The organism is Burkholderia sp. WSM2232 (genome assembly GCF_000472545.1).
Taxonomy (GTDB): domain Bacteria; phylum Pseudomonadota; class Gammaproteobacteria; order Burkholderiales; family Burkholderiaceae; genus Paraburkholderia.
Genome location: NZ_AWZV01000025.1, coordinates 1 through 57,671 on the forward strand (window position 1 = coordinate 1; position 57,671 = coordinate 57,671).

38 protein-coding genes (1 of these 38 running past the window's edge) are annotated in these 57,671 nt (G+C 65.7%); 28 read left to right on the forward strand and 10 right to left on the reverse strand.

Annotation, left to right across the window (positions count from 1 at the left end):
• The 4 genes from F757_RS33930 to fhuB all read left to right on the forward strand — a co-directional run.
• Positions 1-2,977, forward strand: a 2,977-nt coding sequence (locus F757_RS33930) for a condensation domain-containing protein (protein WP_232221438.1), incomplete at its 5' end; no start/stop codon positions are given.
• A gap of 556 nt (positions 2,978-3,533) precedes the next feature.
• Positions 3,534-5,723, forward strand: coding sequence for a TonB-dependent siderophore receptor (locus F757_RS0121825; RefSeq protein ID WP_027213250.1), 2,190 nt, complete (start codon positions 3,534-3,536; stop codon positions 5,721-5,723).
• Positions 5,724-5,769: 46 nt separating this feature from the next.
• The gene (locus F757_RS0121830; RefSeq protein WP_027213251.1) at positions 5,770-6,729 is read left to right on the forward strand and encodes an iron-siderophore ABC transporter substrate-binding protein; all 960 of its coding nucleotides are present in this window, start codon (positions 5,770-5,772) and stop codon (positions 6,727-6,729) included.
• A complete protein-coding gene (gene fhuB / locus F757_RS0121835; RefSeq protein WP_027213252.1) occupies positions 6,726-8,717 on the forward strand; it encodes a Fe(3+)-hydroxamate ABC transporter permease FhuB in 1,992 nt (663 codons plus the stop codon). The genes F757_RS0121830 and fhuB overlap by 4 nt, the downstream gene beginning before the upstream one ends.
• A gap of 450 nt (positions 8,718-9,167) precedes the next feature.
• Here fhuB and F757_RS0121840 read toward each other — a convergent pair whose 3' ends face one another.
• A complete protein-coding gene (locus tag F757_RS0121840) occupies positions 9,168-11,255 on the reverse strand; it encodes a TonB-dependent siderophore receptor (protein WP_442856653.1) in 2,088 nt (695 codons plus the stop codon).
• A 479-nt stretch (positions 11,256-11,734) separates the two neighbouring features.
• Between F757_RS0121840 and F757_RS0121845 the strand changes: the two genes are divergently transcribed.
• Entirely contained in the window at positions 11,735-13,006 is a 1,272-nt protein-coding gene (locus F757_RS0121845; RefSeq protein ID WP_027213254.1) for an MFS transporter, read from the forward strand.
• 359 nt (positions 13,007-13,365) lie between these two features.
• Positions 13,366-14,010, forward strand: coding sequence for a pyridoxamine 5'-phosphate oxidase family protein (locus F757_RS0121850; RefSeq protein WP_027213255.1), 645 nt, complete (start codon positions 13,366-13,368; stop codon positions 14,008-14,010).
• Positions 14,011-14,229: 219 nt separating this feature from the next.
• Here the strand turns inward: F757_RS0121850 and F757_RS0121855 are convergent, their stop codons facing one another.
• Positions 14,230-15,201, reverse strand: coding sequence for a chemotaxis protein CheV (locus F757_RS0121855; RefSeq protein ID WP_013339767.1), 972 nt, complete (start codon positions 15,199-15,201; stop codon positions 14,230-14,232).
• 288 nt (positions 15,202-15,489) lie between these two features.
• Here F757_RS0121855 and F757_RS0121860 point away from each other — a divergent pair, with 288 nt between their 5' ends.
• Both F757_RS0121860 and F757_RS0121865 read left to right on the forward strand, forming a co-directional pair.
• Positions 15,490-16,047 (forward strand): DUF4142 domain-containing protein, encoded by a 558-nt coding sequence (locus tag F757_RS0121860; protein WP_027213256.1) that lies wholly within the window; start codon positions 15,490-15,492, stop codon positions 16,045-16,047.
• A 547-nt stretch (positions 16,048-16,594) separates the two neighbouring features.
• Positions 16,595-17,620: an aldo/keto reductase gene (locus F757_RS0121865; RefSeq protein ID WP_027213257.1), complete on the forward strand. Its 1,026-nt coding sequence runs from the start codon at positions 16,595-16,597 to the stop codon at positions 17,618-17,620.
• A 73-nt stretch (positions 17,621-17,693) separates the two neighbouring features.
• Here the strand turns inward: F757_RS0121865 and F757_RS0121870 are convergent, their stop codons facing one another.
• Entirely contained in the window at positions 17,694-18,437 is a 744-nt protein-coding gene (locus F757_RS0121870) for an SDR family oxidoreductase (protein ID WP_027213258.1), read from the reverse strand.
• Between the two features lie 129 nt (positions 18,438-18,566).
• On the opposite strand from F757_RS0121870, the gene F757_RS0121875 reads away from it, so the two are divergent.
• The 4 genes from F757_RS0121875 (at position 18,567) to rfbC (ending at position 27,961) form a co-directional block, all read left to right on the forward strand.
• Positions 18,567-19,463 carry a LysR family transcriptional regulator gene (locus tag F757_RS0121875; RefSeq protein ID WP_027213259.1) on the forward strand — a complete coding sequence of 299 codons (897 nt, stop codon included), beginning with the start codon at positions 18,567-18,569 and terminating at the stop codon, positions 19,461-19,463.
• 198 nt (positions 19,464-19,661) lie between these two features.
• Complete coding sequence (gene uvrA, locus F757_RS0121880) at positions 19,662-25,601, forward strand: excinuclease ABC subunit UvrA (protein ID WP_051376841.1); 5,940 nt, start codon at positions 19,662-19,664, stop codon at positions 25,599-25,601.
• Between the two features lie 717 nt (positions 25,602-26,318).
• The gene (locus F757_RS0121890) at positions 26,319-27,314 is read left to right on the forward strand and encodes a GlxA family transcriptional regulator (RefSeq protein ID WP_027213261.1); all 996 of its coding nucleotides are present in this window, start codon (positions 26,319-26,321) and stop codon (positions 27,312-27,314) included.
• A 95-nt stretch (positions 27,315-27,409) separates the two neighbouring features.
• Positions 27,410-27,961: a dTDP-4-dehydrorhamnose 3,5-epimerase gene (gene rfbC, locus F757_RS0121895; protein WP_027213262.1), complete on the forward strand. Its 552-nt coding sequence runs from the start codon at positions 27,410-27,412 to the stop codon at positions 27,959-27,961.
• Positions 27,962-28,305: 344 nt separating this feature from the next.
• Here the strand turns inward: rfbC and F757_RS0121900 are convergent, their stop codons facing one another.
• A complete protein-coding gene (locus F757_RS0121900) occupies positions 28,306-29,208 on the reverse strand; it encodes an EamA family transporter (protein ID WP_027213263.1) in 903 nt (300 codons plus the stop codon).
• 74 nt (positions 29,209-29,282) lie between these two features.
• On the opposite strand from F757_RS0121900, the gene F757_RS0121905 reads away from it, so the two are divergent.
• Positions 29,283-30,218, forward strand: a complete 936-nt coding sequence (locus tag F757_RS0121905) for a LysR substrate-binding domain-containing protein (protein ID WP_232221439.1) — start codon at positions 29,283-29,285, stop codon at positions 30,216-30,218.
• Positions 30,219-30,442: 224 nt separating this feature from the next.
• Here the strand turns inward: F757_RS0121905 and F757_RS35345 are convergent, their stop codons facing one another.
• The gene (locus F757_RS35345) at positions 30,443-30,604 is read right to left on the reverse strand and encodes a DUF1328 domain-containing protein (RefSeq protein WP_006051149.1); all 162 of its coding nucleotides are present in this window, start codon (positions 30,602-30,604) and stop codon (positions 30,443-30,445) included.
• Between the two features lie 736 nt (positions 30,605-31,340).
• Here F757_RS35345 and wecB point away from each other — a divergent pair.
• From wecB to F757_RS0121940, 5 genes are all read left to right on the forward strand, one after another.
• A complete protein-coding gene (wecB, locus tag F757_RS0121920) occupies positions 31,341-32,630 on the forward strand; it encodes a non-hydrolyzing UDP-N-acetylglucosamine 2-epimerase (protein WP_027213266.1) in 1,290 nt (429 codons plus the stop codon).
• Positions 32,631-32,986: 356 nt separating this feature from the next.
• Complete coding sequence (locus tag F757_RS0121925; RefSeq protein ID WP_232221440.1) at positions 32,987-35,149, forward strand: cellulose biosynthesis cyclic di-GMP-binding regulatory protein BcsB; 2,163 nt, start codon at positions 32,987-32,989, stop codon at positions 35,147-35,149.
• Complete coding sequence (locus F757_RS0121930; protein WP_027213268.1) at positions 35,146-37,314, forward strand: glycosyl transferase family protein; 2,169 nt, start codon at positions 35,146-35,148, stop codon at positions 37,312-37,314. Before F757_RS0121925 ends, F757_RS0121930 begins: the two co-directional genes overlap by 4 nt.
• Positions 37,311-39,920: an NfrA family protein gene (locus F757_RS0121935; protein WP_027213269.1), complete on the forward strand. Its 2,610-nt coding sequence runs from the start codon at positions 37,311-37,313 to the stop codon at positions 39,918-39,920. Before F757_RS0121930 ends, F757_RS0121935 begins: the two co-directional genes overlap by 4 nt.
• 48 nt (positions 39,921-39,968) lie before the next feature.
• Positions 39,969-40,961 carry a hypothetical protein gene (locus F757_RS0121940; RefSeq protein ID WP_027213270.1) on the forward strand — a complete coding sequence of 331 codons (993 nt, stop codon included), beginning with the start codon at positions 39,969-39,971 and terminating at the stop codon, positions 40,959-40,961.
• A 30-nt stretch (positions 40,962-40,991) separates the two neighbouring features.
• On the opposite strand, the gene F757_RS0121945 is transcribed toward F757_RS0121940, so the two are convergent.
• Positions 40,992-41,612, reverse strand: a complete 621-nt coding sequence (locus F757_RS0121945) for a LysE/ArgO family amino acid transporter (RefSeq protein ID WP_027213271.1) — start codon at positions 41,610-41,612, stop codon at positions 40,992-40,994.
• A 97-nt stretch (positions 41,613-41,709) separates the two neighbouring features.
• Here F757_RS0121945 and F757_RS0121950 point away from each other — a divergent pair, with 97 nt between their 5' ends.
• Positions 41,710-42,603 carry a LysR family transcriptional regulator ArgP gene (locus F757_RS0121950; RefSeq protein ID WP_027213272.1) on the forward strand — a complete coding sequence of 298 codons (894 nt, stop codon included), beginning with the start codon at positions 41,710-41,712 and terminating at the stop codon, positions 42,601-42,603.
• A gap of 105 nt (positions 42,604-42,708) precedes the next feature.
• On the opposite strand, the gene F757_RS0121955 is transcribed toward F757_RS0121950, so the two are convergent.
• Positions 42,709-43,965 (reverse strand): MFS transporter, encoded by a 1,257-nt coding sequence (locus tag F757_RS0121955; RefSeq protein ID WP_027213273.1) that lies wholly within the window; start codon positions 43,963-43,965, stop codon positions 42,709-42,711.
• Positions 43,962-44,978 (reverse strand): PRC-barrel domain-containing protein, encoded by a 1,017-nt coding sequence (locus tag F757_RS0121960; protein WP_027213274.1) that lies wholly within the window; start codon positions 44,976-44,978, stop codon positions 43,962-43,964. The genes F757_RS0121955 and F757_RS0121960 overlap by 4 nt, the downstream gene beginning before the upstream one ends.
• Before the next feature lie 560 nt (positions 44,979-45,538).
• On the opposite strand from F757_RS0121960, the gene F757_RS0121965 reads away from it, so the two are divergent.
• Together F757_RS0121965 and F757_RS0121970 are read left to right on the forward strand one after the other, a co-directional pair.
• A complete protein-coding gene (locus F757_RS0121965; protein WP_027213275.1) occupies positions 45,539-46,921 on the forward strand; it encodes an NCS2 family permease in 1,383 nt (460 codons plus the stop codon).
• 333 nt (positions 46,922-47,254) lie between these two features.
• Positions 47,255-48,007: a DUF899 domain-containing protein gene (locus F757_RS0121970; RefSeq protein WP_027213276.1), complete on the forward strand. Its 753-nt coding sequence runs from the start codon at positions 47,255-47,257 to the stop codon at positions 48,005-48,007.
• Between the two features lie 142 nt (positions 48,008-48,149).
• On the opposite strand, the gene F757_RS0121975 is transcribed toward F757_RS0121970, so the two are convergent.
• Together F757_RS0121975 and F757_RS0121980 are read right to left on the reverse strand one after the other, a co-directional pair.
• Entirely contained in the window at positions 48,150-48,332 is a 183-nt protein-coding gene (locus F757_RS0121975; RefSeq protein WP_027213277.1) for a hypothetical protein, read from the reverse strand.
• 167 nt (positions 48,333-48,499) lie between these two features.
• Positions 48,500-49,411: an NAD-dependent epimerase/dehydratase family protein gene (locus tag F757_RS0121980; protein WP_027213278.1), complete on the reverse strand. Its 912-nt coding sequence runs from the start codon at positions 49,409-49,411 to the stop codon at positions 48,500-48,502.
• Between the two features lie 106 nt (positions 49,412-49,517).
• Between F757_RS0121980 and F757_RS0121985 the strand changes: the two genes are divergently transcribed.
• From F757_RS0121985 to F757_RS0122015, 7 genes are all read left to right on the forward strand, one after another.
• Positions 49,518-50,444, forward strand: coding sequence for a LysR family transcriptional regulator (locus tag F757_RS0121985; protein ID WP_027213279.1), 927 nt, complete (start codon positions 49,518-49,520; stop codon positions 50,442-50,444).
• 225 nt (positions 50,445-50,669) lie between these two features.
• The gene (gene hutH, locus F757_RS0121990) at positions 50,670-52,193 is read left to right on the forward strand and encodes a histidine ammonia-lyase (protein ID WP_027213280.1); all 1,524 of its coding nucleotides are present in this window, start codon (positions 50,670-50,672) and stop codon (positions 52,191-52,193) included.
• A gap of 21 nt (positions 52,194-52,214) precedes the next feature.
• The gene (gene hutC / locus F757_RS0121995) at positions 52,215-52,910 is read left to right on the forward strand and encodes a histidine utilization repressor (protein ID WP_027213281.1); all 696 of its coding nucleotides are present in this window, start codon (positions 52,215-52,217) and stop codon (positions 52,908-52,910) included.
• Between the two features lie 87 nt (positions 52,911-52,997).
• Positions 52,998-54,686 carry a urocanate hydratase gene (hutU, locus tag F757_RS0122000; protein WP_027213282.1) on the forward strand — a complete coding sequence of 563 codons (1,689 nt, stop codon included), beginning with the start codon at positions 52,998-53,000 and terminating at the stop codon, positions 54,684-54,686.
• 2 nt (positions 54,687-54,688) lie between these two features.
• Complete coding sequence (locus F757_RS0122005; protein ID WP_027213283.1) at positions 54,689-55,525, forward strand: HutD/Ves family protein; 837 nt, start codon at positions 54,689-54,691, stop codon at positions 55,523-55,525.
• An 87-nt stretch (positions 55,526-55,612) separates the two neighbouring features.
• Positions 55,613-56,854, forward strand: a complete 1,242-nt coding sequence (gene hutI / locus F757_RS0122010; protein ID WP_027213284.1) for an imidazolonepropionase — start codon at positions 55,613-55,615, stop codon at positions 56,852-56,854.
• Between the two features lie 16 nt (positions 56,855-56,870).
• Positions 56,871-57,671: the 5' portion of a formimidoylglutamate deiminase gene (locus F757_RS0122015; protein ID WP_027213285.1), read on the forward strand. Its footprint extends 606 nt past the window's final position; only the first 801 of its 1,407 coding nucleotides appear in the window; the start codon lies at positions 56,871-56,873; its stop codon lies off the right edge, out of view.

Sequence of the window (57,671 nt, forward strand, 5' to 3'; positions counted from 1 at the left end):
GGCGGAGAACACGCAGGCAGAGAACACGCAGGCAGAGAACACGCAGACTGAAAATACACCGGCAGCGAACACACCGGCGGCGAACACCGACGCAGCGAACGGCAACCCGGCCGCCTCCTTCCCACTCGACGCCGCCCACCTGCAACGCGAACTCGAGCAGAGGCTGCCCGGCTACATGGTGCCGTCCTCGGTGACGGTGCTTGCGCGGCTGCCGTGGATGCCCAACGGCAAGCTCGATCGCGCCGCGCTGCCCGCGCCGCAAACGGGCGAGCGCGAGCGGATGGCGCCGTCGAACGAGGTTGAAACGGTGCTGCTGTCGATCTGGAGCGCGGTGCTGGGGCGCGACGATCTGGGCGTCACCGACAACTTCTTCGAAGCGGGGGGCGACTCAATCCAGAGCCTGCAGATCATCGCGCGTGCGCGTGAGGCGGGCTGGCGGCTCACGCCGCGGCAGATCTTCGAGCATCCGACGGTGAGCGGTCTCGCGCAGCGTGCGCAGCGACTGGACGCGCCCGCGACGCAGGAAGCTGACGACGGCGCGGCGCTCGCGTTGACGCCGATCCAGCAGCTGTTCTTCGAGCGTTATCCGCAAGGGGAATCGCACTGGAATCAGGCTGTATTGCTGAAGGTCCGCGGGCGGCTCCTGCCTGCGGCGCTGGAGCGGGCGGTGGCGGCGCTGGAGGCGCGTCACGACGCGCTTAGGCTGCGGTTCGTGCGTGAGGCGGGGCAGTGGAAGCAGATGGCGGTGCCGGCGCAGGCGGATAGAGCTGGTCTGATAATGGAAGAGCCCCAGGCTTCGCATGCACGACAAGCTTTGCAGGCCACGGAACCGTCGCCTGTATCAGGACGAGCGCAGGTGTCGGGAGTCACGGTGCCACTGCAACGGTCAGAAGCAGCACAAAGGCCAGTCGTACAACGCCCGGACACGCCTCAAGCCGCAATCGTCCGCCACGAACAACTCGCGTCCCTCGCCGACCTTACAGCCGCCTGCGAGCGCATCCAGTCGAGTCTCGACATCGAGCACGGCCCGCTGTGGCGCGTCGGCCACTTCGAGACAGCGGACGAAACGCGTCTGCTGATTGCGATCCACCACCTGTCGGTGGACGGAGTCTCGTGGCGCGTGCTCCTCGAGGAACTGCAAACCGCCTACGAGCAGGCCGAACGCAACGAGCCGGTCCGGCTACCCGCGGCGTCGATGCCGTGGCGCGCCTGGGTGCGCTCACTTCATCAGTATGCCGAATCATCGGAGCGTGTCGCCGAGCTGGCATGGTGGCAAACGGCACTCGACTCACCCGCACTGCGCGCCGGCCCTCTATTTGCGTCCCTCGCGCCGCAACCTCAGGCGAAGAAGACGCTGCTGAAAAAGCTCTCGCCCGAGCTGACAGCCGCGCTACTGCGCGAAGCGCCGCGCGCGTATCGGATGCGCGTCGACGAAGTGCTGCTTGCCGCGCTGGCGCGCGCCATCGGCGATGCGCTTTCACGCGACGAAGTGCTGATCGAACTGGAGGGGCACGGTCGCGAGGACGTGATCGACGGTGCCGACCTGAGCCGCACGGTCGGCTGGTTCACGACCCAGTACCCGCTAGCGTTGCCGCGTGGCACCAGTTGCGCCGACGCACTGCTGCGCGTGCGCGAGCGTCTTGCGGCCGTGCCGCTGCGCGGACTCGGCTGGGGGCTGCTCGCCTGTTGCGCGGACTCCGCGAGCCGGGCCGCGCTGCGCGCGTTGCCCACGCCGGAGGTCGGCTTCAACTATCTTGGCCGCTTCGACCAGACGTTCGACGACGCAAGCCGCTTTGGTTTTGCCACCGAGGCGTCGGGCGACGCTATCGCGGCTCGCGCCAGCCTGCCCGATCGCGCGCTCGACATCAACGGCTGGATTGCCGGCGACTCGCTCGCGCTCAACTGGGGCTACGCGTCGCAGTTCATCTCCGACACGCTTGCAGAACGACTGCTGGCGTCGTTCGAGTCCGCGCTTGGCGAGCTGCTGGAGCATTTGCGGACCGTCCCGCCTCAACCAGAATTGCCCGCGTCGCGGCGAGCTGTTCCCGAGTCGCTAGAGACGCTGGCGCGGCACGATGCCGTCGCCGCGAGCTGGACCACGCGCGCCGTCTACGAGGCAAGCCTGCCTGTGCCGCCCGCCGACGCGCTGGCCGCGTGGTTCGCGCGACGCCGTCGGCAAGACATCCAGGTGCGCGCTGGCGCTGCGGTGTCGACGACCATGCCGTTGAATGCGCTTGGCGCGCCTGCCACTTTGTTCTGCCTGCATCCCGGCTATGGCATGGTCGGTGAATACCGGACGCTCGCGCAGGCGCTCAACGGTCAAGTGACGCTGATCGCCATTCAGGCGCCCGCGGTGCGCGGCGCGCCATGGCAAGGCGAGACTTTCGAGGCGCTCGCCGCGTACTACGCCGACTGCATTCAAGCACTGCAGCCGCACGGTGACTACGCGCTGCTGGGATGGTCGTTCGGCGGCCGGCTCGCGATCGCCATTGCGGATCAGTTCGAACGGCTCGGCCTGGGCGTGTCGTTCGTCGGCATCGTCGATACCGCGACGCATCGGGACGAGGACGCCAAGTCTGCTGCCGCCGAAAACGCGGCCCCCGCCACAATCCCCGAAGAGGGTGCGCCAGCCGCCGCGCTCGCGCTGATCGAGCAGTCGGAGTCATCGCTGCTTGGGGACGCCCTTGCCGCCGACGCCCTGCACGCCGACCTGATGTCCCGACATCGGCTGCCGCGGGTCGGCTGCGATCTGCATGTGTGGCGCGCGCTGCGCATCGCCGATCCGCGCCGCAGGATGGTGTGGGGCAACCATACGCACGGCCGCTTGCGAGAGTTCGAGATCGATGCGAGCCACTCGAGCATCGTGCACCATCCGCTTCTCGCTACGCAGCTTGCGCAGTGGTTCGCGCAGCGACGGTCCCACGGCGACGCAAGATCTCCACAGTGTGGTGAACTGGGTCACAAGTCAGCGCCATGATCAGCGCCACACGCAGCACAAGAAGCGCCATAAAAAGCCGCCGGCCTGTGCACAGCGCACAGTCGGCCGGCCGCCAGAGTTCGAGCCAAAGAGCCACTCGAGCGTCCCGCGCTATCCGCATCTTGCCCCGTAGCTCGTGCGGTGGCTCGCACCGGCACGTCTCTGTCGCAAGGCGGCGCGAGACCCGGCTCATTCTGCCAGCAGCGTCGTTGTGGGCGTCAAGACCGCGTCGTCGGGACGCAATTATCAGTGCCACGAACTGCGTCACGAACGGCGCCACCACATGTGTCGCCACCTGCGTCGCCACCTGCGCCATCGCAGCGCCGCGCCCACCGTCCATCTCGCCCAACGCCGTCTTTTCCAAAACAATTGACTGCCCCCATTCCGCAACACAGCGGCACCGATCCTGTCGCCCTTCCGCCACAAAAATATCCACATTGAATGCGAACGATTATTGTTTACATTAATATCCCGTCTTGAGAGAATCGCTGGGCACCAGCAACGGCGTCCACACGACGAGCCTGGTTCGGGGATATAAGAATGGGGATCAAGAAGAATGAAGGTTGAGAAAGCAGGCACATGCAGTTCTCTGCGCAAGCGCGGCTTGCCGCATCCGCGCCCGATTTACGTTGCAATGATGTTGGGTCTGGCGAGCCTTGGCGCGCATGCGCAGGAGTCGCCGGCCGCCGCTTCCGGCACCGACGCCTCCAAGGAACTGCCTGCCGTTCAGGTGCGTAGCTCTGCTGAAGATCCGCAAGGTCCGGGCGTCGGCTATGTCGCCAAACGTTCGATGACCGGCACCAAGACCGACTCCTCGTTGCTCACCAATCCGCAGAGCGTCTCCGTCATCACGCGTCAGCAGATGGACGATCAGGGCGCGCAGACCGTCGACCAGGCGCTGCGCTACACGCCAGGCGTTTACTCGCAGGACGGCACCGACATCCGCTTCGACCAGTTGTACGGCCGCGGCTTTGCACTCGACTCGTATCTGGACGGGCTGCATCTGTACCAGTCGCCCCGTTTCGCGACGCCGCGCATCGACCCGTACTTCATGGAGCGCATGGAAGTGCTGCATGGTCCCGCTTCGGTACTGTACGGGCAGGGCAGTCCGGGCGGTCTCGTCAACTACGTGAGCAAGCTGCCGATGGAGCAGCCGTATCACGAAGTGATGATGCAGATCGGCAACCACAACAACTATCAACTGGGCTTCGACCTGAGCGGTCCCGTCGACAAGAACGGCACCGTGCTGTACCGCTTGACGGGCGTGGCCCGCACCGCGGAGACGCAGGTCAGCCAGATCAAGGACCAGCGGCTTGCGATCGCGCCGTCGGTCACGATCCGCCCGAACCGCGATACGACCTTCACGCTGCAAGGCAGTTTCCAGCGCGATCCGAACGGCGGCCTGTTCAATCCCGTGCCGGCCGGTGCCACACTGTTTAGTAACCCGAATGGTCAGCTTGGGCCGGACAAATATTTCGGCGATCCGGACCGTGACGGCATGCACCGCACGCAGTACTGGTTCGGCTATCAGTTCGACCACGCGATCAACGACAAGATCAGCGTGTCGCAGAACCTGCGCTATCTGCACATCGACCAGCATTATTACCAGACTTCGGTGACGAGCGCCCTCGGCGCCAATCAGCGCACGGTGTCGATGTGGGGCAACGTCGACAACGAGCACTACACGCAGTTCCAGGTCGACACGCACGCACAGGCCAAGCTGGCGACAGGCGAAGTACAGCACACGCTCCTGTTCGGTCTGGACTACCAGCGCTCTATGCTTGGCGACACCGAAGGCAACGCCGTGGTGGGCACGGTGGATCTGTACAACCCGAATTTTTCTGCGCTGCCCACGCAGCAGGCCAATACGCGCCTCGACTATTCGCTGAGCACGGTCGGGGTGTATGCGCAGGACGAAGCGCGCTGGCGCAACTGGGTACTGACGTTCGGCGTGCGCGAAGACTGGACGGGCGGCAATCAGCAGACCACGTTGCTCGCCACGGGCAAAGGCACGACCTACCACTCGAACGATCATGCGTTCACCTGGCGCGCCGGTCTCGCCTATGAGTTCGAGAACGGCATCGCGCCGTACATCGGCTATTCCCGATCGTTCCAGCCGGTGCTCGGCGCAACCTATTCAGGCGCTCCCTTTGCGCCGACCAGGGGGCGTCAGCTCGAAGCGGGCGTGCGTTACCAGCCGAAGTGGTTCGACGGCTTCTTCTCGCTCGCGGCGTTCACGCTGACGCAGGACAATGTGTCGGTGACCGATCCCAACCATCCGACCAACGCGGTCCAGACCGGTCAGATCCGCTCGCGCGGCATCGAATTCGAAGCACACGCCAACGTCACCCCAGAGGTGAAGGTGATCGCTTCGTACACCTACCTTAACCAGGAAGTGACGAACAGCACGATGGTCAACCTCGGCAAGCGCCCGACCATCGCACCGCGCAACACCGCTTCTCTGTGGGCGGATTACACGTTCCACCACGGACCGCTGCGCAACTTCGGCGTGGGCTCCGGCGTGCGCTACATGAGCAGTTCCGCCGGCGATCTGGCCAACACGTTCACAGTGCCGGGGCGTGTGCTGGTCGACGTGGGCGCGCATTACGACATCCAGAACTGGCGCCTGTCGCTGAACCTGAACAACGTGTTCGACCGCGAGTACATCTCTTACTGCACGACAGCGGCAGTCTGCTACTGGGGCGCGACGCGTACGGTGCTCGGCACGGCTCGTTACCAATGGTGATGGCAATGCGCAAGACCCGCGCGCAGCGCATGTGGCTTACGCGGTCATGACGACTGGCACGCGGTTTAGCGGCAAGCGTCGCCTCGCGCTTGCCAGGCTCGGGGCGGCGGCGCTCACGGCGGCGGGCGCTGCGTTCGCGCGCGCGGCGGCGGACGGCTCCGTGGGGGTGTCTGTCGCCAGCGTGGCCGAAGGCGTGAACCGCAAGCCGCCCGCTCGCGTCGTGGTGCTCGACTGGCCGCTCACGGAAGTGGTGCTGTCGCTTGGCGTCGTGCCCGTCGGCGTTTCACGTCCGGCCTGGTATGCAAAGCTCGACGGCGTTCCGGCGTTGCCGCCTTCAGTCGTCGATACGGGTTTGCTGTATCAGCCGAACTTCGAGGTGCTCGCGGCGCTCGAGCCCGAACTCATTGTCATCACGCCGTGGCATGCGCCGCTGCGCGGCTTGCTGGAACGGATTGCGCCGACGCTCACCGTGCCGCTGTTCGGTCCCGGCGTCGACGTCTATCCCGCGGTGCAGGCCGCGACGCGCAAGATCGCCGACACCCTCGGCCGCGGCGCCGCGGCCGATGCGCTGTTTGCGCAAGCCGACGCGAGTTTCGCCGAGGCGCGCGCGCGTCTCGCGGGTTTTCGCGCGACGCGGCGCCCTGTCTATCTACTGCGTCCGATCGACGACCGGCACATCGCCGTGTTCGGCAGAAACAGCCTCTTTGGCGGCGTGCTGCACGCGCTCGGCATCGATAACGCATGGCAGGAGGACGCCGATCCGCAAGGCATGACCGAGGCGGACCTCGGCGCGCTCGCAAAACGTACTGATGCGCAGGTCGTGACAATCGGCGTGCCGCCCGGCGTGGCCGCACAACTTGCGCGCAGCCCGCTGTGGGGCGCGCTGCCGTTCGTGAGGCAAAACCGCGTGCAGCACATCGGCCCGCTTCCGGCGCTGGGCGGCGTCGTTGCGTCGATGCGTTGCGCCGACAGCCTCGCGAAAGCACTCGAAGGAGTAAGCACATGAACCGCTCGACGGCGACGCTCACCGCCGCCGCGCCGCGCGCATGGCGACTGCCCGCGCTGCTGCTGATGCTGGCCGCGTGGCTCGTGTATCACACGTTGTCGGCGCGTCTGCCGGTCGCGCAATGGGCCGGCGCGCTGCTGCCGGACGCCCATGCGACGCTGCCGCAACTGGTCGTGCGCTATGGCTGGCTGCCGCGTTTTGCCATCGCGCTGCTTGCCGGCGCAGCGTTATCGCTTGCCGGCGTGGTGTTCCAGCAGGTGCTGCGCAATCCGCTGGCGGAGCCGCTTACGCTCGGCGTGTCGGCGGGCGCGTATCTGGCGTTGACGATAGCCGCGGTGGTGGCGCCCGCGCTCGCCGCGGACCTGCGCTTCACGGTCGCGCTGGCAGGCGCCGCGCTCGCCATGCTCGCGGCCATGGCGATGACGTGGCGCAAGGGATTCGCGGCGGTTTCCATCGTGCTTGCGGGAATGATCGTCAATCTGTACTGCGGTGCATTGTCAGTCATCCTGACTATAGTGTTCGAGCGCTCGCTCACGTCCGTGTTCATCTGGGGCGGCGGTTCGCTCGTGCAGAACGGCTGGGCTGGCGTGCTCTGGCTGCTGCCGCGCGTACTCGCGTGCGGCTTCGCCACGGCGCTGCTGGTGCGCCCGCTCACGCTGTTTTCACTCGATGACGGCAGCGCGAGCCAGCTCGGCATGTCGCTCAAGTGGACGCGGCCTGTTGCGCTTGCTGTCGCTGTCACGTTGAGCGCGTTCGTGGCGAGCGCGGTGGGTGTGATCGGCTTCATCGGACTCGGCGGGCCGGTGCTCGCGCGCCTGATGGGCGCGCGCCGCGTGCGCGACCAGTTGCTGTGGGCGCCGCTCGTCGGCGCGCTGCTGCTTGCGATTGCCGACCAGGCCGTCCAGAGCCTGCCAGGCGTGCTGGGAGAACTGCTGCCGACGGGCGCTGCGGTCGCGCTTTGCGGCGGCCCGCTGCTGTTGTGGATGTTGCGCCGCGTGCATATCGAGGCGCCGCGTCCGGCCTCGCCCGACACTGCGCCGTCGCGTCGCGCGCTGACGATGCCCGCGCTGCTGCTCGGCGGTCTGCTCGTGGTCGGGACGGTCGTTTCGCTGGGTTTTTCGATGACGCTGCACGGCTGGCAATGGACCGACGCACAGCAATGGGGCGACGTGTGGTTCTGGCGCGTGCCGCGCCTCGTCGCTTCGCTCGGCGCCGGCGTGATGGTGGCGCTCGCGGGGACGATCCTGCAACGGGTCACCGGCAACCCGATGGCAAGCCCCGATCTGCTCGGCGTGAGCGGCGGGGCGATGCTCGGCATGCTGGCCGCGGCGTTGCTCGCGGCGGCGCCGTCAACCCCCGTGCTGCTCGCGGGGTCGTCGGCGGGTGCGCTGATCTGCCTCGTGACGATCGTCGCGCTCGGGCGGCGCAGCGGCTTCGCGCCGGAGCACGTGCTGCTTGCGGGCATCGCCATCAGTGCGTTCTCCCAGGCGGTGGTCATGCTCGCGACCGCGAGCGGCGGCGCGTATGCCAATTTGCTGCGTCCGCTGCAGTACGGCTCGACCTATCTGATCGTGCCCGCGACGGCAATCGCCGTTAGCGTGTGCGCGGTGCTGGCCGTGATCATCGCGTATCTCGGTGCGCGCTGGCTCGAGATTCTGCCGCTCGGCGCCAACGTTGCGAACGCGCTCGGCGTCGGCGCGCAGCGCGCGCGGCTCACGCTGCTCGTGGTGGCCGCGGTGCTGACCGCCGGCGCGACCGTCGTAATCGGCCCCATGTCGTTCGTCGGCCTGATGGCGCCGCATCTCGCGCGGCTGCTCGGCTTTCCGCGCGCACGTTCGCAGATGCTCGTCGCGGCGCTGATTGGCGGCGTGCTGATGGTGCTGTCCGACTGGCTCGGAAGGAACATGATCTTCCCGCAGCAGATGCCTGCGGGAGTGATCGCGACGCTCCTGGGCGGGCCTTATCTGATGTGGTTGTTGCGTCGCTGAAGTGGGTGCATGGTGCTCGTTTGGGGCTTTGCTTGGGGCGCACGCTTCGGGCTCGTGCTTCGGGTCCACGCTGTGGGCTCGTGCTTGGGGGCTAGGCTTCGGGCCCGTGCTTGGGGGCTAAGCTTCGCGCTAGTGCTTCGGGGCCACGCTGGGGGGGCCGCGGTTGGGGCCGCCCTTGGGGGCACGCTTGAGGCCCGCGCTCGGCGTCCCGCGCTTGGGGCCACGCTGGGTGGTGCACGCTTGAGGCCGGCGCTTGGGCTTCGACCCGCGCTTGGGATCCCGCGCCTCGGGCCCGCGCTTAGGGCCCGCGCTTAGGGCCCGCGCTTAGGGCCGCTGCTTCCGGTCCACGCTTACCCCCCATCCTTCGGGCTCACGCATTGACCGCTCCAGCAATGCAATTCCGATCGTTGGAGCCAGGGGCAGGGCGCCCCGGCTCCAGACCGAATGCCTTCAGAACGAAAACGTCGTGTTCAGCATCACGAGCCGCGACTCTCCGACCGCGATAATCAGATTGCTGTTGCTCGACGGATAGTAGGTCTTGTCGAACACGTTCTTCACGTTCAGCTGCACATGCGTCGGAATCTTGCCGATCTTCGTGTCGTAGGCCGCGAACACATCGGCTACGACATAACCCGGCAGCGTAAAACTGTTCGCGGTATCGCCCGGCCGCTTGCTGACGAGCCGCGCACCGCCGCCAAAACGCCATTGCCCCGGCAGATACGGCAGCATCGTGTCGTAGACGGCGAACAGGCTGCCGGTATGACGTGCCGCGTTGACAAGGCGCGTGCCGTCGTCGCGGTCCGTCGCATTCGTGTAGGCATAGCTGCCGATCACGCTGACATGCTGCGTGAGCCGTCCGGCGACATCCAGTTCGATGCCTCGCGAGCGCGCGCTGCCTACGGTTTCGGTCGTATCGCCGACGGTGACCGCCACGTTCTGCTTGTCGATCTGATAGACGGCGAGCGTGCCGGTAATGCCGTGCGTGTCGAACTTGAGGCCGGTTTCCAGCACGCGCCCGCGCTCCGGCGCGAGCGGCTCGCTGACCTCGGTGGCGACGTTCGGCACGAACGACTTGCTGAAGTTCGCGTACGCGGAAAGCGCGGGCGTGAGCCGGTAGACGAGGCCGAATTGCGGCAGCCAGACCTGCCCATGCGAGTGATCGGCAATCACGAACGGACGGCCCACGCCCGACAGTTGCTGCCAGTTTTCCCAGCGCACGCCGCCGACCGCAATCAGTCTGTCGGTCAGATGAACCGTGTCCTGAGTCACAACGGAGTACGTGTGCACCTTCGACAGACTGTCGCTTTGCGTGCGGCTCGGCGTGCCGCCGGGCGACAGCAATCCGTAGACCGGGTCGTACAGATCGAAGCCGGAGACCGCCTTGCCGCGAATCGTATCGCCGCGAAAGCTGCGCTGGCGTTCGTACTCGCCGCCTACGTAGAGTTCGTGACGCATGCCCCCGAGGTTCAGATTGCCGATCACGCCGACTGTCGCGATTTCGTCCGAATCGTTGCGTTGCAGATTCGCGTCCGACGAGCGGGTCATGATGCCGGTCTTGCTGTTGAACGCCGTCGCGCGAGTGATGTACTGGTCGTAGCGATCGCGGCTCCATCCATAGGTCGCGCGCACGCGCCATTCGTCGGAAAAGCGATGTTCGATCTTCGCGCGCAACGTTTCCTGCTCGCCCGAACTTTGCGCCCAAGCTTCTTCGTAGCGCGTGTAGCGCAGCGCATCGTCGGGATGGCCGTTCACCAGTACCGTGCCGCGGTCGAACGGCGTCGTGTAGTCGACGTACTGGTAGCTCACGTCAATCGACGTGTTCGCATCGTGCCAGGCCAGCGACGGCGCGATGAGCGCGTCGCGCTGACGGCCGAAACTGCGCCAGTAGCGCGCCGTGTTGTACTCGCCGGTCAGGCGGAACGCCAGCGTGCCGCCCGCGACCTGGCCCGGCTGGCCGATCGGTCCCGTGAGATCGAAGCCCGTGCCGCTGCCGCGATGGCTCGTGTAGTTGGCGGACACCGAGCCGTGGAACGTGTCTTCCGGCTTGCGCGTAATCAGGTTGATCACGCCGCCCGGCTCCTGAATGCCGTAGAGCAGCGAAGCCGGGCCCTTGAGCACTTCCACGCGGTCGATCGTCGCGAGATAGTTGTGAAGCGTCGGCGAGCGCATGCCGTCGACCAGGATCGAGCCGTCGTCGTTGGAACCGAAGCCGCGTTTGATGAACGCGTCGCGCGTGCCGCCCAGCGTGTTCGTCTGCGTGATGCCGCTCACGTTGCCGAGCACGTCGTCGAGCGTGCGCGCCTGCTGGTCCTGCATCACGCTCGAACTGACCACCGCGACGGACTGCGGAATATCGCTGATTTTCGTGGCGATGCCGCTCGCCGTTTCGCTGGTGCGCGGCCGGTAGCCGACGGTCGGATCGGCGAGCGCCGCGGCCTGCACCGCAACCGCCGGCAGTTCGGTGGAGGCCGCGGGCGGGGCGCCCGTGCCGTCGGCGGGCGCGGCGGCCAGCGCGGCGGGTGCGGTTGCGAGGTACATCCAGAGCGAAACGGGCAGGCGCAGAGCGGAACGGTGAGGGCGGCCTGGCGGCGCGGAGGTTTTGACGAAGCGCATGGACGATTCGGACGGCGCGGTGTCCCACGCCACAGCAGCGGCCGGGACGGGCCGGCGCCGTCACTTATTATTGAGGATGCGAGAGAATAATGTAAATGAGAATGATTATCAAATGAAAACTTGATGACGCGGTGCGGTGCGGTGCGGTGCGGCGCGAGGTGAGGTGAGGAGGTGAGGTGACGTGACGTGACGTGGCGGGGCGTGAGGTGACGTTAAGTGACGCGGCGCGGCGCAGCGGGGCGCGGTTAGGTGAGGTGCGGAGCGGAGCGGGTAAGTCGGCGCGCCGCGCGCTGTCATCAACCGTGACATGGGCGCCAAGGCGCTGCCTCGCGCGCGAGCAGGAGCCACCACGTTGCTTTACACTAGCCGCCGCTCCAGCCAGCCACGTCCACGCCACGATCTCGATGCCTCCCGTTCCCGCCGACTCAGACGACGCCACCCGTTCCACGCCCGTCAGCCTGCCGAAGCAACCGGCCTTTCAGCGCTTCTGGTGCACGCGCATTCTCTCTTCTCTGTCGTTCCAGATGCTCGCGGTGGCGATGGGCTGGCATATCTACGCGCTCACGCACAGCGCATTCGCGCTTGGCCTCGTCGGGCTCGCGCAGTTCCTGCCGATGTTTCTGCTGACGCTCGTCGTCGGTCATTTCGCGGACCGCTATGACCGGCGGCGTATCGCGGCGATCTGCCAAGGCCTCGAAAGCGTCGCCGCCGTGCTGTTTGCGTGCGGCACGTTCGGCGGCTGGATCAGCGCGCCGGTGATCTACGTGCTCGCGGCATGCGTGGGCGCTGCGCGCGCTTTCGAGTCGCCGGCGGTTGCGTCGCTGCTGCCCGGTGTGGTGCCGCGCGGACAATTGCCGAAGGCGACGGCGTGGGCGACGTCGGCGAACCAGACCGCGCAGATCGCCGGTCCCGCGCTCGGCGGCCTGCTTTACGGCATCGGTCCGGGCGCTGCGTACCTTGCATGCACCTTGTCGTTCGCCGCGGCGGCCCTCGCCGTGTGGGGCATTCCGCTGCGCGCGAAGCCGGCGAACCGCGCGCCGGTGACGCTTGAATCGGTGTTTTCCGGCATCGCGTTCATTCGCCGCGAGCCGATGATACTCGGGGCGTTGTCGCTCGATCTGTTCGCGGTGCTGTTCGGCGGCGCGACCGCGCTGTTGCCGGTGTTCGCACGCGACGTACTGCATACGGGGCCGCTCGGGCTCGGCCTGTTGCGCTCCGGCACCGCGATCGGCGCGCTGGCGGGCACCATCTGGCTCGCGCATTTCCCGCTGCGCAACCGGCCGGGCGCGGCGATGTTCGGCGGCGTGATCGCGTTCGGCGTGGCCACGCTCGTGTTCGGCATGTCGCATCAGTTCATTGTTTCGCTGCTGGCGCTGATGGCGCTCGGCGCGTCGGACACCATTAGCGTCGTCGTGCGTTTGTCACTCGTGCAGTTGCGCACGCCGGACGACATGCTCGGGCGTGTCAGCGCCGTCAATTCGCTTTTCATTGGGACATCGAACCAATTAGGCGAATTCGAATCAGGCGTCACCGCTGGCTGGTGGGGCGCGCGAACCGCGGTACTGGTGGGCGGCATCGCAACGATCAGCGTCGCCCTGCTGTGGATGAAGCTGTTCCCCGAATTGAGGAACACGCGTTCGCTCGAACGCGAAGAGGAGTTGGCGCCGAGTGCGTAAGCGGGTTTTGGCGCTTGGGCGATTGAGCGAGCTGCGCGGCGTGATTGGTTGGCCGACCGAGAAGGTGAGCGGGCGAGCGACTGAGCGCCAGAGAGGCGCAGAGGCACACTGACGCACAGGCAAAGAGGCAAAGAGGCAAAGAGGCAAAGAGGCAAAGAGGCAAAGAGGCAAAGAGGCAAAGAGGCAGAGAGGCAGAGAGGCAGAGAGGCAGAGAGGCAGAGAGGCCGAGCGGCCCCGCCAGCCCGCTTCTCTCATCGAATGAGAAGTTGACTCTCGTGGAAGCAGGCTTCTGCACGACGACTCACGCGCGTAAAGTCGTATGCGTCTGCCTGCGGAACAGTCCGCCAAGGAGCCGGTTCATGACACGCCTCGAATCACCGCCGCATGCTTATCCGAGTGACATCGCCTTCACGCCCACGGTGAAGGCATTGCAAAGCCGCCACGGCTCGCGCGACGCGTACGCGCGCATGGAGGAAGAGCACGGCTGGCAGACGCGTCTTACGCCGGACGTCGCGCGTTTCATCGAACAGCAGACGAGCGTGTTTCTCGCCACGGTCAGTTCGGAAGGGCAGCCGTATATCCAGCACCGCGGCGGTCCAGCCGGTTTTCTGCATGTGCTGGACGACCACACCATTGCCTTCGCCGATTTCGCCGGCAACCGGCAGTACGTGAGCGCGGGCAACCTCGCGGACAACCCCAAGGCGCATCTGTTTCTGCTCGACTATGCGCACCGGCGGCGCATCAAGATATGGGGCGAGGCGCGCATGATCGACGACGACCCCGCGCTGCTCGCGAAGCTGATGCCCGAGGGTTACAAGGCGCGCGGCGAGCGCGTGCTGGTGATGACCGTGCGTGCCTGGGACGTGAATTGTCCGAAGCATATTCCGCAGCGTTTCGACGCAGCCGACGTGGCTGCCGCGTTGCAGGAACGCGACGAGCGGATTCAGCAACTCGAAGCGCAGGTGGCTGAACTCACGCGTAACGCGGTGAACACGCGCGCTTGATTTGCGGGCGGTGGTTCTGTAAGAGCGGGCACTGCTTGCGCAAGAGCTGCCCCTGGATGTGCAAGAGCGGGCACTGCTTGCGCAAGAGCTGGCGCTGGATGTGCAAGAGCGGGCGCAGCTTGTACAAGAGCGGGCACTGGTTCTTCAAGAGCGGGGCGCCGCGCCTGCCGTGTCATGCCAGAACCGCCCCGCGCCCGCCCCCGTAGTTCGACAACAATCTCACGCCGCCTGCGCAGCCGAAATCAGCGCCGTCCGTATCGCGTTCGCGAGTTCGCTGGCCTGGAACTTCGCGACGTAGCCGTTGGCGCCGGCGTTCTTCACATGCGCCTCGTTGGCCGCGCCCGTCAGCGACGAATGGATGATCACCGGAATGTCGCGGGTCCGTTCGTCGGCCTTGATCTGACGGGTCAGCATGAAGCCGTCCATCTCGGGCATTTCGAGGTCAGTGAGGACGAGCGCGATCCTGTCCTTCACGCGCGCGCCGTCGGATTGCGCTTCCTCGGCGACCTGCTGCAAGGTCTGCCAGGCTTCCTCGCCGGTCTTCGTCATCACGAATTCCGCGCCGATGGCGGTCAATGCCTGCTCGATCAGCTTGCGCGCGAAGCCCGAGTCGTCGGCCGCGAGAATCCTGGCGCCTGGGCGAATGCCGAGGGCGTCGCCGACAGATGTCGGGTCCACGCTCGGATGCTGCGACGGGAACACGTCGCGCAGCACCTGCTCGACGTCGATCACCTGCGCGAGCCGCGAGTCGCCGGTATTGCCGTCGATTCGCGCAATGCTCGTGACGAGGTTGCCGCCCGCCGCGCCTTCCGCCGAAAGCACCTGATTCCATTCGAGCCGCACGATGTCGTCCACTTCTTCGACCGCGAAGGCCTGCGTGGAGCGCGCGAATTCCGTCACGAGCAGAATGTTGAGCCCGCGCGTGGGCTCGCAGCCCATCAGCCGCGGCAGGTCGATGACGGGAATGATCTGCCCGCGAATGTCGACCGCGCCCATCACAAAGGGCGAGGACCCGGCGATCGGCGTGACCGGCGGCATGGTCGAAATTTCGCGGACCTTGAACACGTTGATGCCGTAAAGCTCGTGCGCGTCGCTGCCGGGCACCGAGCCCAGCCGGTACAGCAGCAGCTCGAATTTATTGGAACTGGTCAGGTTGGTGCGTTCATCGTGCGAGCGGTTATCTGCTGCCATCGAATCTCTCCGGGATTGCGGTGCGTGGGCGCGCGCGTGCGTTAATGCCGACGCGCTTCTTACTTTCTGTTATCGGCGCGGTTGCCGAAAAATTCAGCGCCCCGACAGTTTTCTGCTGGCAATCCCTGGGTCAACGGTCGAGCCGCGCATACCAACACCAGCGATTCGTGTGAAGGTTACCTAACGTTACACAAGCCACAGCGCCGTATCACACGGCGCGGCGCGTCGCTCCTAGAATTTTTCCGACGAAAAGAACACGCCGCTTCGCTTCCAATTCAAGGAGAACATATGATCCGCTTGCCTCTCGCCACTTTCTCCAGCGCCTGTATGGCGAGCCTGCTGATGCTTGCCGCCTCGGCCACGACAGCCAGCGCCCAGAGCGCACCGGACGCGGGCCGCCTGCACACCGCCGACCAGACGTTCATCGCAGAGGGCACAAAGGCCGTGGCCACGCAACGCGATGCAGCGCGCATCGCGAACTCGCGCTCGACTGACCGCGACGTGAAAGCCTTCGCCGAGCGCGTCTCGACGGATAACGCCAGAATCTCGGACGCACTGCGCGCCGCAAGCCCGCGCGGGGTGGACGTACCGAAGAACAACCCGGACACCGCCGTGCTCGCGAGCATCAACAATCTTCGTGGCGCCGAGTTCGACAAGGCGTATATCGAGCAGGTCGCGCTCGCCGGCGAGCAGAAGGCGCTGTCCGCATTTCAGGCCGAGATCGCTTCGGGCCGCGATCCGCAACTCAAGGACGCAGCGCAAAAGGCGTTGCCGACCATCCAGGAGCATTACGCGATGGCGCAGGAGCTGGCCAAACGCAAGCATCTGCCGAGCGCCGCGCAGTAAGCCACGTAGGAAGGCTGAGCATTGAGGGCGCGCAGCTAGGTCTCACAGTACGGCCACTCAGTGAGGCCGCGCAGTTAGGTCGCACAGTAAGGCCAATCAGTTAGGCCACGCAGTGATGCCGCACAATAAGCCCGCACAATAAGCCCGCACAACGCCCGGGCGTCGCGGGCGCTGATCGCGCGCGGCATGCATGAGCGCTCGCCCACGCCGTGTGTTCGCGCGGCGCTTCAGTCGGCCCGCGCGGGCAGGCAGGGCGTTCGGGTTGCCCCTTGAGGCGACCCGTTCGACCCCGCTCAGGCAACCCGCCGAGGCAACCCAACCAGGCAACCCAACCAGGCAGCCCACGCAGGCAACCCGCCCAGGCAGCGCACGCAGGCAACCCGCTCAGGCAGTCCGGCTCAGGTAGCCCCTCCCAGCAACCCACCCCAAGCCACCAAAACACCGCGCCGCCCGCCGCCTGCGCGCGCACTCCCCGGCGACGCTCGCGCGCCGACCGGCGTAGACTGACTCTCCGTTCAAACGACGGCTATGCCACGGAGATTCATCAATGGAATATAGACATCTGGGTGCATCCGGTTTCAAGGTGCCGGTGCTGAGTTTCGGCACGGGCACGTTCGGCGGCAAGGGCGAGTTCTTTCAGGCGTGGGGCTCGACGGAGGTCGATGAGGCGCGGCGTCTGATCGACATCTGCCTCGATGCCGGCGTGACCATGTTCGACACCGCCGACATCTATTCGAGAGGCGCGTCGGAGTCGGTGCTGGGCGAAGCGCTGAAGGGCAAGCGCGACAAGGCGATCATCTCGACCAAGGCGACCTTCCGTTTCGACGACGCTCCGAATAATGTCGGCTCGTCGCGCTTCCATCTGGTTCAGGCGGTCGACGCGGCCCTCAAGCGCCTGCAAACCGACTACATCGACCTCTTCCAGTTGCACGGTTTCGACGCGCGCACGCCGGTCGCCGAAGTGCTGTCCACGCTCGACGACCTCGTGCGCGCGGGCAAGATCCGCTACACGGGCGTGTCCAACTTTTCGGGCTGGCACCTGATGAAGTCGCTCGATACAGCGGACCGCTATGGCTATCCGCGCTATGTCGCGAACCAGACCTATTACTCGCTGGTGGGCCGCGACTACGAGTGGGAGCTGATGCCGCTCGGCATCGACCAGGGTGTGGGCGCGGTGGTGTGGAGTCCGCTCGGCTGGGGGCGTCTGACCGGCAAGCTCAAGCGCGGCCAGCCGTTGCCCGACACGAGCCGCCTGCACAAGACCGCCGACATGGGGCCGCCGGTGCCGGAAGAGTATCTGTTCCGCGTGCTCGACGCGATCGATGAAATCGCCTCCGAAACCGGCAAGACCGTGCCGCAGATCGCACTGAACTGGCTGCTGCAGCGCCCGACCGTCTCGACGGTGCTGATCGGCGCTCGCAATGAAGAACAGTTGCGCCAGAACCTCGGCGCGGTCGGCTGGAACCTCACGCCCGAGCAGGTCGCGCGGCTCGACGCGGCGAGCGCCGTGCGGCCCGCCTATCCGTACTGGCATCAGGAAGGGTTTGCCGAGCGCAACCCGAAAGCGGTGTAAGCGGGCGGCTTGCAGCCGTGGTCCGTCGCGCTGGTCCGGTGCCGCTTGTCCGGCAGCCGCACCAGTGCTGGCTTCAGGCCAGCCCGCCGTTCGCGCGCAACACCTGGCCGTTGACCCAGCCGGCCTGCGAGCTCGCGAGGAACGCCACCACCGACGCAATGTCTTCCGGTTGGCCGAGCCGCTCGAGCGGCGGCATTTTTGCGAAGTGCTGGATCTGCTCGTCGGTCTTGCCGTCGAGGAACAGCGACGTGGCAACGGGCCCCGGCGCGACCGCATTCACCGTGATGTTGCGCCCGCGCAGCTCCTTCGCGAACACATGCGTGAACGCCTCCACGGAGGCCTTCGTCGCGTTGTAGACCGCATAGCCCGGCATGTTCAGCGCAAGCGTGGTGCTCGAAAAATTGACGATGCGGCCGCCGTCGTTCATGCGGCGCGCCGCTTCGCGCAACGTGTTGAAGGTGCCGCGCACGTTGATGTCGAACGCGCGGTCGTACAGTTCGTCGCTCGTGTCGGCAAGCGGTGTCGGCTTGATCACGCCGGCATTGTTGACCAGCACGTCAACCTTTCCCAGTTGCTGCTCCGCGGTCTCGAACATACGGCGCACGTCGCCGGCGCTGGAGACGTCCGCTTTCACCGCTATCGCACGGCCGCCGGCTGCATTCAGTTCGGCGACGAGCGCTTCGGCTTCGCCCGAACTCGCTGCGTAATTCACGACGACGGCAAAGCCGTCAGCCGACAGGCGCCGTGCAACGGCCGCGCCGATGCCGCGGGAAGCGCCGGTCACAATGGCAATCTGAGCATTTCTGGTCGTATTCATGGCGGGTGTCCTCTTGAATGTTGAATCGGTGAATGAATGATGGGCTTTTTTCGTTCTGGGATAATCGGGCCGGTTTAACCATCATCATTCCAATGTCTTCAACAATCTTTGCGGAGAGGCGCGGCTGATATGGACCGTTTCGAGGAAATGCGCGTTTTCGTGCGCGTCGCCGAGCGGCAGAGCTTCACGCGCGCGTCGGATGACCTGCAGATACCGCGGGCGACCGTCACCAACCTCGTCAAGCGGATGGAGGAGCGGCTGGGCGCACGGCTGCTCGAGCGCACCACGCGCACGGTGCGCCTGACGCCCGACGGACAGGCGTACTACGGGCGCTGCGTGCGGCTCATTGCCGATCTGGAGGAAGCCGAGGGCTCGTTCTCGAACCTGGCGCCCAAGGGACTGTTGCGGGTCAATCTGCAAGGCACGCTGGCGCGGCACTTCATCGTGCCGGCTTTGCCGGCGTTCCTTGCGCGCTACCCCGGCATCGAACTGACCATCGGCGAGGACGACCGGCTCGTCGACCTTGTGCGTGAAGGCATAGACTGCGTGCTGCGCGCGGGCAACCTGCAGGATTCGTCGATGGTGGGGCGGCGCGTCGCGCATCTGCCGCAAGTCACAGTGGCGAGCCCGGCCTACCTGCAAAAGTACGGTGAGCCGGCTGATCCGCAGGCGCTCTCTGCGCACCGCGCCGTCAACTACGTGTCGAGCGCTACGGGCAGGCCCTTGCCGCTGGAGTTCAGCATCGAGGGACGTAACACGCCGATCCTGCTGCCGGGCGCGGTTTCGGTGACGGGCGTCGAGCTTTACACCGGCTCGGCGGTGGCCGGCCTCGGCATCGTGCAGGTGCCGCGCTACCGGGTGCGCGAAGAACTGGCGGACGGGCGTCTGAAGGTCATTCTCGCCGACTTCCCGCCGCCCTCGCTGCCGGTTTCGGTGTTGTATCCGCAGAACCGGCAACTGTCGTCACGCGTGCGGGTATTTTCACAGTGGCTGCGCGATGTCTTCGAGACGGCCGCCACGGCGTAGGGGCGATGCGGGCGCGTGCGGCGCCTCGGATAGGCATTCGGCGGCGCCCGGGGCGGTTCGTGGAAAACTGTATAGATATACAGTATAGTGTCCAACTGCACGCGGGCGCGCCTTCACCTCGCCGCGCCGCTTGTGCTGAACTTGCGCGGGCGCGCGGCGTCCGTGAGAGGTGGCCCACTCATTCAGACGGTCGAAAAATTGTCATCCAACGGCATTATCAAGATTCGCGGCGCGCGCCAGCACAACCTGAAGAACGTCGATCTCGACGTGAAAACCGGCGAAATGACGGTCGTAACGGGCCCGTCCGGTTCCGGCAAGTCGAGCCTCGTGTTCGACACGCTCTACGCAGAAGGGCAGCGGCGCTATGTCGAAACCTTCAGCGCCTACGCCCGGCAGTTTCTCGACCGGATGGACCGGCCGCAGGTCGACCGGGTGGACGGCGTGCCGCCCGCCATCGCGATCGACCAGACCAACCCGGTGCGCAGTTCACGCTCCACGGTCGGCACCATGACGGAGCTCAACGATCACCTGAAGTTGCTCTACGCCCGCGCGGCCGAGCTGTTCGACCGCAAGACGGCGCGGCAAGTGCGGCACGACACGCCGGAAACCATTTACGCGGAGCTGCTCGAGCGCACTGACGGGAGCGATCCGCGGCTGGTGGTGACGTTTCCGGTTGAGTTGCCGGAGTCGGCTACCGAGCAGGAGGTCGAGCAATGGCTCTCCGCAAGCGGCTACACGCGCGTCCAGGCACAGCGCGAGGTGGATTCGCCCACCGGCAGGCGCAAGCTGCTCGACGTGGTCGCCGACCGCTTCCGGGTGCGCCAGGCCGACAAGCAGCGGGTGGTCGAGGCGCTCGAGGCATCGCTCAAGCGCGGTGGCGGGCGCGTCAATATCTATGTGCTGCCGGCCGCCGAGGCGCCGCTCGCACCTACGGCGCAGCAGCCCGAGCCGGAGATCTGGCGCTTCTCTACGGGGCTGCATAGCCCCGAGAGCGACCTGCGCTATGCCGATCCGCAGCCCGCGCTGTTCTCGTTCAATTCGGCTTACGGCGCGTGCGAAGTCTGCCGCGGCTTTGGTCGCGTGATCGGCGTCGATCTCGGCCTCGTCATTCCCGACGCCCGCAAAACTCTGCGCGATGGCGCGATCAAACCGATGCAAACCCCCGCGTGGAAGGAGTGTCAGGACGATCTGATGCGCTACGCGGCGAAGGCCGACATCCGCCGCGGCACGCCCTGGGGTGAACTGACGGATGCCGAGCGCGACTGGGTCATCAACGGTTCGCCGGACTGGAACGGCAAGTGGCAAAGCCAGTGGTATGGCGTCAAACGCTTCTTCGAATATCTCGAATCGAAAGCGTACAAGATGCATATCCGGGTGCTGCTGTCCAAGTACCGCAGCTACACGCCGTGCGAAACCTGCGGCGGCGCGCGGCTGAAAACAGAATCGCTGTTATGGCGTCTGGGCAGCAAGGCGAATGCGGACCAGGTTTTGCCGGCCGCGCAGCGCTTCATGCCGCGCGGTGTCGAATGGAATCGCGCGCAGCTGGAGGCGCTGCCCGGTTTGACTGTGCACGACCTGATGCTGATGCCGATCGAGCGCATCCGGCGCTTCTTCGACGAGATCAGCCTGCCAAGCGCGTTGCTGGATGACGCGCTCAAGCTATTGCTCGCCGAAGTGCGCACGCGCCTGAAGTATCTGTGCGACGTCGGGCTCGGTTATCTGACGCTCGACCGGCAAAGCCGCACGCTGTCGGGCGGCGAAGTGCAGCGGATCAATCTGACCACCGCGCTCGGCACCTCGCTCACCAAAACGCTGTTCGTGCTGGACGAACCCAGCATCGGCCTGCATCCGCGCGATCTGAACCGGATCGTGGAGGCCATGCACCGCCTGCGCGACGCGGGCAATACGCTCGTCGTGGTGGAGCATGATCCGTCGGTCATGCTGGCGGCGGATCGGCTGATCGACATGGGGCCGGGACCGGGCGAGCGCGGCGGCTCCATTATTTTCGACGGCGCGCCGGACGCCATTCGCTCGTCGGGCACGCTCACGGGCGAATACCTTGGCGGGCGCCGCCATGTCGCAGACGCCGCGCACTGGTCGCGGCGCCCGGTGGATGCAAACACGCCGCGCATCGTGCTGGAAGGCGCGACCGAGCACAATTTGCGCGACGTCACGGTGGAAATTCCGCTGCAGCGGCTCGTGTGCGTGACGGGCGTATCCGGCTCGGGCAAGTCCACGCTGTTGCAAGACGTGCTGTACCCGGCCATGGCGCGGCACTTCGGCCTCGCCACCGAATCGCCGGGCGCGTTTCGCAGCCTGAGCGGCGCGGACGAGGTGACAGACGTGGTGTTCGTCGACCAGTCGCCGATCGGCAAGACCGCGCGCTCGAATCCGGCCAGCTACGTGGGCGCGTTCGACGAGATCCGCAAGCTCTTCGCCAAGGCGCCGCTCGCGCAGCAACGCGGCTACGGGCCCGGCATGTTCAGCTTTAATTCGGGCGACGGGCGTTGTCCGACTTGCGGCGGCTCGGGCTTCGAACACATTGAAATGCAGTTCCTGAGCGACGTGTACCTGCGCTGTCCCGATTGCGACGGGCGCCGCTATCGCGCCGAACTGCTCGAAGTGAAGATCGAACGCGGCGAACCCGCGCGTGCCTTGAGCATTGCCGATGTGCTGGAACTCACCGTCAGCGAGGCCGCCGGCTACTTTGCGAATGACGCGGAAGTGCTGCGCGTTCTGCAGCCCATTGTCGACGTCGGTCTGGAGTATGTGAAGCTCGGCCAGCCGGTGCCCACCCTGTCCGGCGGCGAAGCGCAGCGGCTCAAGCTGGCGGGCTTTCTGGCCGAATCGGCGCAGGCGCGCAGCGCGCGCAATGCGAAGCAGGCAGTCGCGAGGCGGCTCTTCATGTTCGACGAGCCTACCACCGGCCTGCATTTCGACGACATCGCCAAGCTCATGCAGGCGTTCGGCAAGCTGCTGGCAAGCGGCCATTCGCTGATCGTGATCGAGCATAACCTCGACGTGATCCGCGCGGCCGACTGGATCATCGACCTCGGTCCGGAAGGCGGCGACGGCGGTGGCCGCGTGCTGTGCGCGGGCACGCCCGAAGAGGTCAAGGCCTGTGCCGGATCGCATACCGGCGAAGCGCTGTCGCAGTACGACCGCGCGATGAGCGCGGTCGTGCAACCAGCAGATACCGCTTCGCAAGGCGTGCCGTTGCAGAAGGCGCTGAGCGCTGCGCGGGCGCGCCGCGCAATCGAAGGCGAGGACGTGGTGCGCATTGTCAATGCGCGCGAGCACAACCTGAAAGCGCTGGACGTCGACATTCCGCACGGCAAGTTCAATGTGATTACCGGCGTGTCGGGTTCGGGCAAGTCAACGCTCGCGTTCGACATTCTCTTTCACGAAGGGCAGCGCCGTTACCTCGAATCTCTGAATGCGTACGCGCGCTCCATCGTGCAGCCCGCCGGGCGTCCGGAGGTCGACGCCGTGTACGGCATTCCGCCGACCGTCGCGATCGAGCAGCGTTTGTCGCGCGGCGGTCGCAAGAGTACGGTCGCGACCACCTCGGAGGTATGGCATTTCCTGCGTCTGCTCTATGTGAAGCTCGGTCTGCAACATTGCATTCATGACGGCACGCCTGTCACGTCGCAAAGCACCGAGTCGATCGCGGCGCAGTTGCTGCGCGACCACAAGGGGCAACACGTCGGCTTCCTCGCGCCGCTCGTGGTGAACCGCAAGGGCGTGTACACCGATCTCGCGAAGTGGGCCAAGGCACGCGGCAATACGCATCTGCGCGTGGACGGCGAATTCGTGCCGGTGGACCCGTGGCCGAAGCTCGACCGCTTCCGCGAGCACACCATTGAATTGCCGGTGGCCGACCTGATCGTGTCGGCGGACAACGAAGCGGCGCTGCGTCACGCGCTAGACCAGACCCTGGACCTGGGCAAGGGAGTGATGCATCTGCTCGCGCCGCTCGACGGCTTGCACGACGCGATGCACGGCGGCCTGCCCACTGCGAAGCTCGGCGCCGTGAAGGTGCTGTCCACCAAGCGCGCCTGTCCGGTGTGCGGTACGAGCTATCCCGAACTCGATCCGCGCATGTTCTCGTATAACAGCAAGCACGGCTGGTGCACCACCTGTGTGGGTACGGGCCTCGCACTGACACGCGAGCAACGTGCGGCGTACGACGACACCATCGTCGTGGACGATAATCGCGGCCGCGAACAGAGCTTGCCGTCGGAAGAGCAGGAACCGGAGGGCCTCGTCGACGAACCGTGTCCGGACTGCGCAGGCACGCGGCTGAACCCGACCGCGCGCGCAGTCACGTTCGACGCGCACGCCATTACCGATGTCGCGCAATGGACAGTCTCGGACACGCGCACATGGATCGACAGTTTGCAGATGACAGGGCGTGACGCGGAAATCGCCCGCGACGTGGTGAGCGAAATCGGCAGCCGTCTGCAGTTTCTCGAAGAAGTCGGGCTCGGTTATCTGAGTCTCGACCGCGCGGCGCCCAGCCTGTCGGGCGGCGAGGCGCAGCGCATCCGGCTCGCTGCGCAGTTGGGCAGCAACCTGCAAGGCGTCTGCTATGTGCTGGACGAGCCGACCATCGGTTTGCATCCGCGCGACAACAAGATTCTGCTGAACGCGCTGCGCAAGCTCGGCGACAAGGGCAACACGCTGGTGGTCGTCGAGCATGACGAAGACACGATCCGGCGGGCCGATCACATCATCGACATCGGGCCGGGCGCCGGCAAGCGCGGCGGTACGCTGATCGCACAGGGCAATGTGGCCGACCTCTCCGCGCAACCGGAATCGCTCACCGGGCAGTTTCTAGCCACGCCGATCGTGCATCCGCTGCAGCCGCGCCGCAAGGTCGTTGCGCCAGGCAAACGCGCGGCGGCGGTGCCGGAGAACTGGCTGACCGTGCACGGCGGCAAGCTGCACAATCTGCGCAACGTGACGGTGGGCATTCCACTGTCGCGGCTCGTCGCGGTGACGGGCGTAAGTGGATCGGGCAAATCCACGCTCGCGCGCGACGTGCTGATGGCCAATCTGCTCGACGCCGTTGGCCGCTCGGTGTTGTCGTCGCCGGCCACACGGCGCGCCCGCGCGGCCGCTCAGGAACAGCCCCCAGCCAACCGCCGCTCGAGCGTGCTCGCGCGCAGCGCGCCGCGTGCACCGCTGAACGTCACGCATGCCTGGCAGGGCTGCGATTCGATTACGGGCTGGGAAAGCATCGACCGGGTGCTGGAGGTCGATCAGACGCCCATCGGCAAAACGCCGCGCTCGTGTCCTGCCACCTATATCGGCGTGTGGGACGCGATTCGCAAGCTGTTCGCCGGCACGCTGGAGGCGCGGGCGCGCGGCTACACCGCGTCGCGCTTCTCGTTCAATACGGGCGAGGGCCGTTGCCCCGCGTGCGAAGGGCAGGGCGTGCGCACCATCGGCATGAGCTTTTTGCCGGACGTGAAAGTGCCATGCGACGTCTGTCATGGGCAGCGTTTCAATCCGGAAACGCTGGCGGTGACGTGGCGCGGCAAGAATATCGGCGACGTGCTGACAATGGAAATCGACGAGGCCGTCGAATTCTTTGCGCCCATCTCCAACATCGCTCATCCGTTGCAGTTGATGAAAGACGTCGGGCTCGGCTACCTTACGCTCGGCCAACCGTCGCCTACGTTATCGGGCGGCGAGGCGCAGCGCATCAAGCTCGTCACCGAACTGAGCAAGGTGCGCGATGACGTGACGCGGCGTGGTCAGAAAGCGCCTCACACGTTGTACGTGCTCGATGAACCGACCGTCGGCCTGCATATGGCGGACGTCGCGAAACTGATCCGTGTACTGCATCGTCTGACAGACGGCGGACATAGCGTGGTCGTGATCGAGCACGATCTCGACGTAATCGCCGAAGCGGACTGGATTATCGACCTCGGTCCCGAAGGCGGCGTCGGCGGCGGCACCATTGTCGCTGCGACAGACCCGGAAGGCATCGTTCAGGTTCGCGCAAGTCATACGGGGGCCGCGTTGAAGCCGGTGCTTGAGCGTACCGCGAGTGCCGGCACGGGCGGAGTAGCCGTCGCAACTGTCGCACACGTCGCGGGCGAGGAAGCAGGCGAAGGTACGCACGGCTAGACCAGGTTGTCAGGCCATGGCAGTTCCGCATCCCGGAAGAGGATGCGGAACTGTTGCCGCCTGCCGTACCGGCTGACTGTCGAATACGGCGTTAATGGTCTGGCAATTCCGCAAGGGAAATGAAGGCGCCGTCCCAAACTTTAAAATCAGACGAATAGCACTTTCATGTTTCATAATTGAAACATTTTGGCGCGGTCCGCGCGGCGAATATATTCCGTTAATTCCGCTATTTGAATCGCGAATGCCGAATTGGCAATGGAAAAGCGGCGGATTCGGGATTCGCGAATATCGAATGCAATCAGATGCGCCAATCTGGCGCCCGCGCGTGTTCAACTGTGAAACATTTCTCGCAGACATGAAAAGCGGTCCGCCGAGTGGCCAATGCATGTCGCATTGTGAACCTTCGGCGTGGCGCGGGCCGGTGGGCCGCGGCCCGAGCCGTTCTACGAGCAGGAGCTGGTGCGGACGGTACGTTTTTCCGCTGCAAATCAATGCACCGCTCATTATTACTTGCACCGAATGAGAATATTTCTCGTCATACATTTATTCGGATGCTATTTCCATTGTTTTCAAATTTACTAACGCGGTTCATTCGGCTAACATCGCTGATAATCCATCCAGCGGCGTTTCCGATGTCGAATTGCGATTATCAATTCGCTGATATCGTCGGACTAACGCGCGTCCTCGTCCAACCAAGTAGACATTTTGAGGAAGACCATGTCCCACATCCACGTCGATTCTGCGAGGGTTACCTGGTTACATACGCCGACCGTCAATGTCCGTACTGCCGCGCGCCGCATCGGTGTGTTGCTGTTCGATGGTTTCTGGCTGCTGGGCCCCGGCACCGTCGTCGAAATGTTTCAGACCGCCAACGAACTGGCGGGCACACGGCCAGGCGAAGAGCCGCCGTATGAGGTGCAGTTCCTGTCGCTCGACGGCGGCAGCGTGCCGAGTTCCTCCGCCGCGCGCATCTGGACCGACCGCATCGACACGCGTTATGGAACCGGGTTCGACGTTCTGTTTATTGCCGGCGGACACGGCGCGCACCAGGCTGCCCGCGACCAGCGGCTGCTCGGCTGGCTGCGCTCGGTGCAGGCGCGCACCCGTGCAATCGAAACCATCGGCGAAGGGCGGCTCGTGCTGGAAGCCGCCAATCCCGGCGAGCCGGAGGCGCTGCAAATCGGCCGCTATGGTCATGGCGCGGCAGATGCGATTCTCAGCGCTTCGAACGACCGCAACGACTGCGCCCGTAGCGCGCTGATGTTCATCAAACGCGATCTCGGCGCCGAACTTGCGCGCAGCGTTGCGGAGCGCGTGATGCCGGGCATGGCCGCGACGTGGGTGCCTCTGCCCGCGGAAGGCGGGACGCTGAGCGTCGCGGAGAAGATCCGCGCGGCGGCGCGCTGGATGGAAGCCAACTGCGACCGACCGGTATCGGTAGCGGACGCGGCACAGGTCGCGGCCATGAGCGAGCGGAATTTCCTGCGGCGCTTCAAGCATGAAATGCATGTCACGCCGTCCGACTATCTGCTTCAGGTCCGCTTGCGCATTGCGTGCAATTTCCTGACCGAAACTGAATTACCCGTCGACAAGATCGCGCGGCGCAGCGGCACCGGCAACGGCGACCGTCTCGCAAAGATTTTCCGCAAGCGCATGGCATTGTCGCCAACCGAGTACCGGGCCCGCAGTCGGCTTGGCTCGTCGGAGCTCTGACACTCAACCGCGCTGCAGACGCAGGCGTGTAACGACCGCTGCGCGAGCGCGCGGCGGTATCCGTTTTGTCGGCAGTTTCTTACGGGCACAGTGGCATGGGCAACCAGGTGTTGGGGACGGCACTACCGGAAGTGAAACTGATCGAACCAGAGGTGTTTGGCGACGAATCCGGCTTCTGTTACGAGAGCTTTAGCGCGGACGAGTTCGTGGACGACGTCGCGCGCGGTTTCGACTTCGTGCAGGACCGCCACCTGCGCGCGGTGCACGGCGTGCTGCGCGGGCTGCACTATCAGGTGCAACGCCCGCAAGGCCGGCTCATGCAGGTCGTGGTAGGCGAGATATTCGACGTCGCCGTCGACGTGCGACTCAATTCGCCCAACTTCGGCAAGTGGTGCGGCGCTTATCTGAGCGCGGAAAATCACCGGCAGGTGTGGGTGCCGCCGGGCTTCGCGCATGGCTTCGTGGTGCTGTCCGACGTCGCCGAATGTTTGTGGAAGGCAACCGAATACTGGTTTCCGGAACTGGAGCGCTGCATCTTGTGGAGCGATCCGGACATCGGCATTGAATGGCCGATCGACTTCGAGCCGATTGTCGGCGCCAAGGATGCGGCGGGGCGTCGTTTATACGAGGCGGAGAATATGGCTTAACGACGCGGGCGTTCGAGAAGTGCGCTCCTGGTGCGGTCTCGCTTTAGCGCAACGTGCGGATTGCGAGGAAGCCGGCGCGCGGCGAACGCTGTGCCGACAATGCGGGTCACTCACGCTCTAACGCTCGGCCGCCAGTGCGTGGACACATGTAGCCCGACTCACAGCAAGAACAGCAACGACTCGCAGTCAACCCGCCGGCTAACGCGTAGACACCACTGGCGCCGATACGCGCGGCCCGAGTCGGGCACCTTGGCACAGTACCTGTGCACAGCGTCGGCAACACTCGCTCCCAGCACCTGATCGCAACACCGAATTACGGCACCACCCCCAAACCAACCCGCCCGCTATCGCGCGCCCACCACCGCGCCGACGCTTGCAGCCACCACGAGCAGTGTGCCCGCGATCTGCAGAACACCCATCGGCTGATGCAATACGATGAAGCCGGCTATTGCGCCAATCGCAGGCTCGACACTCATCAGGATACCGAATGACCCTGCCGGCATGTGACGCAGCGCCACCATTTCAAGCGCGTACGGCAGGAGCGGGACAAGAATCGCGAGCCCTGCCGTCGCCGCAAGCTGGCCGGCCGCGACATGCATGCCGCTTTGTGCGAGACCGAACGGCGTGGCGACCAGCGCCGCCGCAATGAGCGAGACTGACAGTCCCTCGAGTCCGGCAAACAGCTTGCCGGTCTTTTTCATGAGCACGATGTAGCTGCCCCAGCCGCAGGCCGCCGCGCATGCGAGCAATACGCCGAGCGGCTCGCCGACCCAGCCGGCGCGATCGCGTGAGAGCAGCACCACGCCGGCGATGGCTAGCGCCGGCCAGAGCAGCGCACGGGCGCGGCGCACCGAGAGCGTGGCGACCGTGAGCGGTCCGAGAAAGTCGATGGCCACCGCCAGTCCCAGCGGAATGCGCTGAAGCGCCGTGAAAAAGCACAACGTCATGCCGGCCATCGCGGCGCCGAGCGCGCCCGCGGCCAGCCAGTGCGCGCGCGAATAGCTGCGAAAACGCGGACGCACCAGCAGGGCGAGAACGAGTGCGGCCCAGCCCAGGCGCAGCCACGTGGTGCTGAGCGAACCGTAGACGGCCATCGTCGGTTCGGAAAGTGCAGCGCCAAATTGCACGCTCGACATGGACAGGATGCACAGCAGCGCGGCGCCCGCCGCGGCGCTGGCGGGCTTCGCCGGGGCAGGGTCAGGGTTAGGGGCCGGGTCGGCTGTGCACTTGATCGTTGTGTCCGGCATGTATGTTTGCATCGCTGTGAAAGGTCTACCTATCTTATCGACTCTCGCGCCACTAAGATAAGTTGATATTCCTTATGACGACTTCAATTTTCCTGATGAGCCGTGATCTCGACAGCAGTCTGCTCCGCACCTTCGTCACCGTGGCCGAAACGGGCGCAGTGGGCGTGGCCGCAAGACGCCTCGCGCGCACCCAGGCAGCCGTGAGCATGCAATTGCGCCGCCTTGAGGAAGATCTGGGCCAGCGCCTGCTCGAGCGCTCGCCGCGCGGGGTGCAGCTCACCGAAGCCGGCCACCTGTTGCTGCCTTACGCGCACACCATTCTCGGTGCGGGTGCCGATGCGCGCCGCGCGCTGAACGCGGGGCAAGTGTCGGGCACGGTGCGGCTCGGCATGCTCGAGGACATCGCGGTGGGTCGTCTGCCGCGCGCGTTGCGGCGCTTCTCGATTGCCTATCCGCGCGTGGCACTGGAAATCGTGGTGGACAGCAGCGCTGCGTTGTCCAGGCGTCTTGCGGATGGCGTGCTCGATCTGGTGGTTGCCGATCCCGCGTTAGTCAGCGGCACGCCGCTCTTTACGTGGATGCTGCCGCTCTTCTGGGTCGGCGCACGCGGCTATGCGCGCGACGCGCAGGCGCCGGTGCCTCTCGTCGCGTTCGGCGGGCCTTGTCTATGGCAGCAGCAGGTGTCGACGGCGCTGCGCCGCGCGGGCGTCGGCTGGCGGATCGTCTGCACCAGCACGAGCCTGCCCGCCGTGCAGTCGGCGGTCGAAGCGGGGCTGGGTGTGTCCGTTCTGCTCGAAGGCAATATTCGTTCGGAGTCCATGAAGATTCTCGGCCGTGCCGATGGCTTACCCGATGCGCCCGCTGCCGACTTCGGCCTTTTCATACGTGAAGTCGCGAGCGCGCAGGCAGCGGCCGTGCAGACGTTGCAAGGTTTCTTGTGCGAAGAATTGCATCTTGGCTTGCCTCTACACGCGCACGACAGCGAAGCGGGTGTGCGGGTCGGGCAATAGGGAGAATGGGATTGGCGCTGAAGAAGAATGGGAAGCAGTGGCAGCCTTGCATTTGAAGCGAAGCCACAGGAGCTTGAGCACTGCAACCGCAATTGCGCGTGCTGCGTTGCGGAAGGCCCCGGCTCTAGCGGCAACTATTGCAATACGCCGTGGCAGGTATTGCAACAGTGGCTCGCATGCGCGCCGGGGCCGGTAACGCTCCGCTTACACAGTCCGTGGGGCGATCATCGCCGCATCACGCCCATCAGCAAGGTGACGAGGAAGATCACCACGAAGATGAAGAACAGCACCTTGGCGATTTCTGTCGCGCCGGCGGCGATGCCGCCAAAGCCGAATACCGCGGCGATGATTGCGATGACGAAGAAGATTGCAGCGTATCGAAGCATGAGGCCTCCCACCGATGAGTTGCTGGATTGACGTTAAAACGGCGACTCGCAGGCGGCACAGCGTGCCTTGCGCAAGCGATCTACCGGCGTGCGAAGTTCAGCAATAGCTGTGCCCGTGCATTTCGCGTCCGGGTGGAGGCCGTGTACCGCAGCCGCGACGCGCGGTCGGAAACTGTCGCTTCAGTGCAACAAGGCGGCTGTCGGATCGCGCGCAGCGAAATGGTCCGAGGCGCGCCCGGTATGCCGCCCAAGGGCGGGCGCGCGTCGCTGACGCAAAAAAGCCCGATAAACGATTTTGCATTGACGGCAACGTTTGCGACCATTAATAAACGCTGCAATTAAAACAATTTGATCTTGCGTCGAAAAAGCTTGCCGGTTAAAAAGCGGGGTCCAGAATTTAAATGGTTAATTAAGTTTTAACAGATTTTCACCTGCGCAAGCACAATTCGCATTTGCCGGTGCGAAAACGCCAGAAAAATTCCGCGAACCTGCTTGCCAAGTGCTTGATAAACAGGCCAGAATGCGCGCTAGACGGGTGCCGCCGGGCTTCGCGCGACGCTGGTAGAAATGGCGCGAGTGGTACGGCGCCATTCAGGCGTACCGTATGCACGGCAAAACCGGCTATCCGTCGAATGAACAATAAATAGATATTCCGGGCTGAAGCGCATTGAAATTGTTCCAATGCCGCGGCCCGCGGGGTGTGAAGCATAAAATCAAATAGGGACCGGGGGTGGTCATGTCAACAAAGGTTTTGTCGATTTTCGGCACGCGGCCGGAAGCTATCAAAATGGCGCCGCTCATCAAGCAGATGGAGGCCGATGCCGCAATCGACTCCGTGGTGTGCGTCACGGGCCAGCATCAGCAGATGCTCGACCAGGTGCTCGAGCTCTTCGCCATCCAGCCGGACCACAATCTCGCGGTCATGACGGCCAACCAGACGCTAAACGGGCTTGCTTCGCGTCTGATCGCCTCGCTCGACGAGGTGCTCGCGAACGTGCAGCCCGATCGCGTGCTCGTGCACGGCGACACGACCACGGCATCCGCCGCTGCGCTCGCCGCGTTTCACCGCCGCATTCCGATTGGCCATGTCGAAGCGGGGCTGCGCACGCGCGACCTCTCGCAGCCGTGGCCGGAAGAGATGAACCGCCGCATCGTCGACGTCATGAGCGATCTGATGTTCGCGCCGACCCCCAGTTCGAAGGAGCGGCTCGCGGAGGAAACGCTGCAGGGGCGCGTCGTCGTCACCGGCAATACGGTGATCGACGCGCTGAATCTGACCGCGGCGCGGATCGACAACGACCCGGCCTTGCGCGCTTCGCTCGACGCGCGCCTGCCGTTTATCGACGACGCGCGGCCCATGCTGCTCGTCACAGGTCACCGGCGCGAGAGTTTCGGCGCCGGCTTCGCCAACATCTGCGCGGCGCTCGGCGATCTCGCCGAACGCGACACTGTGCAGATTGTTTATCCGGTTCACCTCAATCCCAATGTGCGCGGCCCCGTGCAGGAATCGCTCGGTTCCCGGCGCAACGTTCATCTGATCGATCCGCTCGACTACCTGGGCTTTGTGCGGCTCATGCAGCGTGCTTCGCTGATCCTCACCGATTCTGGCGGCGTGCAGGAAGAAGCGCCCGCGCTCGGCAAGCCGGTGCTGGTGATGCGCGACGTGACCGAGCGTCCCGAAGCGGTAGCGGCCGGCACCGTGCGTCTGGTCGGCACGCAGCGCGAGGCGATCGTGCGGGCCGTCAGCGCGCTCATCGACGACGCGGGCGAGCGTGAACGTTTCGCACATCGTATGAATCCGTATGGCGACGGTCATGCGTCCCGGCGCATCGTAGCCGCGCTGACCGGGCGTCCGTTCGACGAGTTCGCGCCCGCAGCGCCGGCCCGGTCTGCGGAGACGTCATCGGCCACCTCATCGGCCAACTCATCGGCCACCTCATCGGCCAACTCATCGCCCAGCTCACCGGTCGGTTCTCCAGCCATTGCTCCAATGCCGCGCGTCGCCGCGGCAACGTTCGCGAAGTAAAACCCAGCGAGCGCGGGCGTGAGTCCGCGTTCGCACGCGAGCAGGCAGGGGTTTTCCCGGAGCACGGCATGTATCGGCGCTGCGCGCCTTCAGGTGACGCGCGAGCGTGCCGATATAACGGACAGGACGACTGGCGAAACGGGGCATGCCCCGCGGCGGCCGTCGAAGTCCGGCACAGTGCGCAGCTCAGGGCAGACCACGGCCTTACTCCTAGCTCATTCAACCATGGCGGGCAACGTCGCATGTGTCGCCCGCAGGCCAATCCAGGTCAAGACAATATGATGCTCACCACGAAGCTGCGAATCCAGGTCTCCGAGGCGCTATGCGCCCGCCCATCTCTCGTCCCGAGTCCACGTTTGACCGCGCTCGCCGGGCTGCTGCTGTGCGCATTCGGCGCGCATGCCCAGCAACCCGCCGATCTTGCGGGCAGCTTCGCGCAGCTTGGCCACGGCCGTCTCGCAAGCCGCAGCATATCGCTGGCCGAACTGGGCATGCGTGATCCGCTCCTGCTGCGCGCGCCGGATGCCCGCCAGGAACTCTATCTGCCGGTGCCGGCCGGCGTGCCGCTCACGGACGCCAGCTTGCAGGTCGACGGCACCTATCTGCGCGGCAACGGCGGCCGCACGACCATGCTGGTTTCGCTCGACGGCTCACCGGTACTCTCGCGCAGCCCGACTCAGGAGCAGGGCGACGGCTCGGCGACGCTCGGCGTGGACGGCGCCGCGCGCCCAAGCGGCTTTGTGCGCGTGGGCTTCGACTGGTCGTCGGTGATCAACGACAACGTCTGCGCCGACCAGACCGCGATCGGCAATGTCTGGCGCATTGCGCCGACATCCCGCCTGACCTATCGCTACGATCCCGACGCGATTGTCGATCTGCGCGGCGCGTGGAGCGCGCTGCCGCACAAGCCCGTCGTCATGCTCGGCGCACGCAGCGTGGCTGCGCCCGCGTTCAACGCGGGCTGGCGCGTCGAAGCGCTGCTGCAACGCGAAGGCCGCACACCGGCCACGCGCGCGTGGCCGGCCGCCGGTGACACGGTGAACCTGAGCGGCATCGAGGTGCCCGCGCCGTTGCGCGCGGTTCCCGCTTTCGCCGCGCTGGCTGCGGGCGGCTCGCACAAGCTGGCCAATCCCGCGGAGGCCGGTGCGCTGATCGCGCTCGCGCCCGGCGCGGCATTCGCGCCCGACGTGATCGTCGCCGACGACGCGCTACGTACAACCGTGAAGACTTCGCTCGACGCGCTGCGCGCGCAGGTGGCGGGCGTCTCGCCCGCCGCAGCCGAAGCGTTCGACGCCTGGCGCGCGCGCAGCGTCGAGCCGGTCGAAAAGCCGCTTGCGGCCGGCGAAGTGCGCGTCGCGCACGTGGGCGGGCAAACCGCTATCGTGGTGGGCGATAACGACGGCGTCGCAGTGCTCGCGCAGACCTGGCGCCCCATCGACGTGGCGAGCCGCCTCGTGGTTCATCAGATCGACAACGCGCCGGATACGCGCGGCGATCAGATCGCTTTGTCCCTGCTCGGCGGCGAGCCGCGCACGCTCGACGTGCAGGTGCGCGCGAGCTGGGACGCGAACTTCGATCTCGGCGCGGCCTCGGGTAACGGCAAGCTGCCGGATGCCGTCGTGCTCGACGTGGCCGCCGCGCCGACTCTCGACGATTCAGGACAAACCGCGTCGGTCTACTTCAACGACGTGCTGATCGGCTCGCAATTGCTCAGCGCGAACGGCAAGCCGCAACGCATCACCGCGCACGTGCCGCGTTTCGCGCTCGCGCCGCGCAACCAGGTGCGGGTGGAATTCCAGCGCCAGCCGGAAGGCGGTTGCCGTGCACGCGATCGGGGCCATCCTATTGCGGTGCTGCCGAGCAGCCATTTGCGTCTTGCCGACGTGAGTCTCGGCGACGACTTCACCGGCATGGTGGCGCGCTTTGCTTCGCAAGCCGAAGTAATCGTGCCCGCTGCCTATCTCGGCAATGCGACCGAGGCGCTGCCGCGCATTGCGCGTCTCGCGAATGCGAGCGGCATTGCGCCGACGCGCGCGGGCTTCAGCGTCGCCCGCGACGGCGACACGGTAAAGCCGCAAGGCGCGTTTCTCGCCGCGGACGTCGCGCTCGCCGATGAAAAGAGCATCGCGCGTCTCGCCAAGGACCGCCTGTCGTTCACCGATCCGTCCGGCAAGATGCTCGCGGACCTGTCGGGGCTGAACCGCGTCGGCGTCATTGAAGTGGTGAGTTCGGGCAGCGTGCAGGGCGTGTCCTACCGTACCGTTGGCGACACGCCGGCGGTACTGCCGGCCTCGCTGCAACTGTCGCGCGGCGACGTGGCCATCGTCGACGGCAGCGGTACGCTGCGCCAGTTCGATACGCGGCATCCGGGGCAGGCGATCGACGCGCGCGACATTGAAGGTCCGTGGTTCATGCAAAGCTGGCTGCGCTGGGGCGTGCCGGCCGCGCTGATCGGTCTGCTCGTCGTGCTGCTGCTGGTGGCCAATATCGCGCGCCGCAGGAACCGGGACAAGTCGTGAGCATCGCGCTGATCAAATGGTATGCGGGCTACGCGGTAGCTCACTACTACCACGGGCTCGAATACGTTGCCGCGCTGGTGGCGTTCCTGATCGTGCTCTCCAGTATCGACGATCTGTTCATCGATCTGTGGTACTGGAGCCGCATGCTCTACCGCCGCCTGACTGTCGAGCGGACCTACAAGCCGCTGACCGCCGCGCAGCTTTATCAGCGCGAAGAGCAGCCGCTCGCGATCATGGTGCCCGCGTGGCACGAGTACGACGTGGTCGCGGCGATGATCGAAGATCTGGTGCGGGTGATGGACTACCGCAACTATGTGGTGTTCGTCGGCACGTATCAGAACGACCCGCAGACCATCGCCGAAGTGGAGCGCATGCGCCGCCGCTACAAGCAGTTGCGCCGCGTGGAAGTGCCGCATGACGGCCCCACTTGCAAGGCCGATTGCCTGAACTGGGTGATTCAGGCGATCTTCGCTTACGAGCGCGAGGCGGGCATCGAGTTCGCGGGTGTCGTGCTGCATGACAGCGAGGACGTGCTGCATCCGGTCGAGCTGCGCTTTTTCAATTACCTGCTGCCGCGCAAGGACATGATCCAGTTGCCGGTCGCGTCGCTCGAACGCAACTGGTTCGAACTCGTGGCCGGCACCTATATGGACGAGTTCGCGGAGTGGCACGCCAAAGACCTCGTGGTGCGTGAGAGTCTGGTGGGCTCGGTGCCCTCGGCGGGCGTGGGCACGTGCTTCTCGCGGCGTGCGCTGCTTTCGCTGATCGCCGAGACCGACAATCAGCCGTTCAACACAGAGAGTCTCACCGAAGACTACGACGTCGGTGCGCGTCTCGCGAAGATGGGCATGCAATCCATTTTCGCGCGGTTTCCGGTGCAGTTCGCGACGCGCCGCAAGGCATGGTTCGGCTTCGGCGCCGAGCGGGACATTACGGTGACAATGCCTTTGTGCGTGCGCGAGTTCTTCCCCGATACGTTTCGTACCGCGTATCGCCAACGCGCGCGCTGGACGCTCGGCATCGGCCTGCAAGGGTGGAAGCAGACCGGCTGGACTGGCTCGCTCGCGAACCGCTATCTGCTGTTTCGTGACCGCAAGGGCATCGTGACCGCGTTCGTCGGCATCATCGCCTATGGGCTGGTGCTGCAGTTCCTGCTGTTCGCAGGCGCGAGTCTGCTGGGTTTGATGCCGGAGCTGATCGCCTCGCCGTTCGCCGACTCGCCGTGGCTGCGCGGGTTGCTATGGGTCAACGCGGCGGCGCTCGTGTTGCGAGTCGTGCAGCGCGTCTACTTCGTCACGCGTCTTTACGGCTGGGAGCATGGTGTGTTGTCGGTGCCGCGCATGGTGGTCGGCAACTTCATCAATTTCATGGCGGTGTCGCGCGCATGGAAGATGTTCATCGTGCATCTCGCGACGGGCAAGCGGCTCGCATGGGACAAGACCATGCACGATTTTCCGTCCGCCGACGGCTTCAACAATCGCCGCCAGCGTCTTGGCGAACTGCTGCTGTCGTGGCAGGCCATCGACCCCGACAGGCTGGAGCAGGCACTCGGCGAGAGCCATGCGCGCGAGGCGCCGCTTGGCCGTGTGCTGATGGCTAAGGGCTGGCTCGACGAGGAGACGCTTGCCGAAGCGATTGCGTTCCAGACAGATCTGCCGCGCGGTCGGCTGGACCTCGAACAGGTTCGCAAGGACGCGGCCTGTCTGCCGCTCGAGACGATCGTGCGGCACCGCGTGCTGCCGCAGGTCGACGTCACGCATGACGCTCATCGACGCACGGTTCTGCTGACCGCGAGTCCGCTTTCCGACGAAGTGCTTGCTCAACTGAGCGTGCTGATCGACGGCCCGGTGGCTCAGGAGATCGTGCGCGAGGGCGAGATCGCGGCGGGTCTGCGCGTGCTGCGCGGCGTCGACATCGCCGTGCCCGCGGACGCGGGCGCTGGTTCCACGCACCCGCGCAGCGTGCCGCTGATCGGCGATCTGCTGATCGAACATGGGCACGTGCGCCGCGAGGACTTCGAGTCCGCGATGCAGCACTATCGTCCGGACCGTCACGGCCGTATCGGCGACTATATGGTGGCACGCGAGGTGATCTCGATTGCCGCGCTCGACAACGTAATTCAGGAACAGCGCCGCCTGCAGGCCGCGTTGGCGGCGACAGAATGATCGACTCGATTCTTATGCGGCGCGCAGACGCGCAGCCGGCAGACGCGGTTCAGCACCTGCCGCGTTTACGGGGACTGTGGACGGCGACGCGCGAAGCGCGTGCGTCGCGCCAGCGCAACTGCGCAAGCCCGTTCGTGCTGCGCGCGATTGCCGCTGTGGCAGTAGCCGGCGCACTGGGCCTCGCGCCACATGTGTATGCACAGAGTGCGGCGGCTGCCGCGCCGAACGCGCTGCCGCTTGGCGGGGCCGCTTACCGTGTGGCGCAGGAAGCCTACGCCGCGTATGCGAGCGGCGACTATGCGGGCGCCGTCGCGCGAACTCGCGAAGCGATTCGCCAGCGGCCGGACGTGGTGTCGCTGCGTGTACTGCTCGCCAACTCGCTTGCCGCGCAGCGCCGGTATGGCGAAGCGAGCCGTTCGCTCGGCGACGCAATCGCACAACTCGGCCCCGATCCGGCGTTGACCTCGCGGCGCAAGCAGATCGACGCGTTGAACGTGTCGACCCGCGCGGTGGCACGCGGTGGCCGTCAGCAGGCGGGCGATCCGAATGCGCTAAGCGGCGCGGCGCTCAACGCGGCGCAGCACGCGTACAGAGCCTATGCGGCGAAGGATTATGCGGCCACCATCCGCTATGCCAACGACGCACTCGCGCTGCGTCCCGACTTGTTGCGTCTGCATCTGCTGCTGATCGACGCGGCGAGCGCCGCAGGCGACGACGCCGCTGCATGGACCGCCGACCTCGATGCGGTGAAGCGCTTCGGCGATAACGACGAGCTGCGCCTGCGGCGCGGTTTCATCGGCAGCCGGCTCGCGCCCAGGTCCGCGGCAGCCTCGTATGAAGCGCGCCAGCAGGGCGACGCGGCCCGCGCTGCGGCGCTCGCGCGCGAGGCCGTCCGGTACGCGCCGGAGCGCCTCGGCTACCGGATGCAGCTGATCGACGCGCTGTTCGCCGCCAACGACCTGCCCGCCGTGCAGGCCGCTGCAAGCGCGGCAATCGCCGATTTGCCCGCCGACGACGCGTCGCTCATGCCGCTCACGTTGCGCGGCTACGCCCTCGCCGCACAGGGCCGCGCTGCGGATGCCGACGCGGATTTCGCGCGCGCCTTGAAGGCGAGCCACGCAAGCGCGCGAGACCAGCGCGTGGCGCGCATCGTCATTGCCGATGTGTGGATCGCGGGCGGTGAGCCGCAACGCGCGCTGGACCTGCTCGCACCGTTGCAAGCCGCGCGCGACGATACGGATGCCGCGATTGCGCTGCGCCGCGCGCGGGCGCGGGCTGCGTTGGCGCATCCGGTGGCGGCGTCGCTCGATCCGCTGCGCCGGCCGATTATCGAGTGTCTGCTCGACGAGTATGGCTCGAGTTGCTATGTCCATCCAGCCGATCCGGGATTTGCTGCTGCACGCGCTGCACAGAAAGCGTCCGCGGCGAACGACAGGACCGCCGCGCTGCGCGACGCGCGCGAGGCGGTGCAAGCCGCGCCGGATGATCCGCAGCATCGTGTGCAATTGATCGATGCGCTGGTGGCCGCAGGCAACACGCGCGAGGCAAATGACCAGGCGCGCCAGATGGTCGCCCCGGACATGCTCGACGCGCTGCCGGACACGACGGCCGCGTACATCGCACAACGTGCGGGCAACGCGCGCGTCGCCTACGAGCGCTTCAGCCTCGCCGACAAGGCCGGCGCACTGCCGCCGGGCGCGGCCGCGGATGCCGGCTATACGGCGATGCACGCGCATCGCAATCGCGAGGCCGCGCAATACTTCGAGCGGGCTATCGACGCGAGTACGGCGCCGTCGTCCGACACGGAAAGCAGCGCTGCGCCGACGCATTCCACGCCCGCGCAACTGAACGATCTGCGCAGCGCGCACGCGGACGTGACGCGCAACTGGGGCTTCAATGCATCGCTCAATTATCGCGGTGCGGGCATGCAGCCGGGGTATGCGTCCTCGCCCACGCCGGGTACGTCGAACAACTGGCAAAGCGGTGTGGAAGCCTACTGGCGGCCGTTCGGCAGTCTCGGCGAGCGCATGTTCGAAGTCTATGCACGCGGCTATGAAAGCTTCGGTGTGAAGAACGGCGGCGCCACCGGAGTCGATACCTTGCAGGCGACGGTCGGCGCGCGCGCCAAACCGTTCACGCAGATCGACGCAATCGTCGCATTCGAGCGCATCATTCCGATCGGCTCGCGCGTCAATCCGGACTGGCTCGCGCGGCTCGCGTATTCAGGCGGCTTCGGCACCGAGCGTCGCGTGGACGTGCCTGCGTGGTGGACCACGCGCATCTACGCCGAAACGGGCACGTATCTGAACACGGGCTCCGTGTATGCGACCACCAACCTGCAGATGGGCCGCACGTTCCGCATGGACAGCTATAGTCCGAAGTGGACGGTGTTCCCGTATCTGGTGCTGGGTGCGGATTACGATTCGAGCATCAATCACAGCATTCCGCTTGGCGCGGGCGCCGGCATCTCGACGCGCTACTGGTTCCGCGACAGCCAATACGATGCGCCGCGCTCGTATGTCGATCTGTCGGTGCAGTACCGGCTGAAAATCAGCGGCGACGAGCGCGCGCGGGGCGTGTTCTTCGGCGCGGTGTTTGCGTATTGAGGCGGCGGGTATCTGTTGGCGCGTATCTGTTTGAAGCAGCGGGGTGGTATGTCGAAGGCTGACGGCAAAGAGGAATGCGATTCGCGAGAGCGCCATGCGGCGCTCGCGGGTCCACGCTCGCGGCGCCGTCGCGCGCTGCTCGCCGCAGGCGCATTGACCGCGTTGCTCGGCGGCTGCGCAACGGGTCGTTCCGGCGACGCAGACGGCCTCGCGCAGGGCGTGGTATGGCAGCCGGACGCCGACCATCTGGATCCACGCGGCGACTGGCAGCGTCTCGGCGTGAGCGATCTGCTGGTGCAGTGGACGGCCGTGGATGGCACGGCTTATCTGCCGGGTGCCGACGGGACCGGGTCGCCGGGGTCGCCGGGTTTGTCAGGCTCGCCGGGCGCCGATGCCGGGGCGGCGGGTGCCCTGAAAACCGCTCGCCGGTTGCCCGACTGGACCCGCATTGCAAACGAGCCGTGGGCGCGCAATGTGATTGTCGGTCTCGCGGGCCGCTTCGACGAGACCTCGGCGCGCTCGCATGCGGCCCAACTGATCGAGCAGTCACGCAGGCTCGCCGATGTGCGGCCGCCGGTTCGCGTCGCCGGCTATTACTTTCCCGTCGAAGTCGATCCGACCTGGAAAGACGCAGCGACGCTCGGGCCCTTGCTCGGCCGGCTGCCGCGGCCTTTGTGGATCAGCGTCTACGACAATTCGAACATTGGCGGCAAGGCGCTTGCCGCGTGGCTCGACGGCTGGTTGCCGCGCGACGTCGGCGTGTTTTTGCAGGACGGCTGCGGCCTCTACACGCGCGGCCCGGCCGCCGCGCGCGAGTATGCGGATGCTCTGGCGGCGCGGCTGGGGGAAAACCGCGTGCGGATCATCGCCGAGGCGTTCCGTCCCGCTGCGGGCGGCGCTTTTCGCTCCGCGAGCGCCGGGGAACTTGCGCCGCAACTGCATGCGTATCGCGGGCATCGGGTTTATCTGTTCGATGGCCCGCACTATGTGTCGGCGCAACTCGTGCAGGAACTGCTCGCTCTCGAAGGGCCGCGAAGCTAGTGCGCCGGGGGCGTTTCGCAGGGCTTTCGTTTAGCGCAACTGCGACACAGCCAGCAGCAACACCATGCTGCCGATTGCGCCGTCCAGCACGCGCCACGCATTCGCGCGGCGAAACAGCGGCGCCAGGGCGCGCGCACCGTAACCCAGTCCGATAAACCATATACAGCTCACGGCCATCGCGCCGACGGCGAACGCCACGCGTGCGCCTTCCGGTTCGCGCGCGCCGGCAGTACCGACCAGCAGGAAGGTGTCCAGATAAACGTGCGGATTGAGCCAGGTGAAGGCGAGCGTCATGAGGACGATCGGCATGGCGCGTTGCGCGGGCGGTGCTGAAGCGCCGGCGCTAGCGTCCATCACCGCGTGACCGGGGCGTACCGCGCGCCGCAGCGCGTTAATGCCGAACCACGCGAGGTAGGCGAGCCCCACATACAGCATGACGCGCACAAAAAGCGGATAGCGCTCCATTAGCACCGACGCGCCACCGACGCCGGCGCTGATCAGAATGCAGTCCGACAGCGCGCACAGCGCGACGATCTTGCCGACATGCGAGCGCATGATGCCTTGCCTCAGCACAAAGGCGTTCTGCGCGCCGATAGTCACGATCAGCGACGCGCATAGCGCCGCGCCGTGCGAAAAAGACAGCCAGTTCATAGTCGATCCAGTAGACGGAATAACGCAACCCCGCTAGTCTGCGGATCGGGAAGGAATAAGAGAAGCTAATTTCTCTAACTTTGATTAAGGAACGCTAATGCTCGATTACGCGTTGCTGGACGCACTCGCCGCAGTGGTGCGCCACGGTTCGTTCGACCGTGCCGCGAGCGAACTGAACGTGACGCCCTCGGCGGTCTCGCAGCGCGTCAAGCTGCTCGAGGAGCGTGTGGGCAGCGTGCTCGTCAAGCGCGGCCAGCCGTGCGTCGCGACGACCTCGGGCGCGTTGCTGTGCCGTCATACCGAACGCGTGCAAATGCTCGAAGCGGAATTGACGGGCCACGTGCCCGCGCTGCCGGGCGGTCTCGTCGAAACCTGGCCCGCGCTGCGGGTCGCGGTCAACGACGACAGCGTGGGCACCTGGTTCATCGACGCCGTTGCGCCGTTTTGCGCGGAGCGCCAGATGGTGCTCGACCTCGTGATCGACGACCAGGATCACACCGCGCAGCGGATTCGCGACGGCAGCGTGCAGGGCGCCGTGACCACTCAGCCCGAGCCGGTGCAGGGCTGCCGCTCCACGCGGCTGGGACGCATGCGTTATCTCGCGGTTTGCTCGCCGGCGTTTCTCGAGCGCCATTTCGCGGACGGCGTCACGCGCGACAGTTTGCGCCGCGCGCCGTGCGTGGATTTCAATCAGAAGGATCAGTTGCAAAAACGCTTCATGCGCCGGATTACGCGGGCGGACGTGAATCCGCCGTTGCACTGGATACCGCACGTCGCCGGATTTTTGCGTGCCTGCGTGACGGGGCTCGGCTGGGGCATGTGTCCCGAGCGCATGATCGCGTCGCATCTGGCGAGCGGCGAACTCGTGCAGATGGCGCCGGGCAAGCATATCGACGTGGATCTCTACTGGCAGAGCTGGCGTTTGCCGATTGGCTGGCTCGACGACTTCAGCGCGGTATTGCGCAAGCGCGCAGCCGAGTTTCTCGACTAGCTGCGCCTGCACCTGCACCTGCACCTGCACCTGCACACGCGGCCTGTGGCCTGCGCGGCAATGCCGACGCTCGTCGCGTGGCGCTTCCCGCGCGCCGCATCCGCTTTATCTGACCGCCGAGCCGCCTTCGCCCGCGACCGGCTCGCCGTTCTCCGCGGCGGCGGCGTCGCGCGTTTCAGGCATGGCCGCCCACACCAGCAGCACGGCCAGCGCCCCGGCCGCGGCGAGTCCGAAAAAGGCCACCGCATTGCCAAAATGATCGGCGATGAAACCCGCCGCCGCCGTGCTCAACGTCGCGCCGATGCCCGCCGCCAGTCCGAACAGGCCGATGCACAAGTTGTAGCGTCCTTTGCCGCCGGCCACGTCGGCGGCAATCAGCGGCAGCATGACGCCGAACACAGCCGCGCTCAGGCCGTCGAGCATCTGCACCGGCACGAGCAGATAGGGACTGCTGATTCCCGCGAACAGCAGCGCGCGCACCGGCAACGCAGAAAAGCCGAGCAGCAGGATCGGCCGGCGTCCCCAACGCTCGGCGGAACGGCCGACCCACGGCGACATCATCGCGACAATGGCTTGCGGCACGATGATGCACGCCGCGATCACGAGCTGCACGTTATCGCCCATGCTGGCGGTCACTTCGCCCGCGGCGAGATTGAGCATCGCCGCATTGGACAGATGGAACAGCACGATGCAGGCGGCGAACAGCAGCATCCGCTTGTCGCGCAGCAGCTCGCGCAGGCTCTCGCGCCGCTCGGTTTGCGCAGGCGTCGGCGCGGTTGTTGGCAACTGGATCGTGTCGGTGCGCTGGATCATCGCAAGGGCGATCAGCGCCGGCATGGCAAGCCCCGCGGTGAGCCAGAATACCGCGCGCGGCGAATAGTATTCGCCAAACAGGCCCATCAGCCCGGCTGCGACCGCGCTGCCTATCGACGCCCAGCGCGCGTTGCGCCCGAGCCGGTCGCCGAGATTCGCGCGGCCGACGAGTGCGAAAGAAATCGCCGCGAGCGCTGGCGTCAGCATGCAGCTGGCGAATCCGTGAAAGACCTCGGCGGCGAACACCGGCAGTACCGTCGGACTCGCGGCGAGCAGCACCGCGCTCAGGATGATCGCGATGATCGCCCACGCAGCCGCGCCTTTCTTGTTGCGCAGTGCGTCGACGGCGGCGCCGCCCGGCACCTGGCTCACCATTGCGCTGATCGTGCCCACGGAGAGCGCGAGGCCGATCTCGCCCTGGGTCCACTTGTGCGAGGCCAGATACGACGCGATGAACGGACCGAAGCCCGTTTGCACGTTGGCGACGAAGAAATTGAGCCAGTCGAGCGCGCGCAGGCTCCGCGCTGTAACCAGAGTGCGGCCTGTCATCGGACCGCCCGTGCGCTTGAACCCACGGCGGAACCCGCTGCGGAAGTCGAGGCGGAAGCAGACGCCGCTGCGGAGCCGGTCGAGGCGCCGGGCGCCGTGGCCGCTGCGGCAGCGGGCGCGGCAGGCGGAGCCGGCGAGACGGCGCGGATCGGCTTGTCACTCGCATACGGCGGCGCGGCGTTGATCTGCGCGTCACTCAGGTCGAGTTGCGGGTGCAGTTCCTTGTCTTTCGCGACGAAGCGCAGCGCCGACCAGTTGGCCGCAATCGTGCGCCGCTCCGTGCTCACTATCCCGTTGACGTCGAGCACGACCGCCTGCGGCTGCGCGCTCGCGTCGATCAGCACGTCGATCACGCGGCCTACCTTCGCGCCGTTCGAGCGCTCGACGGTTGCGTCGATTAGCGGTACCAGCATGCCCGCGTTGGACTTCGCGGGGCTCACCGGCGCAGCCGACGGGTTCAGCGTGATCGGCGCGCTCTTCGCGGTCGGCGTGAAGCGGAATGCATTCCACGCGAAATTGACCTTGCGGTCGCCCACGCCCAGGAAGCCTTGCAGATTGACCACGACTTCGCGCGGCTTGCCGCTCGCATCCGCGATCATGTCGACCGCCCGTCCGACGACCTTGCCATCCGGCTTCTGCACCTCGCTGTCGAGCAGCGTGCGAGCGTAGCTGCGCTCGATCGTGCGCACGAAAATCAGCGGCGGGGGCGGCGGCGGAGGAGGCGGCGGCGCGACCACGGGCGGCGGCGGCTCGACCTTGTGCGGCTTGACGACCGGCTTCTTCGGCTTTTTCGGCTGCTCGGGCTCGGCGGCTTCGGTCTCGACGGGCTCGGGCGCCGACGCGGCCACCGGCGCACTCGCGGCTTCGACCGGCATCACCGTGGCTTCGACGATCGGCGCTTGCCGCGTGCCCCACAGCAGGCTGCTGCAGCCGGACAGCGCGAGAAGCGCCAGCAGCGCGAACGCAGCGAGAAGAGTTTGACGCCAGGCAGGAAGCGAAAAGCCGCCACTCATCGGGAGGAACTCCATGGACCGGGGCGGCCCGTAAGGGGCCGCGGGTGGTTAGTACGGGCAAGAGTTTAACCCGCGACGCCGGGTGGTCCCGTTTTGAGGGTCGTGTGAGTGCGAGGCGGGAAGCACGGTTCGTGCCGCGCAGCGGATAGGGCAGTTCGGTCGGAAGCTCTCAGAACGCTTTCATATGCGCTTGCCGCCGGTCGCAAACCGTAGGTGTAAACGCGTGGGTCGCGGGCGCGCTGTGCCGTCGCTTGAACGATATAAGCGACGCGACATGCCCGGCATGCCGCTCATGCGATGGGAGATATATCTACGGTGGCCTACATTTCGAGACACAAAAACGTGACACAAAAAACACAAAGCCGCCGGAGCGATTCTGAAGCGCTTAGAGGCGGTTCAGAAGCGGGCCAAAAAAGCGGGCGGAAGCGGGCCAAAAACGGGCCCAATAAAGCGGGCCCAAAGCGCGCCACCCTGCGCACATTCAATTAACGCAAAGAGACGAACCTGATGACGGCCACCATGACGGCCGTTTCAGCATGCTGATAAAGGAGGCACTCATCATGATGGAACCCCACGCCCAGCCGCTTTCCGAAGCCGGCGCCGAGTCGTTCGACACCCGGGGCCTGCTCGACCGCTACTTCGAGATTACCGCGCGCGGAAGCTCGCAGCGCCAGGAGATCGTCGCGGGCATCACCACTTTTCTCGCGATGGTCTATTCCGTGTTCGTCGTGCCAGGCATGTTCGGCAAGGCGGGCTTCGACACGAGCGCGGTGTTCGTCGCCGTGTGCCTGACCACTGCGTTCGGCTCGCTGCTGATGGGCGTGTGGGCGCGCTTGCCTATCGCGATAGGCTGCGCCATTTCGCTGACCGCCTTTACGGCGTTCGGTCTCGTGCTGGGCAAGGGCCTGCATCCGACGGTTGCGCTCGGCGCCGTATTCCTGATGGGCGTGGTGTTCACCGCAATTTCGGTGACGGGCGTGCGTTCGTGGATTCTGCGCAATCTGCCCTCGGGCATCGCGCACGGCACGGGCATCGGCATTGGTCTTTTCCTGCTGCTGATCGCCGCTAACGACGTCGGTCTCGTCGTCAGGAATCCGGGCGCCGGTCTGCCGGTCGCACTCGGGCATATCACGGCGTTGCCGGCGCTCATGTCGGTGGCTGGGCTCGCGGCGATCTTCGGCCTGGTGCGCCGCCGTGTGCCGGGCTCGATCCTGATCGTGATCGTCGCGATTTCGGCGCTTGCGCTGCTGGTCGATCCGGCCGTGTCGTTTCACGGCGTGTTCGCGGTGCCGTCGCTGAGCGCGCCGGGGCACGAGTCGCTGATCGGCGCGATGGATCTCAAGGGCGCGCTCTCGATGGCGGTGCTGCCGAGCGTACTGGCACTCGTGATGACGGCCGTGTTCGACGCCACCGGCACGATCCGCGCGGTGGCGGGCCAGGCGGGTCAGCTCGACGAAAACGGCCGCATCATCAACGGCGGGCGGGCACTGACGGCGGATTCGGTCAGCTCGATTTTTTCGGGCCTGCTCGGCGGCGCGCCGGCTGCGGCGTATATCGAATCGACCGTCGGCGTGGCGGCCGGCGCGAAGACCGGCATGGCCGCGGCCGTGGTCGGCCTGCTGTTTCTCGGCGTGATGTTCTTCTCGCCGCTCGCGGGCCTCGTGCCTTCGTACGCGACGGCGCCCGCGCTGATGTACGTGGGCCTGCTGATGCTCTCGAACGTCAGCAAGCTGCACATGGACGATATGGTCGATGCGATGTCGGGTCTCATGTGCGCGGTCTTCATCGTGCTCACGGCGAATATCGTGACCGGCATCATGCTGGGCTTCGCGACGCTCGTGATCGGCCGCGTGGTGAGCGGCGAATACCGCAAGCTGAACGTGGGCACGGTGGTGATTGCAATCGTGCTGGTCGGCTTCTACCTGGGGGGCTGGGCGATCTGATGCGGCAGGGGGCGCGGGCGGCGTCGGCGGTTCGGCGGTTCGCGCGGTACGGCGGTACCGCGCGGACGCCGCGAACGCCGACACTCCCTGCACGCGGTGCACGCCGCAAACGCCGACACGCCGCAAACGCCGCAAACGCCGCAAACGCCGCAAACGCCGCAAACGCCGCAAACGTCGCAAACGTCGCAAACGTCGCAAACGTCGCAAACGTCGCAAACGTCGCAAACGTCGCAAGCGCCGCAAACGTCGCAAGCGCCGACACGCCAACACACCGCGCATGCTTCGCCGCCTGGTTGCACAATAACTCTGCATATCACTGTGACGGAGGCGAACATGGAATCTCAGAGAGACCCGCAACACCGGACGGCTTCAAGAGAGGAATGGCTCGCGGCGAGCAGGGCGCTCCTCGCCGAGGAGAAAGCGCACATGCGCGCGGGCGACGAACTCGCGCGCAAACGCCGCGAATTGCCGTGGGTGAAGGTCGAGAAGACCTATGCATTCGACACGCCGCAGGGCACCAAGACACTTGCCGATCTGTTCGATGGACGCAGCCAGTTGATCGTCTACCACTTCATGTTCGGCGCGGACTGGGAAGAGGGCTGCGTCGGCTGCTCGTTCCTGTCGGACCATATGTCGGGAATCGTCACGCATCTCGAACATCACGATGTGTCGTACGTGACCGTGTCGCACGCGCCGCTCGCGAAGATCGCCGCGTTCAAGGAGCGCATGGGCTGGACGTTTCCGTGGGTGTCGTCGGCGGGAAGCGACTTCAATTTCGACTATCACGTGTCGTTCACGCCCGAGCAAGTCGCGAGCAAAAAGGCGTTCTACAACTTTACCGAGCAGGACGTGGGCATCGACGAACAGCACGGCCACAGCGTTTTCTATCAGGACTCGCATGGCGACGTGTACCACACCTATTCGTGCTACGGCCGCGGCGACGAGCGCTTCATCAACACGTACGCGCATCTGGATGTGACGCCGAAGGGCCGCAACGAAACCAGCAGTCTGACCGATTGGGTCAGGCACCACGACCGCTATGAAGACGAAAGGCCGCGCGGCGCTTGCGCCGGTTGCGGCTCGTGAGCGGATAACACGCGCAGCAGCGTCGGGGAAAGCTGGCGGGAAAACTGCCAGCGGGAGAAGGAGCCAGCGGGAGAAGGAGCCAGCGGGAAGACGAGCCAGTGGGAAAACGAGCCAGTGGCAAAAAGACCCGCGAGCGCCGCCCTCACAACGCCATGTCGAAGGCAGGCTTAAGAAACAGTTCGATCGCCATCACGGCGAGGCTCATCATGGCCGCCGACAGCGTCAACGTGCCGTACTCGTCGTAGCGTGCATCGTAAATGCAGGCTACGACGAACAGCATTGCCAGCAGGTTGGTCAGCCAGTCGAAATTCAGCGCCAAGGTCATCGCAACGTCATCGCAAGGTCATCGCAAGGTCATCGATCAATCCGGGCCCAGGGACGGCTCGCACTTCGAACCGCGGAGCACAGCCGGCCCGCGCAATCACGCGGACCGGTTAAGCGGGATTCTATCGATTAGAGCTTACGGATCAGCAACGCCGGCGCTTACGCAGATTACGCTGCCTGGTCCGCCATCATGTCGTGCTCGATCCACTCGATCACCGAGGTGCGCTTCGGCTGCCAGCCGAGCAGTTTGCGCGCGCGCTCGCCGCGCACGCGGCTGTTCGAGCCGAGCCCATACGAGGCCATTTCGTAGCCCCATTCCTTTTGCGCTTCTTCGAGCGGCCAGTCTTGCGGCGCGCCGAGCTTCATTGCGCGCGCAATCGCGGCGCTCATGTCGCGAAACGACGCTTCACCGCTCTCGACGAAGTAGAACGTGCCCGCCGGAGTTTTTTCGAGCGCGAGCCGGTAGAGTTCGGCGACGTCGTCGATATGCACGTTCGACCACGTATTGCCGCCGCTGCCGACATGGCGCACCACGCCGCTCTTTTGCGCCTGCCGCACGAGCCGCGGCAACTGCACACTCGCGCTGCCCGCCACCGCGCCGTGGCCGTAGATCAGCGTATTGCACAGCACCGCCGAGCGGATATTGCGTTGCGCCGCCTCCAGCACCTGGCGGTCGATGGCGACGCGCGCGGCCTTGTCGGCGGTCGGCTCGGGCAACGCGTCTTCGTGATAGATGCGCGCCTCGGCCGCTTCGCCGCCCGACGCATCGCCGACGATGCTCGAGCCGCTCGTATGCAGAAACGCTTTGCCGGAGCCCGCGAGTCCTTCGATCAGCGCGCTCACCGCGCCTTCGTGATCGCTGCTCGCCGCGTTGATGACCGCGTCGGCCGCTTGCGCTTCGGCAATCAGCAATGCGCGGTCGTCGAGCGTGCCGAGCACCGGCTCGATGCCGAGCCGCTTCAGTTCTTCGCTATGTTCGGGCTTGCGGATCAGACCGCGCACCTGATGACCCGCGCGCACGAGATGCGCCGCAATCGAACCGCCGATAAAACCGCTTGCGCCTGTAATGAAAATCTTCAAGAGCTTCTCCTGAGTGGAAAACACGATGACAGGCATGCAGTATCCACCCTCTCGATTCTCGCAAAAAGCATGTTAGTCTCAAATCAACCTTGACTGGGAATCAATAATGAAGACCTCCACGGACGAGTTGCAGGTGTTCGTCAGCGTGATCGACAGCGGCTCGATCACGGCGGCCGCCGAGAAGCTGGGGCAGACTGTTTCGGGCGTGAGCCGCGCGCTCACGCGCCTCGAAAAGAAGCTCGACACCGCGCTCGTGCGGCGCACTACGCGCCGCTTGCAATTGACGGACGAGGGCGAAGGATTTTTGCAGCGTGCCCGCGCCATTCTCGACGCGATGGAAGAGGCCGAGGAATCCGTCACGCGCAAGCGCCGGCGCCCATCGGGAAGGCTGCGCGTGGACGCGGCGTCGCCGTTCATGCTTCACCGCATCGCCCCGCATATGACGGCCTTTTCTGAGCTGTATCCGGAGATTCGTCTCGAGTTGACGAGCAACGAGCGCATTGTCGATCTGCTCGAACAGAAGGTGGATATCGCCATCCGCATCGGCGCGTTGCAGGACTCCACGCTGCATGCGCGCGCGCTCGGGCGCAGCAAGCTGCGCGTGGTCGCGAGTCCCGCGTACCTTGCGGCACACGGCGAGCCGAAAACGGTGGATGCGCTGCGCGAGCATCGGCTGATCGGCTTTACCGCGCCGGAGCATTTGAACCGCTGGCCGTTGCGCGAGCGGGGCGGCCACAGACAGAAAGATAGCGGCGCCGCGAACCGCAAGCCCGAACCGTTGAAGATCGAGCCGTCCATCACAGCGTCAAGCGGCGAGACGTTGCGCCAGCTCGCGCTCGCCGGCTGGGGCATCGCATGTCTCGCCGATTTCATGACCGCCGCCGACATCCGCGACGGACGGCTCGTGCCCATTCTCGGCGGCGCGCTGCTCGACGAGCGCCAGCCGGTCAGCGCCGTGTATTACCAGAGCGCGTCGCTCGCGGGGCGCGTGCAGTGTTTCCTGGATTTCATTGCGGCACGCGTGCAGTTGTAGCGGCGCGAATTCTGGAGGTGTATATACAAGTCCAGGCGAGCTTTCCGCACGGCTTGCGGCACGCAGCGGCGGGCCGCGCTCGCCCGGCTGACATGCCAGGCCGCTCGAACGCATGGTGCAACGGCCTTAGTGGAAAGCCCTGGGCGCCCGAATATTAAAAACAAGTTGTATATACAACGCGGCCCGGCTAGACTTCTTCGAAATTGTATAGACAGGACAACCACCATGATGACTCTGAAGCCCGGCCACCTGAGCCTCCCGCAACTGCGCCAGATCGCGCGCGCTCATGTGCCGCTGCAACTCGATCCGGCGAGCCACGCGGCCATCGACGCATGCGCGAAAGCCGTCGCGGACATCGCCGCCAAGGGGGAGCCGGCCTACGGCATCAACACGGGCTTCGGGCGTCTTGCCAGCACGCACATTCCGCACGATCAACTGGAACTGCTGCAACGCAATCTGGTGCTCTCGCACGCAGTGGGCGTAGGCGAGCCGATGTCGCGTCCGGTCGTGCGCCTGTTGATCGCGCTGAAGCTGTCCAGTCTCGGCCGCGGCAATTCGGGCATCCGTCGCGAAGTCATGGAAGCGCTCATCACGCTGTACAACGCAGACGTGCTGCCGGTGATTCCCGTCAAGGGCTCGGTCGGCGCATCCGGCGACCTTGCGCCGCTTGCGCACATGTCGGCGGTGCTGCTCGGCGTCGGCGAAGTGTTCGCGAAGGGCGAGCGCCTGCCGGCCACCGAGGGCCTCGCGCTCGTCGGCCTGAAGCCGCTCACACTGCAAGCGAAGGAAGGGCTCGCGCTGCTGAACGGCACGCAGGCATCCACTGCGCTCGCGCTCTACAACATGTTCGCGATCGAAGACCTGTACCGCACCGCGCTGGTGGCGGGCGCGTTGTCGGTGGATGCGGCGGCCGGCTCGGTCAAGCCGTTCGACCCGCGTATTCACGAACTGCGCGGTCATCAAGGTCAGATCGACGCAGCCGCGGCTTACCGTTCGCTGTTGCAAGGCTCGGGCATCAACGCGTCGCACGCCGGTTGCGACAAGGTGCAGGACCCGTACAGCCTGCGCTGCCAGCCGCAGGTGATGGGCGCGTGCCTCGACCAGATGCGCCATGCCGCCGACGTGCTGCTTATCGAAGCGAACGCCGTCTCCGACAATCCGCTGATTTTCCCGGACACGGGCGAAGTGCTCTCGGGCGGCAACTTCCACGCCGAGCCGGTGGCGTTCGCCGCGGACAATCTCGCGCTCGCCGCCGCGGAAATCGGCGCGCTGGCCGAGCGCCGCATCGCGCTGCTGATCGACGCCACGCTGTCCGGCCTGCCGCCGTTTCTCGTGCGCGACGGCGGCGTGAACTCCGGCTTCATGATCGCTCACGTGACCGCTGCCGCGCTCGCATCGGAAAACAAGACGCTCGCGCATCCGGCGTCCGTCGATTCATTGCCTACCTCGGCCAACCAGGAAGACCATGTTTCGATGGCCACGTTCGCCGCGCGCAAGCTCGGCGACATCGCGGAGAACACGGCCAATATCCTCTCGATCGAACTGCTTGCCGCCGCTCAGGGCGTCGACCTGCGCGCGCCGCACAAGACGAGCCCGAGCCTGCAAAAAGTGATGGACGTGGTGCGCAACGAGGTCGCGCATTACGAACTCGACCATTACTTCGCGCCGGACATCGCGGCCGTGACGCGTCTCGTGCAGGACGGCACCATCGCGAAGCTGAGCCCGTTCTCCTTCGTCTCCGAACAATAAGCGCACAGCGAGCGGCAGCCCATGAACGCACCGGCCTACCAGGGCATCAAGGACTTCATCCTCGCGCGCATTCATGCGGGCGAATGGGCTGAAGGCGACCAGGTGCCGTCCGAAAACGAGCTTGCACGCGAATTCAACGTCGCGCGCATGACGGTCAACCGCGCGCTGCGCGAGTTGACCTCGGAGCAGGTGCTCACGCGCGTGCAGGGCTCGGGCACTTTCGTCGCACGTCCCAAGTACGAGTCGACGCTGGTCGCGATCCGCAGCATTTCCGACGAGATCGTCGCGCGCGGGCATCGTTACCAGGCGAAGGTGCTGCACATCGGCGCGAGCATTGCAGACGCGGCGCTTGCCGAGGAAATGCAGGTGAGTGCGGGCAGTCCGGTGTTCCACTCGCGCGTGCTGCATTTTGAAAACGACGAGCCGGTGCAGCTCGAAGAGCGTTGGGTCAATCCGGCGGTCGCGCCGGACTACGCATTGCAGGACTTCACGAACACCACGCCAAACCAGTATCTCGTGCGGGTCGCGCCGCTGCAGCGCGTCGAATACCGCATCGAGGCATTGGCGGCGGACGGCGACACCCGCGAGCTGCTGACCATGGACGAACTCGAGCCCTGTCTCGTGCTGCATCGGCGCACGTGGTCGCAAAGTCAGGTTGCGTCGATTGCGAACCTCTGGCACCCCGGCAGCCGCTACCGCTTCACCGGACACTTCTGATCGAGCAGTTAATCAACGGTTTTTCGTCAACGCTTTTTCGTTCATCTTCGACTTATTCCGATCATCTCAGGCATTCCGAGGGCCACCATGAACAACCCGAAACACATCGACCCGCGTCTCGATCCCACTCGCACGATCCGCGCGCCGCGCGGTGCGCAGAAGACGTGCAAGACCTGGATCGCGGAAGCCGCGTACCGGATGATCCAGAATAATCTGGACCCCGAAGTGGCCGAGCATCCGCATGCGCTGGTAGTGTACGGCGGCATTGGCCGCGCGGCGCGCAACTGGGATTGCTTCGACCAGATTCTCGCGTCGCTGAAAGACCTGAACGAAGACGAAACGCTGCTGATCCAGTCGGGCAAGCCGGTCGGCGTGTTCCGCACGCATGCCGACGCGCCGCGCGTGCTGCTCGCGAATTCGAATCTCGTTCCGCATTGGGCGACGTGGGAGCATTTCCACGAACTCGACCGCAAGGGCCTGATGATGTACGGGCAGATGACGGCGGGCAGCTGGATCTACATCGGCAGCCAGGGCATCGTGCAGGGTACGTACGAGACCTTCTTCTCGGTGGCGAACCAGCATTTCAACGGCGACCCGAAGGGCCGCTGGATCCTGACCGGCGGCCTGGGCGGCATGGGCGGCGCGCAGCCGCTCGCGGCCACGATGGCCGGCTTCTCGATGATCGCCGTGGAATGCGACGAGACGCGCATCGACTTCCGTCTGAAAACGCGTTACGTCGATAAAAAGGCGCACACGCTCGACGAAGCACTCGCGATGCTCGACGAAGCGAAGCAGGCGGGCAAGGCGGTCTCCATCGGTCTGCTCGGCAATGCCGCCGACGTGTTCGCCGAGTGCGTGGCGCGCGGCATCACGCCGGACTGCGTGACCGACCAGACGAGCGCGCACGATCCGATTCACGGCTACCTGCCGCAAGGCTGGAAGCTCGAAGACTGGCGAGAGCGCCAGAAAACCGCGCCGGACTCGATTGTCGTTCCGGCGAAGCAATCCATGGCGAAACAGGTGCAGGCGATGTTGACGCTTCAGCAGCGCGGCGCGGCCACGCTTGATTACGGCAACAACATTCGTCAGATGGCTCTGGAAATGGGCGTGGAAAACGCCTTCGACTTTCCGGGCTTCGTGCCGGCGTATATCCGCCCGCTCTTCTGCGAAGGCAAGGGGCCGTTCCGCTGGGTCGCGCTGTCGGGCGATCCCGAGGACATCTACAAGACGGACGCGAAGGTCAAGGAGCTGATCCCCGACGATCCGCATCTGCACAACTGGCTCGACATGGCGCGCGAACGTATCGCGTTTCAGGGCTTGCCGGCGCGCATCTGCTGGGTCGGCGTGAAGGATCGCTACCGCCTCGGTCAGGCTTTCAACGAAATGGTGAAAAACGGCGAGCTGAAGGCGCCGATCGTGATCGGCCGCGATCACCTGGACACAGGGTCGGTGGCGAGCCCGAATCGCGAAACCGAATCCATGAAGGACGGTTCGGACGCCGTGAGCGACTGGCCGTTGCTCAACGCGCTGCTCAACACCGCGGGCGGTGCGTCGTGGGTATCGCTGCATCACGGCGGCGGCGTCGGCATGGGCTTTAGCCAGCATGCGGGCGTCGTGATCGTCGCGGACGGCACGGATGCCGCCAAGGAGCGTCTTGGCCGCGTGCTGTTCAACGATCCGGCAACCGGCGTAATGCGTCATGCGGATGCAGGCTACGAACTCGCGCAGCAAACGGCGCGCGAGGCCGGTCTCAAGCTGCCGATGCTGGGCCGTTGAGCATGACGCTGGCCGGCAGCAGCGGGGCGGGTGCGAAAGCTCGCGTGAACGCGGGAGTCAATGGCGGGGGCAACGCTTGTGCGGCTTGTGCCGGCGCCATCACGTTGATTCGCGCGGCGCAACTCGTGGCGTCGCCGTGGAAAAACGGCGGCGGCGTCACGCGCGAAGTGGCGGCGCATCCGGCAGACGCGGGGCTCGATACATTCGTATGGCGCGTGAGCGTGGCGGACGTTGCGCAAGCGGGACCGTTTTCCCGCTTCGCAGGAATCGATCGCACGCTGGTGCTGCTCGCCGGCGCGGGCATGCTGCTCGACGAAGTGCAAAGCGACAATGCCGTGACGACCCATGCATTGACGCAACCGCTCGATATTGTGCGGTTTGCGGGCGAGGCGCGCATCGACGCGCGCCTTGTCGAAGGCGCGACGCGCGACTTCAATCTGATGGTGCGCCGCGGCTTTGCAGAGGGCGAGCTGGAGGTGTGGCACGGGGCGCAGCAGCAAGGGCAGCAAAAAACCCGGCATGAAGCGCAGCAGCAGGCGCAGCAACCGGGACGTACGTTGTCCGCCGACGTTGCGCTGTTGTACTGCGCAAGCGGGGCACCGACCGTCGCGTTGGGCGATGCAGCAGCGCACGCCGAAGCGTGCCACGAAGCGCACGTCGAGGCGTGCCACGAAGCGCACGCCCAAGCACCCGCAGCCTCCCCGGCACCTGCGGACACGCAGGTGCACGCGCTGCAAGCGGGCGACACCTTGCGCATCGACGCACCGAACGCGCTGTCATGCACGATAGAAGGCGCGGGCACGTTGCTCGCAATCAGCATCCGCTACACGCAACGATGACGACGCTTCGCGCGTCTGCCCACTTGGCGCATGCGTGCGAAGCTCCACAGTACGCAACAGGCAGCGAGAAGCTGCAAAGAGCATGCGATGAAGCAAACCGTCTGGCATCAATTGAATCTGTGCCCCGAGGGCGATCCGAACCATACGCTGCCCGACGCCGCCATCGCGGTGGAAGACGGCAAGATAGCGTGGCTCGGCGCGGCCGCTGAACTGCCTGCGTCCTTCGCCGCGTGGCCGCGTGAGGATTTGCGGGGCGCCTGGGTGACGCCCGGCCTTGTCGACTGTCACACGCATCTCGTGTACGGCGGGCAGCGCGCCGACGAATTCGCGCAGCGCCTCGCCGGCGTCAGCTATGAAGAGATCGCACGCCAGGGCGGCGGCATTGTGTCCACGGTGCGCGCCACGCGTGCCGCCAGTGAAGAAGCGTTGTTCAGCCAGGCGGCCGCGCGGCTCGAAGCGCTGCTTGCGGAAGGTGTGTGCACGGTCGAAATCAAATCGGGTTACGGACTGGACCTCGCCAGCGAGCGCAAGATGCTGCGCGTCGCGCGCCAGCTGGGCGAGCGCTATCCGGTGACGGTGTACACGACCTTTCTCGGCGCGCACGCCTTGCCGCCGGAATTCGCGGGCCGCGCCGACGCGTATATCGACGAAGTCTGCAACACGATGCTGCCCGCGCTCGTGGACGAAGGCCTGGTCGACGCTGTCGACGTGTTCTGCGAGCGCATCGGCTTTTCGCTGGAACAAAGCGAGCGTGTGTTCAATGCCGCCGCGCGCTACCGGCTACCCGTCAAGATGCATGCGGAGCAGTTGTCCAATGGAGGAGGCACGGCGCTGGCCGCGCGGCATCGCGCGCTGTCCGCAGACCATCTTGAGTTTCTCGACGAAGCAGGCGTCGCCGCGATGAAACAAGCCGGCATGGTGGCCGTGCTGCTGCCCGGCGCGTACTACTTCATTCGCGAGACCCAACTGCCGCCGCTGGAATTGCTGCGGCGCTATGAAGTGCCCATTGCCATCTCGACCGACAGCAATCCCGGCACGTCGCCTGCCACCTCGCTGCTGCTGATGATGAACATGGCGACCACACTGTTTCGCATGACCGTGCCGGAAGTGCTGCAGGGTGTGACGACGCACGCCGCGCGCGCGCTCGGCAAGGCCGACCTGCACGGCGCCCTGAAAGCAGGGCGTGCGGCCGACTTCGCGGTGTGGTCGGTCGATTCGCTTGCCGAACTCGCTTACTGGATGGGGCGTCCGTTGTGCGAACGCGTGGTGCGGGCGGGCGAGACGGTTTATCGTCCGCAACGTGGTTCACTGACACGTGGCGCGAACTGAAGCCAGGACCTGAGAGATGACACAAGCAAAACAGTCGCTATTTGCCGAGCACGCGTATCTGCCGGACGGCTGGCGCCGCAATGTGCTGCTGGAATGGGACGCTAGCGGCACGCTGACAGCGGTCACGCCCGACGCGCCGCTCACTCGCGGAGCGCACGCGGGTACGCCCAAAGCCGCAGGTCCGATATTGCCTGGCATGCCGAACCTTCATTCGCATGCGTTTCAGCGCGCCATGGCGGGCCTCACCGAATATCGCGCGGCCTCGGGCGCGGGCGCGACGGACAACTTCTGGAGCTGGCGTGACCTGATGTATCGCTTTGCCGCGCGCATCACGCCTGAGGGGCTGGCGAGCGTCGCGCAGTGGCTCTACATTGAAATGCTGAAAGCGGGCTATACGTCCGTGTGCGAATTCCATTACGTGCATCACGCGCCCGACGGCAACCGCTACGCGAACCAGGCCGAACTCGCGCAACGCGTGGTGGACGCGGCGTCGGCGGCCGGCATCGGCATGACGATGCTGCCGGTGCTGTATCAGTACAGCGGCTTTGGCGCCCGTGCACCGCGCGAAGACCAGCGCCGCTTTGTCAATACCCCTGAGGGCCTGCTCGAACTGCTCGCCACGCTTCGTGCGGCACGGCCGGAAAACGCGGCGCTGCGCTATGGCGTGGCGCCTCATTCGCTGCGCGCGGTCTCGGAACAGTCGCTGCGCGCGCTGTTGCAAGGGATCGACGCCAAGGCGCCGGTTCATATCCATATCGCCGAGCAGACTGCCGAAGTGGACGCCTGCCTGGAAACGGAAGGCGCACGTCCGGTGCAA

Coding starts and splice junctions, on each gene's coding strand:
- F757_RS0121855 (WP_013339767.1), bottom strand. CDS start 15,201: ATGGCAGCAGATAACCGCTCGCACGATGAACGCACCAACCTGACCAGT.
- F757_RS0121985 (WP_027213279.1), top strand. CDS start 49,518: ATGAAGACCTCCACGGACGAGTTGCAGGTGTTCGTCAGCGTGATCGAC.
- hutI (WP_027213284.1), top strand. CDS start 55,613: ATGAAGCAAACCGTCTGGCATCAATTGAATCTGTGCCCCGAGGGCGAT.
- F757_RS0121890 (WP_027213261.1), top strand. CDS start 26,319: ATGTCCCACATCCACGTCGATTCTGCGAGGGTTACCTGGTTACATACG.
- fhuB (WP_027213252.1), top strand. CDS start 6,726: ATGAACCGCTCGACGGCGACGCTCACCGCCGCCGCGCCGCGCGCATGG.
- F757_RS0121970 (WP_027213276.1), top strand. CDS start 47,255: ATGGAATCTCAGAGAGACCCGCAACACCGGACGGCTTCAAGAGAGGAA.
- F757_RS35345 (WP_006051149.1), bottom strand. CDS start 30,604: ATGCTTCGATACGCTGCAATCTTCTTCGTCATCGCAATCATCGCCGCG.
- F757_RS0121825 (WP_027213250.1), top strand. CDS start 3,534: ATGAAGGTTGAGAAAGCAGGCACATGCAGTTCTCTGCGCAAGCGCGGC.
- hutU (WP_027213282.1), top strand. CDS start 52,998: ATGAACAACCCGAAACACATCGACCCGCGTCTCGATCCCACTCGCACG.
- rfbC (WP_027213262.1), top strand. CDS start 27,410: ATGGGCAACCAGGTGTTGGGGACGGCACTACCGGAAGTGAAACTGATC.
- F757_RS0121905 (WP_232221439.1), top strand. CDS start 29,283: ATGACGACTTCAATTTTCCTGATGAGCCGTGATCTCGACAGCAGTCTG.
- F757_RS0121845 (WP_027213254.1), top strand. CDS start 11,735: ATGCCTCCCGTTCCCGCCGACTCAGACGACGCCACCCGTTCCACGCCC.
- F757_RS0121945 (WP_027213271.1), bottom strand. CDS start 41,612: ATGAACTGGCTGTCTTTTTCGCACGGCGCGGCGCTATGCGCGTCGCTG.
- F757_RS0121900 (WP_027213263.1), bottom strand. CDS start 29,208: ATGCCGGACACAACGATCAAGTGCACAGCCGACCCGGCCCCTAACCCT.
- F757_RS0121955 (WP_027213273.1), bottom strand. CDS start 43,965: ATGACAGGCCGCACTCTGGTTACAGCGCGGAGCCTGCGCGCGCTCGAC.
- F757_RS0121840 (WP_442856653.1), bottom strand. CDS start 11,255: ATGTACCTCGCAACCGCACCCGCCGCGCTGGCCGCCGCGCCCGCCGAC.
- F757_RS0121950 (WP_027213272.1), top strand. CDS start 41,710: ATGCTCGATTACGCGTTGCTGGACGCACTCGCCGCAGTGGTGCGCCAC.
- F757_RS0121935 (WP_027213269.1), top strand. CDS start 37,311: ATGATCGACTCGATTCTTATGCGGCGCGCAGACGCGCAGCCGGCAGAC.
- hutH (WP_027213280.1), top strand. CDS start 50,670: ATGATGACTCTGAAGCCCGGCCACCTGAGCCTCCCGCAACTGCGCCAG.
- F757_RS0121940 (WP_027213270.1), top strand. CDS start 39,969: ATGTCGAAGGCTGACGGCAAAGAGGAATGCGATTCGCGAGAGCGCCAT.
- F757_RS0121875 (WP_027213259.1), top strand. CDS start 18,567: ATGGACCGTTTCGAGGAAATGCGCGTTTTCGTGCGCGTCGCCGAGCGG.
- F757_RS0122005 (WP_027213283.1), top strand. CDS start 54,689: ATGACGCTGGCCGGCAGCAGCGGGGCGGGTGCGAAAGCTCGCGTGAAC.
- F757_RS0121850 (WP_027213255.1), top strand. CDS start 13,366: ATGACACGCCTCGAATCACCGCCGCATGCTTATCCGAGTGACATCGCC.
- F757_RS0121860 (WP_027213256.1), top strand. CDS start 15,490: ATGATCCGCTTGCCTCTCGCCACTTTCTCCAGCGCCTGTATGGCGAGC.
- F757_RS0121865 (WP_027213257.1), top strand. CDS start 16,595: ATGGAATATAGACATCTGGGTGCATCCGGTTTCAAGGTGCCGGTGCTG.
- F757_RS0121870 (WP_027213258.1), bottom strand. CDS start 18,437: ATGAATACGACCAGAAATGCTCAGATTGCCATTGTGACCGGCGCTTCC.
- F757_RS0121975 (WP_027213277.1), bottom strand. CDS start 48,332: ATGACCTTGGCGCTGAATTTCGACTGGCTGACCAACCTGCTGGCAATG.
- F757_RS0121965 (WP_027213275.1), top strand. CDS start 45,539: ATGATGGAACCCCACGCCCAGCCGCTTTCCGAAGCCGGCGCCGAGTCG.
- hutC (WP_027213281.1), top strand. CDS start 52,215: ATGAACGCACCGGCCTACCAGGGCATCAAGGACTTCATCCTCGCGCGC.
- F757_RS0121960 (WP_027213274.1), bottom strand. CDS start 44,978: ATGAGTGGCGGCTTTTCGCTTCCTGCCTGGCGTCAAACTCTTCTCGCT.
- wecB (WP_027213266.1), top strand. CDS start 31,341: ATGTCAACAAAGGTTTTGTCGATTTTCGGCACGCGGCCGGAAGCTATC.
- F757_RS0121830 (WP_027213251.1), top strand. CDS start 5,770: ATGACGACTGGCACGCGGTTTAGCGGCAAGCGTCGCCTCGCGCTTGCC.